The organism is Kitasatospora sp. NPDC001095 (genome assembly GCF_053598615.1).
The window spans coordinates 55774-101349 of sequence record NZ_JBSFKQ010000027.1 but is presented as its reverse complement, the minus strand read 5'-3'; the positions used below and the strand labels follow the sequence as shown (position 1 = coordinate 101349).

Below are 45576 nucleotides of genomic sequence, written 5' to 3'. Positions count from 1 at the left end.
GAGTCCTTGCCGCCGGAGAAGAGGATCACCGGGCGCTCGAACTCCCCCGCGACCTCGCGGAAGACGTGCACCGACTCGGCCTCCAGCGCGTCCAGATGCGACAGGGCCGGGAGCCCGGACGACGTGCACGGCGCGACGGCGGGTCGCAGGAGCGGGTCCACGGCGGTCACCCGACGAACCGCTTCGCCACCAGCAGGCCCAGGAGTGCCTCGGCGGACTCCTCGGCGCTCTGGCGGTGGGCCGGGATGACGAGGTCGGGTCGTTCGGGGGTCTCGTACGGGTCGTCCACCCCGGTGAGGCCGGAGATCTCCCCGGCGGCCTGCTTCGCGTACAGGCCCTTGACGTCGCGTTCGGCGCAGACCTCGACCGGGGTGGCGACGTGGACTTCGAGGAACCCGGTGCCGCTGTCGGCGTGCCGGGTGCGTACGGCCCGGCGGCTGTCGGCGTAGGGGGCGACGACCGGGACGAGGACGATGACGCCGTTGCGGGCGAGGACGTCGGCCATCAGGCCGATCCGCTGGAGGTTCTCGTGCCGGTCGGCGCGGTCGAATCCGAGGCCTGCCGACAGGGTACGCCGCATGGCGTCGCCGTCCAGGACCTCGACCCGGTGCCCGTCGCCGCGCAGCCGCTCGGCCAGCAGGGTCGCGATGGTCGTCTTGCCCGCGCTGGGCAGGCCGGTCAGCAGGACGGTCACACCGCAGTCGCACGATCCGGGGCGAACCATGGTCGGTTGAACCTCTTTCTGGGGGTCGGCGCCGCAGAGCCGGCGGGACTCCTGGGGCGAGGGACACAACGGGTCCGTTCCGAGGGGCCTTGCCGGGTCGGCGGGCAGCTGGGATTCTCGGGATCCATGACGACAGACACGACAGAAGCAACAGAGACGACAGCAGTGGCAGGCATCCGGGAGCTGTGGCTCGGACCCTACGTGGAGCATCTGGGCCTGCGGTTCGAGGAGATCGGCCGGGACCGGGTGGTGGCGGTGTGGTCCGCGCGTGCGGACCTGCTGCAGCCGCACGGCATCCTGCACGGCGGGGTGCACTGCGCGGTGGTGGAGTCCGTGGCCAGCGTGGCCGCCGACCGCTGGCTGGGGGAGCGGGGCACGGTGGTCGGGGTCAGCAACTCCACGGACTTCTTCGCGCCGGTGACGGGGGCCAACGGGCGGCTGACCTCGACGGCGCTTCCGGTCCACCGGGGCGCCTCCCAGCAGGTGTGGGCGGTGGAGACGGTGGACGCCGTGGGCAGCCTGGTGGCCCGCGGGCAGGTCCGGCTGCAGAACCTGCGCTGAGGCGGCCGCCCGCGCCCCTGACCGGGCCCGCCGGGAGGGTTTCCTTCCGGCGGGCCCGGTCACGCGGCTGGTCCGCACGGCCTGTCCGTGGGTCAGGCCGGAGCCGGTACGGCCTGCGGGGGCCGAGCCGCCCGGCTCCAACGCCGCATGACGGGCCGTTCCACCAGGACGTACAGCAGCCAGGCGAGGACCAGGCTGGCGAGCAGGGTCAGCGCGGACAGGCCGACGACCGCCGGCCAGGTCGAGGCGGTGCCGCGCTTGGCGCCGAACAGCGGTGAGGTGCGGCCGATCCAGCCGTACGTCACCACCAGCCAGTGCACCAGGTAGAAGGCGAAGGAGATCTCGCCGAGGAACACCATGACCCGCCCGCCGAGCAGGGTGCGGCGCCCGCCGATGTCGGCGGTGGCGGCGGAAGCCACCAGCAGGGCGAGCGGGACGGCGGTGAGCACGACGAAGCCGAGCCGGTCCGACACCTCGCCCTTGGCGACGAACGGGATGACGGGCAGGAGCAGGGCGGCGGGCAGGGGCAGGCGGATCCACCGGCCGTTGACGACGATCAGCGCGGTGACGATCCCGAGGACGAACTCCAGCATCCGTGCCGGCGGGAAGAACGTCATGAACCACATGGAGTACCAGGGCTGGTGGGTGCCCAGGTGCGTGCCGCCGCTCCTGGGCAGGGCGGAGGCGATCAGCGGGACGGCCCAGATCGCCGCGTAGGTGAGCAGGAACGCGAGCCACAGTCTGGCGGGCGGGATCCGGCGCAGCAGCGCCACCAGCCAGGGGAAGCAGAGGTAGAACAGCACCTCGCAGGCCAGCGACCAGGCCGGGGTGTTCGACCAGAGGTTGAACTGGAGCTTCTGGTCAGGGATCCACGACTGCACCAGGAACAGGGTGGTGATGCTGTCGCGCCCGGACAGGGCGTGGCCGGCGCTCGCCGCGAGCAGGAGCGCGGCCGCGAACGTCACCAGGTGGTTCGGGTAGATCTTGAAGAACCGGCGGCGCCAGAACTTCCCGACGGTGTCGCCCTCCTGGGCCACCCAGGTCAGGACGAAGCCGCTGAGGATGAAGAAGAACGACACCCCGACGGCGCCTGCCTCGTAGAACAGCCGCAGCACGAAGGTCTGCTGCGGGGCGACGCGGGGCAGCAGGTTGATGCCGAGGTGGGACAACAGCACCAGGAAGGCGGCGACGAAGCGCAGGCCGGTCAGGGAGTGGAGGTTCTTCCGGCGCTGCGCCGGCACGTCCGCCGGAGCGGCCGTGCGCTGGGCGGATCGCTGCATCAGGCACCTCTGGGGGGCTCGGCGGGGGAGGAGCAGGGACCACCGGCCGGTTCGGCGGGGGCGGCGGGGTCGGAACCGGGGGAGAGCTCACCGGCCAGTTCGCGTACGACGGTGGACCGGTAGAAGTTGCGCACCGGTAGGCGCCGGCCCTGTTCGGCCTCGATCAGGTCGATCACTTCCATGGCGGTCAGCGAGGTGCCGCCGAGCTCGAAGAACTCGTCGTCCGCGGAAACCGTGTGCGGTAGCCGGAGCACCCGCTCGAACACGCTCTGCACGTAGCGGATGCGGTCCTCGTCGTGGACCAGGGCCCGGTAGGCCATCGTCATCACCTCATCGTCGGGTTTCTCGGGTTCGCGGGGTGCTCAGCCCGCCGGTGGCGGCCAGCAGCTTGCGGGCGGCGTCCACCACCGCGGCGGTGCTCACGCCGTGCTGCTCCAGGGCGGCCCGCTGGCCGGCGACGCGTTCGCCGGGGCGTCCGCGCACGGCCAGGCGGTGTACGGGCAGGGCGAGTTCGGCGGCGACCACCTCGGTGACGGCGTCGCCGAGGCCGCCCTGCGGGCGGTGCTCCTCGACGGTCACCACCCCGGCGCGGCCGCGGCAGGCGGCCAGCAGGCCGTCGTGGTCCAGCGGGTGCAGCGTGTGTAGGTCCAGCACCTGCGTGCCGGTGCCGTCACCGGCCAGGACGTCGGCCGCCTCCAGGGCGAACAGCAGCGGCAGCGGGCCGGCCGCGACCACCGTGACGTCCGCGCCCTCGCGCAGCACCCGGGCCCGGCCCAGGCGCAGCTCGGGCACCGGCCCGGGCGGTTCGGGCGTGGCCGAGCGGCCCAGCCGCAGGTAGCCGGGGCCGGGCAGTTCGTGCAACTGCCGGACGGCGGTGCCGATCAGACGGGCGTCACCGGGCACGACGACGGCCAGGTCGGGCAGGGCGCGGGTGACCGCCAGGTCCTCCAGGGCGAAGTGGCTGGTGCCGAAGTGGGCGGCGGCCAGGCCGCCGTGGGTGGCGATCACCCGCACCGGCAGCCGGTTGCCGGCCACGTCCAGCTTGAGGAACTCGCCGGCGCGCAGCGTGGCGAAGGCGGCCATGGTGTGCACGTACGGCACGAAGCCGCGGCGGGCGAGACCGGCGGCGACCGTCATCAGGTTCGCCTCGGCGATCCCGACGTTGACGTACCGTTCGGGGAACCGCTCGCCGAAGGTGTTCTCCAGGCCTCCGGTGTCGGAGTCCAGGCAGATCACCCGGGGGTCGGTGGCGGCCAGCTCCAGCAGGGCCTCGCGGTAGGCGGCCCGCGGGTCGGGCCCCGGGGCCCGACCCGGCTGGGAGTGCTGGACCGGCTGCGGCTCCGCGGCCGGGGCGGCGGCCTCCGCGGTCCGGGCCGCGGTGGCGTCGTTCACTGCGCACCTGCGGCCGGGCGGGCGAGTGCGGTCAGGGCCCGGCGCACCAGGGCCGGGGAGAGCTTGGCGTAGTGGCCGGCCACCCGCTGTTCCAGGAACGGCACCCCGCGCCCCTTCACCGTCCGGGCGATCACCGCGACCGGGCCGTCCGGGGAGGGACGCAGGGCCTCGGCCAGCGCGGCCGGGTCGTGTCCGTCCACGGTACGCACCTGCCAGCCGAACGCGACGAACTTGGCGTCCAGCGGTTCGAGGGAGACGCAGTCCTCGGTGCCGCCGGTGATCTGCAGTCCGTTGCGGTCCACCGCCGCGACCAGTCCGGGCAGCCGGCGGTGCCCGGCGAGCAGGGCCGCCTCCCAGACGCTGCCCTCCTGCAGCTCTCCGTCGCCCAGCACGGTGTACACGTGCCGGCCGCTGCCGAGCAGCTGCTCGGCCAGGGCCAGCCCGACCGACAGGCCCAGGCCGTGGCCCAGCGAGCCGGTGGCGAACTCGACGCCTGGCAGGGTGTGCGAGGGGTGGCCGAACAGCCGGCTGCCGGGGCGGGCGTAGCCGTCCAGTTCGCCGGCCGGGAGCCGGCCGAGCTGGACCAGCGCGCTGTAGAGCGCGGGGGCGGCGTGGCCCTTGCTGAGGACGAAGGCGTCGCCGGGGCGCAGCAGCCGGGTGTGCAGGACGGCGATCAGCTCGGCGCAGGACAGGCTGCCGCCGGCGTGCGCGCCCTCGGGGCCGCCGGCCATCCGGATCACGTCCTCCCGGATCCGCCGGGCCATCAGGGCCGGGTCCGTCACCAGGGTGTCGTCAGGGGTCGGGGTGCCGTCCTCCCCTGGCGGCCGGGCGACGTCCGGGGCAGGCGCACCGCCCTGCGGGGTGTCGGCGGGCGGGTGGGGCGGGCCGGTCGCGATCGGCGCGGCCATGTCGGGCTCCCTTCGGACGGGGTCGGTCCGGGCGGCGGGCGGTCGGGGCGGGTGGTGCGGGTCAGCCGCGGCGCAGGACGTCCTGCCAGGTCGGGGCGGGGCGGGAGCGGGCCATCCGGCGGATCAGGTCGAGGTGCTCCCAGGCCTTCTCGAAGCCGTCGGCGTAGTGGCGCAGCAGCGGGGCCGAGTCCGGGTCGAGGTGGCGGCGCTGCAGGCACAGCGACCCGTCGACGACGGCGCAGGTCACCGGGAAGCGCTCGGCCACCTCGTCCGGCGCGGAGCCGGCGTCCGGCCCGGTCGGGCGGAAGGCGGGGTGCGCGGGCAGCGGGGCGACCTGGTACTGGGAGACCGGCACGCCCTCGGCGCGCAGCACCCGGTGCAGGGCGGCGCGCAGACCGGTGCGGTGTTCGGGGCCCAGACCGAGCTCCTGCGGGTCGGGCAGCAGGCGCAGGATGTGCCAGGCGTGGGTGCGCCCGGGCGGGATCCGCGGCACCCGCAGCCCGGGCAACCGGCCCAGCCGGTCGAGGAATTCACGGATCCCGGGCTCGCGCCGGCGGGCGTTGTCGTCGAAGCGTTCCAGCTGGGAGCGGGTGAACGCGGCCGCCATCGGCGCGATCCGGGCGTTGAGCGCTGCCCGGTGGGCGATGTAGCTGCGCGCGCCTGTGGGCTGCAGCTCGCCGAAGTTGCGCAACCGTACGAGCTGTTCGCGCAGGCCGTCGTCGTCGGTGGTGACGAGTCCGCCCTCGCCGCAGGTGGGCAGGTTCTTGTGGGGATGCAGGCTGAAGCAGCCGGCGGTGCCCAGCGCGCCGGCCCGCCGGCCGTCCAGCTGCGCGCCGTGGGCCTGGGCGGCGTCCTCCACGACGGGGACGTCGAGGCGGGCGGCCAGGCGGTTCAGCGCGGGCATGTCGGCGGGCAGTCCGTGCAGGTGGACCGGCAGCAGGGCCGCGGTGCGGGGGCCGGCGGCTTCGGCCGTGCGCGACGGGTCCATGGTGTAGGTGTCGGGTTCGATGTCGGCGAAGACGGGGGTCGCGCCGGTCGCGGCCACCGCGTGGGCGGTGGCGTTCATGGTCAGGGCGGGGACGATCACCTCGTCGCCGGTGCCGGTCCCGCAGCCGCGCAGGGCCAGGTGCAGGGCGGCGGTGCCGGAGGCGACGGCGACGCAGTGCCGGGTCCCGGTGGCCCGGGCCCAGGCCTCCTCCAGGGCGGCGACCTCGGGTTCCCCGGGGGAGGCGGCGTTCAGCCTGCCGCCGTGCAGCACGCGCAGGACGGCCTGCTCGTCGGCGCCGGTGACGATCGGCCAGGTGCCGCCGGGGGCGTCCCTGGGCACGGCCCGGGTGCCGCCGAGCAGGGCGAGGGCGGTCCTGGTGCGGGCGGTCTCAGGCATGGGCGGGCTCCTCCGGGCGGACGGCGCCGCACGGGCGGGGCCGTCGCCTCGGACATCCGACACCCTGTAATGCAGAGTGTGTGTACTCGTCATCCTCCACCGGACCCGACCTCCCGCCTGTTCTGCGCTGAAAGAGTGTGTGGGGCGACGGTCCCCGAACCGATCTCGGGGGTGTGCTGTTGTGCAGCATGTGTTAGTTTCTGCAGTGTTCTCGATAGAGAGTAGTCAACACAATCTGCAGGAGGCAACAGATGACCACTGCACTGAGCGCGCAGTGCCCGGAGTGCCAGGGCTCCGTGGACGTGCCCGGAGATGTGCTGGCCGCCGAGATCGTGATCTGCGGACACTGCTCCAGTGAGCTCGAAGTGGTGGCGACCGGGCCGCTGGTGCTGGCCCTGGCCCCCGAGGTCGAGGAGGACTGGGGCGAGTAGCACCGCCCCCGCCCCACCCGGCCGCCCGCGGGCAGCCGGATCCGGGCGGAAAGTCGGCCGATGGCGCAAGTCGACCACGATTCGGGGGAGTTGGCCCGGTGAAGGTGAGTGTTCTCGGAGCGGCCGGCTACACCGGCGGGGAACTGCTGCGGCTGGTGCACGCCCATCCGGAGCTGGACCTGGTGCAGGCGCTCTCGCGCCGGTACGCGGGACGGCCGGTGGGGGAGGTGCACCCCAATCTGCACCACCTGGGGCTGACCTTCCGCGCCCCGCAGGAGCTGGAACAGGTGGACACCGCCTTCCTGGCGCTGCCCGCCGGGGCGTCGGCCGAAGTGGAGGCCGGGATCGCGGAGCGGGCCGGGACGATCGTGGACCTGAGCCCGGACTTCCGGGCCGGTGCCCGGTCGGCCTCCGGGGACGCCTACCGCACCGGCCTGCCGGAGCTGTTCGGTGGGGAGCTGCCCGGGGCCCGGCGGATCAGCGTGCCCGGCTGCATGGCCACCGCCGCCGTACTGGCGCTGGCCCCGCTGCAGCGGGCGGGCCTGGTGGCGGGCGACGTGGTGGTGGACGCCCGGGCCGGCTCCTCCGGCTCCGGGGCTGAGCCGGGCCCCTCCTCCCACCACGCCGAGCGGGCTCGGGCCTTCCGGGTCTACCGGCCCGCCGGGCACCGGCACGAGGCCGAGATCGCGGCGCTGGCCGGGGTGCGGGCCCGGATGACGGTGACCGCCGTCCCGGCCGTGCGCGGCGCGCAGGTGCTCTGCCACGTCACACCGCCACAGCCGGTCACCCGGCGGGATGTCCTGCGGGTGCTCCAACGCGCTTACGCGGCAAGCCCGTTCGTACGGGTGGTGGCCCGCGGCCGCGGGGTGCACCGGCTGCCCGACCCGCAGTTCCTCGCCGGCAGCAACTTCGTGGACGTGGGCTGCGCGGTGGACGAGGACGGCGGGCGGATCGTGCTGGTGGCCGCGCTGGACAACCTGGTGAAGGGCGCGGCCGGCGGCGGGGTGCAGAGTCTGAACGTGGCCCTGGGCCTGCCCGAGGACGCGGGACTGGGATTCCCGGGCCTCCACCCCGCCTGACACCCGCCCGGCACCCCGCCCTCCCAGGGCGGAGTGGTACGGCACGACACGGCGCGACGATCCCGACGGAACGGCGCGACGGCACAGCGGCACGCACACGACGGCGACGGGAGGTGGGCGGGAGATGGCACAGGATCAGGGCCCGGCGGCCGAAGGGGTGGTCGTCGTCAAGATCGGCGGGGGATCCGACCCGGTGCCGGTGCTGGACGAACTGGCCGAGCTGGCCGCCGGGGGCCGGCCCGCGGTGCTGGTGCACGGCGGCGGCGCGGCCGCCGACCGGCTGGCCGACCGGCTCGGCGTCGAGCGGCAGGTGATCCGGTCCCCGGACGGCACGCACAGCCGGCGCACCGACCCGCAGATGCTCGAAGTGATCACCCTGGCCCTGCTCGGCCAGGTGAAGCCCCAGCTGGTCGGCGGACTGCGGGCACGCGGCGCCCGGGCCGTGGGCCTCAGCGGCGCGGACGGCGCGCTGCTGACCGCCTCCCGCAAACCGGCCCTGCGGTCCGTGCACGCCGGACGCACCGTCATGATCCGCGACGACCAGGCCGGCCGGATCGAGCACGTCGACCCCGCCCTGGTGCGCGCGGCCCTGGAACGCGGCGAGGTCCCCGTGGTCTCCCCGCCCGCCAGCGACCCCGAGGGCAACCTGCTCAACGTGGACGCCGACGAGGCGGCCGCCCGACTGGCCGAGGCGCTGGGAGCGTCGGCGCTGGTCCTGCTCACCGACGTCGGCGGGGTCCTGGCCGACCCCGCCGACCCGGACAGCCGCATCCCCGAGGTCGGCCCCGCCCACCTGGACGGGGACACCGTCCGCGGACGCATGCGGCACAAGGTGCGGGCCGGGCTACGGGCCAGCCGGACCGTGCCGCACGTGGCCATCGCCACCGCCCACCAGGCCCGGCCGATCCACCGGGCGCTGACCGGCTCCGGCACCCGGCTGCGCGAGGACGCCCCCCTGCGCGAGGAGGCTTCGGATGAGTGAGCGCCGCCCCGCCCTGGCCCGCCAGGTCCGCCCCGACCCCGCCGGCGGGGACTACCCCGCGTGGCTGCTTCGGGCCGCACTCAGCATCCCCTCCGTCTCCGGACGGGAACGCGCGGTCGCCGCCTTCCTGGCCGAGCAGATGGCCGCCCTCGGCTTCCGGGCGCACGTCGACGAGGTCGGCAACGCGCACGGCCTGATCGGCCCACCCGACGGCCCCACCGTCATGCTGCTCGGCCACATCGACACCGTCCCCGGCCAGGTGCCGGTGTGCCAGATCGGCGACCTGCTCTACGGCCGCGGCGCGGTCGACGCCAAGGGCGCCATGGTCACCATGATCTGCGCCGCCGCCCGCACCCACGGGGTGCGGGTGCACGTGATCGGCGCGGTCGGCGAGGAGGTGGCCGGATCGGTCGGCGCCCGCCACGTGCTGGCCACCGTCGAACGCCCGGCCGCGGTGCTGATCGGCGAACCCAGCGGCTGGGACGGCGTCTGCCTGGGCTACAAGGGCCGCACCGGCCTCGAGTACGAGATCGAACAGCCGCCGCTGCACACCAGCAGCCCCGAACCGACCGCCGTGGAACGCGCCGTGGGCTTCGCCCGGGACGTCCAGGACTACCTGCGCGCCCTGACCCCCCACGAACAGGACCCGATCGCCTTCGCCGTCGCCGCCGCCACCCTCACCCGCCTCAGCGGCGACCTCGCCCGCGCCGAGGCCTTCCTCACCTGCCGGGTCCCGCCCGGCTTCGACTTCGACGCACTGGAGCGCTTCGCCCGCAGCCTCCCGCACACCCGCATCCGGGTCGACGAACGGGTGCCCGGGGTGACCCGCCCGCGCGCCGACCCGGTGGTCAGCCAGCTGCGCGCCGCCATCACCGCCCACGGTGCCCGCCCCACCCTCAAGCTCAAGGCCGGCACCTCGGACATGAACACCCTCGACCCGTGGGACGTCCCGATGGCCGCCTACGGCCCCGGCGACGCCCACCTGGACCACACCACCGACGAACACCTCCCGCTCAGCGACCTCCACCGCGCGATCGACGTGCTGGCGCTCGCTCTGCCCCGGCTCGCCCGGCAGCTGGCCGCCCGCCCGTTCGCCGCCCCTCCCGATCCCCTGGAGGCCTGATGCTGCTCGACGGCCACGTCGCCATGATCACCGGTGCCGCCCGCGCCCTGGGCCGCTCGCACGCCCTGGCCTTCGCCCGCGAAGGCGCCGACCTGCTCCTGACCGACCACTGCGCCCCGGACGCCGGCCCCTACCCGATGTCCAGCCGGCGCGACCTGGAGGAGACCGCCGACGCCTGCCGCCGGCTCGGCAGCCGGGTGTTCACCGCCGTCGCCGACGTGCGCGACCAGAGCGCCGTCGACAAGGCGGTCGACACCGGCCTGGACGAGTTCGGCCGCATCGACGTCCTGCTGAACAACGCCGGCGTGCTCGGACCCGGCGGCCGGCGCACCCACGAACTGACCGAGGACCAGTGGCAGCTCGCACTGGACGTCAACCTGAGCGGCACCTGGCGCTGTTGCCGGGCCGTCCTGCCGCACATGGTCGCCCAGGGCGGCGGACGGATCGTCAACACCGCCTCCACCGGCGCTCGGGTCGCCTTCGAGCTCTACGCCAACTACGTCGCCTCCAAGCACGGGGTGATCGGCCTGACCAAGGCCATCGCGCTGGAGTACGGCCGCCACGGCGTACGGGCCAACGCCGTCAGCCCGAGCACCGTCGCCGACGACGACGCGCTCGGCACCCGCAGCACCCGCGCCGTCGCCGCCGCCATGGGCGCCGAACTCCCCGACTACGAACACACCTCCGCCGCCCTGCACCCGATCGGCCGCCTGGTCACCGCAGCCGAGGTATCCGCCGCCTGCCTGTGGCTGGCCGGCCCGCACTCCGGCGGCGTCACCGGCACCGAACTGGTCGTGGACGGCGGCTTCACCGTCCACTGAACCGCCTCCGGCCACCCGCCACCCCGCCGCACCCCGCACCGCGCCGCACCCGGGCCCCACCGACCGACGAAGGAGCTCCCGCCATGGACCAGCCGACCGAGCCGCAGACTCGGCCGGACGCACCGGTGGACGGCACGGCCCCGCCCGACCTGGCCGCGCTGCGCACCCGCCTGGCCGCCCTGAACCCCCGGCAGCGCCGGCTGGTGGAACGGATGCTGGCCCGTGAGGGCACCGCCGCCGGCATCACCCGCCGCGCCGACGACACCGCCGAGGCCCCCTGCTCCTTCGAGCAGGAACGCCTGTGGTTCATGTACGAGCTGCTGACCCGGCGCGAGATCTTCCACGTCCCCGTCGCCCTGCGCCTGGACGGCGACCTCGACCCCGACGCCCTCCAGCGCGCCCTGTCCCGGCTCGTCGAACGCCACGAAGCCCTGCGCACCGTCTTCCGCCAGCGCGACGGCAGGCCCCGTCAACTGGTCCTGGAGCACCTGCCGCTGCCGCTGGAACGGGTCGACTGCACCACCGCCGAGGACCCGGAGGCCACCGCCCGCGACCTCGCCTCCCAGCTGGTCACCGACGACTTCGACCTCGCCCGCGGCCCGCTGCTGCGCTGCACGCTCTACCGCACCGCCGAGCGCAGCCACCTGCTCGCCCTGGTGCAGCACCACATCGTGTCCGACACCTGGTCCCTGGGCATCCTCCTCGACGACCTCGGCACCCTCTACGCCCACGAGCGGGGCGAGGGCCCCGCCCCCGCCCCGCTCGACCTGCACTACCCCGACTTCGCGGCCTGGCAGCGCGCCGCCCTGGACGGCCCCGCCCTGCGCCGCACCCTCGACTTCTGGCGCGAGCACCTCGACGGCGCCCCCGACGCCCTCGACCTGCCCACCGACCGCCCCCGCCCCGCCCTGCGCGCCAGCCAGGGACGCTTCCACCACGTCCGCTTCGGCGCCGACCTCGTCACCGGACTGCGCGAACTGGCCCGCGCCCACGACACCACCCTGCTCGCCGCGTTCCTCGCCGGCCACGCCGCGCTGCTCTCCCGACTCGTGCGCACCGACTCCGTGGTCATCGGCGTCCCGGTGGCCGGCCGCCCGCGCCCCGAGACCCAGACGATGATCGGCTACTTCCTCAACTGGCTGCCCCTGCACATCCATCTCGGCGACCGCCCCGACCTGCCCACCCTGGTCGCACGCACCGGCGCCGCCCTGGCCGGGGCGATGGCCCACCAGGAGCTGCCGTTCGACATGTTGGTGCGCGAACTCCAGCGCCCCCGCCACCCCGGCCGCACCCCCGTCTTCCAGACCTCCTTCTCGTTGCGCGACGGCGCCCCGCCCACCCCCCGGATGCCCGGCCTGGACACCGCGCTCGCCGAACTCGACGGCGGCGCCACCCACTACGACCTGATGGCCGAACTGTGGTGCGAGGGCGACGAGGTGGTCGGCTACCTGCCCTACGACGACGAACTCCTCGACGCGTCCACCGTCGCCCGCTGGGCCGGCTGGCTGGAGACGCTCCTGCGCGCCGGCCTCGCCGCCCCCGGCGTCCCGGTCGCCGACCTGGAGATCCACCGGCCCGGCGAGCACGTCCTGTTCCCCGCCCGCGGGCTCACCCCGCCCCCGCCCGCCGCCCCGCCCGCCCCCACCACCCTGCACGGCGCCTTCGCGGCCCACGTCGCCCGCCGTCCCGGCGCCACCGCCGTCCAGGACGAACGCGAACACCTCGACTACGCCCGGCTGTCCGAACGCGCCGACCGCGTCGCCGCCGCCCTCCAGGCCCGCGGCGAAGGCCCCGGCAGCATCGTCGGCCTCGTCCTGGAACGCACCGTCGACCTGCCCGCCGCCGTCCTCGGCGTCCTGCGCGCCGGCGCCGCCTACCTGCCCGTCGACCCGGACAACCCCGCCGAGCGCACCGCCGAGCAGTTCGCCGAATGCCGCGTGCGCACCGTCCTGACCACCCCCGACCTCGCCAAGGCCCCCGCCCTCGTCCTCGACACCGGCCCGCAGGTCCTCACGGTCGACTGGCAAGACCCCGCTTGGCACAGCGGTACCCCCGCCCCCGTCGACGTCCCCGCCGACGCCCCCGCCTACGTCATCTACACCTCCGGCTCCACCGGCCGGCCCAAGGGCGTCCTCGTCACCCACCACCACGTGCTGCGCCTGCTCGCCGCCTGCGACGAACACCTGGACCTGGGCCCCGACGACGTCTGGACCCTCTTCCACTCCTACGCCTTCGACTTCTCCGTCTGGGAGCTCTTCGGCGCCCTCCTGCACGGCGCCCGCCTGGTCATCGTGCCGCGCTGGGCCACCCGCGCCCCCGACGTGTTCGCCGACCTCCTGCGCACCGAACACGTCACCGTCCTCAGCCAGACCCCCTCCGCCTTCCGCCAGGTCTCCGCCGCCCTCCTCGAGCACCCCGGCGACACCGACCTGCGGTACGTCGTCTTCGGCGGCGAGGCCCTCCACCACGCCGCCCTGCGCCCCTGGACCGACGCCCACGGCGACCGGCACCCGCAGCTGGTCAACCTGTACGGGATCACCGAGACCACCGTCCACGTCACCCTGCGCCCGGTCCGCACCGCCGACCTCGACGACCCCGCCTCCCTCATCGGCCCGCCGCTGCCCGACCTCTCCCTCCACCTGCTCGACGACTCCCTCCACCCCGTCGGCACCGGCGTGCCCGGCGAGATCTTCGTCGGCGGGGAGGGCGTCGCCCTGGGCTACGTTGCCAACCCCGCACTCACCGCCCAGCGGATGCTCCCCGACCCCTTCAGCCCCCGCCCCGGCGCCCGCATGTACCGCAGCGGCGACCTCGCCCTGCGCCGCCCCGACGGCGAACTCGTCTACCTCGGCCGCGCCGACGACCAGGTGAAGATCCGCGGACACCGCATCGAACCCGGCGAGGTCCAGGCCGCCCTCGACGCCCTCGACACCGTCGCCCGCGCCGCCGTCGTCCTCGAACGCGACCGCCTCGGCTCCGCCGCCCTGGCCGGCTACGTCGTCCCCGCCGACGGCACCGTCACCACCGGCGCCGCCGTACGCCGCGCCCTGCTGCGCACCCTGCCGGAGTGGATGGTGCCCGCCACCGTCACCGTCCTGGACGAACTGCCGCTCACCCGCAACGGCAAGCTCGACCGCCGGGCCCTGGCCGAGCGCCGCGACCACACCGCACCCACTGGGCCGCGCGGCGAGCCCCCGTGCGGCGACACCGCCCGCGAACTGGCCGCGATCTGGTGCGAGCTGCTCGGCGTGCCCGCGGTCGGCGGCGAGGACGACTTCTTCGAACTCGGCGGCCACTCCCTGATGGTGATGCACCTGGTCGCCCGCATCCGCACCGCCCTGGGCACCGACGTCCCCGTCGACACCCTCTTCCGCCGCTCCCGGCTCCAGCCCCTGGCCGACGCCGTGGACGACCTGCGCACCGCCGCCGCCATACCCGTCACCGACCCGGCCGTCGACGCGCCCGACGCCGAACTGGCCGCCGTACGCGCCGACCTCGCCACCCGCACCGCCCGCATCCCCCGCCCCGCCTCCCGCCCCGCCGCCCCGCGCACCACCGTCCTGCTCACCGGTGCCACCGGCTTCGTCGGCCGCTTCGTTCTGGCCCGGCTCCTCGCCGACGGCGCCCACGTGACCTGCCTGCTGCGCGGCGCCGCCGGCCGCCGCGACCGGCTCACCGCCACCCTGGCCGGCCTCGGCCTGAACCCCGGGGACCACGCCGACCGCCTCGAACTCCTCGACGGCGACATCGCCGCCCCCGGCCTCGGCCTCACCGGCCACGACCGCGACCGGCTCGCCGAGCGCACCGGCCGGATCGTCCACACCGCCGCCCACGTCAACCACGTCTACCCCTACGACGAACTCGCCGCCGCCAACACCCACAGCGTCGCCGCCCTGCTCGACCTCGCCGCCCGCGGCCGCCGCAAGAGCCTCACCCTGGTGTCCACCAGCTCCGTCCACGACTCCGCCGCCAACCCGCCCGGCGCCACCGTCACCCCTGGCCCGCTACGTGTCCTGCCCGGCGCCGCCAACGGCTACGTCCGCTCCAAGGCCGTCGCCGAGCTCTACCTCGACCACGCCGCCGAGCACGACGTGCCCGCCACGGTCGTCCGCATCCCCAGCGTGTTCGGCGACGAGCAGCGCCACCAGATCAACCCCGCCGACGCCGTGTGGAGCTGGACCCGCGCGATGACCGACACCGGCGCCTTCCCCGCGAGCTTCGACCTGGAGGACAACGAACTCTTCCAGGCCCTGCCCGGGGACGCCGCCGCCCACGCGATCCTGCACGCCGACCACGGCCACACCACCCCCGGCACCCGCCACGTCGACGCGGTCCCCGCGGCCGTCGGCACCACCCGGGACCTGGTCGCCGCCGTCCGCGCCGCCGGACACCCGCTGCGGCCCTGCCCCGACCAGCAGTGGTACACCCGCGTCGCCGCCCTCGACCCCGTCCGGGTCTGGGTCGCCGGCCTCGCCGGCCCCATCGCCGCCCACCTCGCCGCGGACCCCTCGGCCGCGGCCCCCCGCACCCTGCGCCGCTGCACCGCCCCCGACCACCTGGGCGAACTGCTGCGCACGCGGGCCCTGCACACCCCGGCCCAGCTGACCGGGTACATCCGGACGCTCGACGCGTCCTGACCCGCGGCCGCGACCGGCGCCCACGCCGGAACACCGCCGCACCCGCCCCGCACGGCCACGGATGAGACCACGTCATGAGACCCACCGAACAGGGCTGCGAAAGGAATGGTCCCTGATGAGTACGGATGATCGCACCTACCTCGTGGTGCGTAACCACGAGGACCAGTACTCGATCTGGCCCACCGGACAGGACGTCCCGGACGGCTGGGTCGCAGAGGGCTTCGACGGCCCCAAGGACGAATGCCTGGCGCACATCGCCCAGGTATGGACAGACCTGCGGCCGCTGAGCCTGCGCCGCACCGGTGTCGAGACGGGAGAGGTGCACGTTGCCTGAGACGCAGCAGACCCAGCCGGCGAACCCCGCCCCCGCCGAGGAACCGCTCGCGGTGATCGGCATGAGCTGTCGCTTCGCTCCCGACCTCGACACTCCCGGCAGGCTGTGGGAGTTCCTGCGCGAGGGACGCAGCTCGGTCGGCGAGATGCCCGCCCGGCGGTGGGACCCCTACGAGACCACCCCCCAGACCCGCGCCATCCTGCGCACGACCACCCGCAAGGGCTCGTTCCTGCGCGACATCGAGGGCTTCGACGCCGAGTTCTTCCAGATCACCCCCCGCGAGGCCGAGTACCTCGACCCGCAGCAGCGCATCATGCTCGAACTCGCCTGGGAAGCCCTGTGCGACGCCGGGCTGCCGCCGACCTCCCTGGCCGGCACCGACACCGGCGTCTACGTCGCCGCGAACTCCAACGACTACGGCCGCCGCCTGCTGGAGGACCTGGAGCGCACCGGCGCCTGGGCCGTCAACGGCACCACCTTCTACGGCATCGCCAACCGCATCTCCTACTTCCTCGACACCCGCGGCCCCTCCATGGCCGTCGACACCGCCTGCGCGGGATCGCTCACCGCCCTGCACGTCGCCTGCCAGGGCCTGCGCAACCGGGAGACCGGCGTGGCCATCGTCGGCGGCATCAACGTCATGGCCTCCCCGGCCCTGGTGGTCGCCCTGGACGCCGCCTCCGCGACCTCCTCCGACGGGCGCAGCAAGGCCTTCGACAAGGCCGCCGACGGCTACGGCCGCGGCGAGGGCGGCGGCGTCGTCGTCCTCAAGCGCCTGTCCGACGCGCAGCGCGACGGCGACCCGATCCACGGCCTGGTGATCGGCAGCGGCCTGCACCAGGACGGCCGCTCCGACGGCATGATGGCGCCCAACAGCGACGCCCAGGGGCGCATGCTGCGCGAGGTCTACGAGCGCGCCGGCATCGACCCGCGCAGTGTGCAGTACGTCGAGGCGCACGGGACCGGCACCCGCCTGGGCGACACCGCCGAGGCCCGCGCGATCGGCGGGGTCCTGGGCGCCGGACGCGACGCCGACGACCCGCTGCTGATCGGCACCCTCAAGCCGAACGTCGGCCACGTGGAGGCCGCCTCCGGCATCGCCGGCGTCATCAAGGTCCTCCTAAGCATGCGCCACGGCGAACTGCCGCCCAGCCCGCACCAGGAGGTCAACCCCGAACTCGGCCTGGAGGCCTCCGGACTGCGCCTGGTCGGCGAGCCGACCCCGTGGCCCGAGGGCGAGCACGGCCGGCGCGCCGGCGTCTCCAGCTACGGCGTCGGCGGCTCCCTCGCCCACGCCGTCCTCCAGCAGGCACCCCGCCCCGAGGAGGCCGCCGCGGCCGGTGCGCCCGCCGCGGGGGAGCAGGCCACCGAGGACCGGCCCGGCCCCGCCCGGCCGCGGCTGTTCCCGCTGTCCGCCGCCTCCGAGCAGGGGCTGCGCGCCCTGGCCGCCGAGGCCGCCGACTGGCTGCGCGCCCGTCCCGGCACCGACCTCGACGACCTCGCCCACACCCTCACCACCCGCCGCTCCCACCTGGCCCGCCGCGCCGCCGTGGTGGCCGAGGACACCAAGGAGCTGCTGGCCGGCCTCGACGCCCTCGCCGACGCCGAGGCCTCGCCCGCCGCGGCCACCGGCGCCGCCTCCGCCTTCGGCGACAGCGGCGCCGCCGGAGCGGTCTGGGTGTTCTCCGGACACGGCTCCCAGTGGACCGGCATGGGCCGCGAACTCCTCACGACGCAGCCCCGGTTCGCCCGCGTCATCGACGAGCTCGCCGCGGTGTTCGCCGAGGAGCTCGGCTGGACCCCGCGCGAGGCGATCGAGGCCGGCGGCCCCTGGACCGTCACCCGCACCCAGGCCATGACCTTCGCCATGCAGGTCGCCCTCGCCGAGGTCTGGTCCGGCCTCGGCCTGCGCCCCGGCGCGGTGATCGGCCACTCCGTCGGCGAGATCGCCGCCGCCGTCGTGGCCGGCAGCCTGGAGCGCACCGCCGCGGCCCGCTTCGCCTGCCGCCGCGCCCGCGCCCTGGAGGCCGCCGCCGGCCGCGGTGCCATGGCGATGGTCCCGCTGGCCTTCGCCGACGTCGAGCAGCGCACCGCGGACCGCGAGGGCGTGGTCGCCGCGATCGCCGCCAGCCCGCTGTCCACCGTCGTCTCCGGGGACACCGACGCCGTCGAGGCACTGGTCGCCGACCTCGCCGCCGAGGGCATCCAGGCACGCCGGGTCAACACCGACGTCGCCTTCCACAGCCCCCACGTCCACGGGATCCTCGACGAGGTCCGCCGCGCCGCCGGCGAACTCCACGCCACCGCCCCGACCGTGACGCTCTACAGCACCGCCCTGGCCGACCCGCGCTCCACCGCGCCCCGCGAGGGCGAGTACTGGGCCACCAACCTGGCCGACCCGGTCCGCTTCCACCAGGCCGTACGCGCCGCCCTGGACGACGGCGCCCGCGTCTTCCTCGAAGTCTCCTCCCACCCGGTGGTCGCCCACTCCATCACCGAGACCGCCCTGGACGCCGACCTGCCCGACACCCAGGTCGCCCTCACCCTGCGCCGGGACCAGCCCGAACAGCGCACCCTGCTGGCCAACCTGGCCCGCCTGCACTGCCTGGGCACCCCCGTCACCTGGTCCTGCCCCGGCGAACTGGTCGACGTCCCGGCCGTGCGCTGGCAGCACCGGCCCTACTGGATCTTCCCCGACACCCCGGCCGAGCACGGCGCCGGCCGCGGCCACGACCCCGACAAGCACACCCTCATCGGCGGCCGCACCACCGTCGCCAGCGCCCCCGTCCAGCGCGTGTGGCAGACCGAACTCAGCATGGACAACCGCCCCTACGCCCAGTCCCACAAGGTCGTCGGCGTCGAGACCGTCCCCGCCTCCGTCGTCCTCAACTCCTTCATCGCCGCCGCCGCCGGCGACGGCGAGGAACCCTGGGGCCTGCGCGACATCGTCTTCCGCATCCCCCTGGCCGCCCACCCCACCCGCGTCGTGCAGGTGGTGATGGAACAGGACAAGGCTCGCCTGGCCAGCCGCATCAAGCGCGACCAGGACGGCACCGCCGCCCACGACGACGAGTGGCTCACCCACACCACCGCCACCGTCGTGCGCGAGCCCGAGCTCACCGCCACCGAGCTGGAGGACCCGGACGCCATCCGCGCCCGTTGCCCCGTCTCCTGGACCTGGGCCAAGGTCGACGGCATCTTCCGCGCCATGGGCGTGGACGGCTACACCTTCCCCTGGGTCGTGGAGGAACTCGTCCGCGGCGACGGCGAACAGCTCGCCACCGTCACCGTCGACCACACCCCCAAACTCCACCCCTCCAGCTGGACCGCCGTCGTCGACGCAGCCCTCACCGCCAGCGGCGTCCTCGTGATGAGCGAGGACTCCACCGTCCTGCGCACCTGCTCGCACCTGGAGTCCCTCGCCTTCCGCGGCGCCCCGCCGGCGCGCATCCTCGTCCACACCACCCGGGACCCGCGCACCCCCGACACCATCGACATGACCGTCGCCGACGACACCGGACGGGTGGTCTGCCAGGCCCGCGGCCTGCGCTACATCAAGGTCCAGGACATCGGCTCCGGTGCCGCCGGCCCCCGCGACCTGGTCCACGAACTCGCCTGGGAGGCCGTCGAGGTCCCCGCCCGCACCCCGGCCCCCCGCCGGGCCCTGCTCGTCGGCCGGCCCGACGAGGGCCCCGCCCTGGCCGAGGCCCTCGCTGCCCGCGGCGTGGAGGCCCGAGCCGTTCCCGACGCCACCGCCATCGGCGAGGGCCTGCTCAGGGCCGGCGACGCCGTCCTCGTGGCCCCGCCCGCCCTGCTGCCCGGCGAGGCCCCCGAGCACGCCGCCCGCCGCTGCGCCGGGGCCCTGCTGGACGCCGTCCAGCAGATCGCCGCCATCCCCGAGGAGAAGCACCGCCCCACCGTGTGGGTGCTCACCCGAGGTGTGCGCGAGGCCCGCACCGAAGCCGCCCTCGCCCACGCCCCGCTGTGGGGCGCCGGCCGTATCGTCGCCGGCGAACGCCCCGACCTGTGGGGCGGCACCATCGACCTCGCCGAGGACGCCGACCCGGCCGGGGCCGCCGCCCTCATCGGCGCCCTGCCGCCCACCGAGGACGTCCTCTCCCTCACCACCGAGGGCGTCTTCGCCGCCCGGCTGCGCCGCATCGAGCGGCCCGCCGCCCACGAGGCCGCCGACTGCCGCCCCGACGGCACCTACCTGATCACCGGCGGCCTCGGCTCGCTCGGCCTGGACGCCGCCCGCCACCTCGCCGAACGCGGCGCCCGCCGACTGGTCCTGATCGGCCGCCGGGGCCTGCCGCCCCGCTCCGAGTGGGACCGCGTCACCGACCCCGCCGTCGCCGCCCAGGTCGCCGAGGTCGCTGCCCTGGAGGCCGCCGGAGCCACCGTCAAGGTCCTGCGCCTGGACGTCTCCGACCTCGAGGCCGCCGCCCGCGCCCTGGACCCCGCCGCCCTGGACCTGCCGCCGGTGCGCGGCATCGTCCACTGCGCCGGCGTCGTCTCCGACGCCCTCGTGGACAACAGCGGCCCGGCGAACCTCGACACCACCATGGGCCCCAAGGCCGACGGCGCCATGGTCCTGCACCGGCTCTTCCCGGCCGGCACGCTGGACTTCTTCACCATGTTCTCCTCCTGCGGCCAGCTCGCCCGCCTCACCGGCCAGGTCAGCTACGCCTCCGCCAACTCCTTCCTGGACGCCCTGGCCGCGCTGCGCCGCCACCAGGGCGAGAGCGGGGCGACCAGCTTCGCCTGGGCCCAGTGGATCGGGCGGGGCATGGGCGAGACCACCGGCAAGGCGACCATCCTGGAAGCCGAGTCCCGCGGCATGGGCGGCATCACCGTCTCCGAGGCGCTGCGCAGCTGGAGCTACGCCGAGCGCTACGCCCTGCCCTACGCGGCGGTGCTGCGGGTGCTGCCCGGCCACACTCTGCCGGTGTTCTCGCACCTGTCGGTCACCGACGCCGGCGCGCAGGCAACCGGCTCGGCGGCGGTGGACTGGCCGGCCGTGCCGGCCGGCGAACTGGCCGAGCTGGTGCTGGCGGAGACGCACGGACAGGTCGCCGCCGAACTCAACCTCGCCCCCGAGGACATCGCGATCGACCGCCCGCTGCTCGAACTCGGCGTCGACTCGGTGCTCACCGTGGCCCTGCGGGTGCGGCTGCACCGCTGCTTCGCGGTGGACCTGCCGCCCACGATCCTGTGGAGCAACCCGACGGTCCGAGCGTTGGCGCAGTTCCTCGCCGCCGAGATCGGCGCGGCCGCCGACGACGTCGAGGGGGACACGGCGGTGCGGCAGGACCCGGTCGCCGAACCGGTCGGCTGACCCGCCCGGCCGGTCCGGGACGGGCACGCACGGTGCCCCTCCCGGGCCGGTCACCCGGCAACAGTCTGCAGGACAGCAATGTAGTGTTTGTAGTATGATCCCTGCGATGCTGTGGTTTCTGTTGCGCCCGTTGACGTCGAACCGTTGAACCGTAGAACCGAAACCGCTGAGGGGAATCCACCCATGGACGTCCAGGCCAGGACCCGGCGATGACCGGAAAGCCGACACCCGGAAGTCTCCGCGCTGACGATTTCGCCCACCGGGGCTGGGCCCACGGCCGCCTGAGCGAACCGACCACAGGCGCCGACTGGCAGCAGTTCGCGTCCGCGTGGGACGCCCTGGTGCCCGACGCGTACCTCGGCCCGGCCCGCTGCCGCCGCAACCGCCGCTACGGCCGGGTGCTCGCCCATCGCGACGGCACCCTGGAACCGCTGCGCGGCACCGAGTTCTTCCAGAGCAAGGAGGTCAACCCGGTCTTCGGCGACCAGCTGCGCGTGTTCGAGCCGCTGACCGACTCCGCGCTGGCCAGCCCCCCGTTCGCCCGGATCCTGCGCGAGGGCGTCACCCTCGTCAACGAGGCCGTGGGCGTACGGGACTGGGAGCTGGGCATCCACTTCATCCGCGTCCTCACCGACACCAGCGGCGGCTCGGAACCCGCCCCCGAGGGCCGGCACTGCGACGGCCACGCCTACGTCGCCATCCACCTGATCGGCCGCCACCACGTCGTCGGCGGCGAGAACACCGTCTACCGGCGCGGCGAGGACAAGGCCCAGCACACGGTCACCATGACCGAGCCGCTGGAGACCCTGCTGCTGTCCGACACCGAGATGGACCACGCCGTCAGCGAGATCCGGCCCGAACGGAACAGCCCGTCCGGCTGGCGCGACACCATGATCGTCGACTTCAGCACCGTGCCCGCCCCCGACCGGCTGCCGGGGCGCACGCACGAAAAACTCCAGTGACCGGGGGCCCGATGAGCCAGACGACACACCCCACCGCACGCCCCGACACACCACCCGACCGGCTCCTGCGGCGCCTGCCCGCCACCGCGCCGGCCCCCGAGTTCCGCCTCATCGGCCTCGACGACCTGCTCAACAACCGGGCCGCCACCACCCCCGACGACCTCGACCACGGGCGCCTCAACGCCTGGGGCAACTCCTTCCCGGCCGGCGAACTGCCCGCCCCCGGAAGCCTCGTCGAGATCGCCGGCATCCCCTTCGCCTGGCCCAACCCCCGCCCCGACGGCGACAACGTCCGCTGCGAGGGACAGCTCATCGCCCTCCCACCCGGCCAGTACGACTGGATCCACCTCCTGGCCGCCTCCGAACGCCGCAGCGAGGACACCATCTGGGCCCACTACGCCGACGGGCACGCCGACCCGCTGCCCGTACGCGTCTCCGACTTCCTCGACGGCACACCGGAGTTCGGCGAACTGCCCGCCTTCCGCACCACCCGCATGCACTACCCCCACCACGTCCAGCAGAGCCTGCCCACCACCATGTGGCTCACCCGCATCGGCATGCCGCGCCGCGCAACCGCGACCGCCCTGCGCCTGCCCCGCCTGGTGGCCCTGCACGTCTTCGCCCTCACCGTCCTCACCGGCACCGCAGCGGGAGCGCGCACCGCGGACGGGACGACCGCATGAGCGCCCCCACCGCACCGCCCGTGCGACTGTGGACCCGCGACCTGGGCAGCTGCCTGCACGCCACTCTGGCCACCGTGCTGCTCCACGACGGCCACGACCCGGTCACCGTCCTCGGCGAGCCCTGGGAGTTCCGCCGCCGCGCCGGCGCCTGGAGCCCGGAGGAGTACTTCTTCCTCGCCGAACCCGATTCCCTCGCCCGCCGCCTGGCGCTCTTCCACCCTTTCGAGTCGACCTGGCACCGCAGCGACGGCCAGGGCGACGGGCTGGAGGACCTGCGCGCGGCCCTGGCCGCCGGCGTGCTGCCCATCGCCGCCGTCGACAACTACCACCTGCCCTTCCGCCCCGCCTTCCACGACGTCCACGCCGCCCACCTCCTCGTCGTCTACCGGATCACCGACACCGAGGTGTACGTCTCCGACGCCCAGCCGCCCGCCTTCCAGGGCCCCATCCCCGTCGCCGACTTCCTCGCCGCCTGGGGCTCCCCCAACCCGCCCGACGACGCCGACGTGTTCTTCAGCGCCAGCCCCAGCGGCCGCCGCTGGCTCCAGGCCCGTATGCGCGGACCCGTCCCCGAGCCCGGCCCCGGCCGGCTCGACCACGTCCTGCGCGACAACCTCGCCCGCTGGCGCCACGGATCCGACACCGGCACCCTCAGCGGCGCCGCCGGCCTGCGCCGCTACCTCGACGACCTGTGCGCGCTCACCCCCGGCACCGAGGCCGCCGCCGACGCCCTCGCCGAGCTGTACGTGATCAGCTGGAACATCCAGGCCCAGGCCGGCCTGCACGCCGAGCACCTGCGCACCCGGGGACGCGAACTGCGCGTGCCCGAACTCGCCGAGGCCGCCGCCGCCGTCGCCGCCGTCGCCCACGGCTGGACCGCCGTCCGCATGACCGGCGCCCACGCACGCGTCTGGCAGCGCCACCGGCCCGACGAACTGCGCACCCACAGCACCGAGCTCGTCCGCCGCCTCGACGTCGCACTCGACCACGTCGAACGCGCCGCGGACGCGCTGACCTGACCACCCCCGGCAGCAGAGCGGAAGAGACAACACGTGGACACAACCGGCCTGCCGATAGCCGTCGTCGCCTCCCGGATCCGCCGGGAGGAACGACTCATCCTCCAAGCGCTCGACCGGCGCGGCGTACCCCACGAACACGTCGACCCGCGCAGGCTCACCGTGCTCCTCGCCGACGGCCGCCCGTCCTACCGCGCCGCCCTCATGCGCGAGGTCAGCCACAGCCGCGCCGCCTCCGTCGCCGCCACCCTGGAAGCCCTGGGCGTGCCCACCCTCAACCGCAGCGCGGTCCTGGACGTCTGCGGCGACAAGCACCGCACCGCCCTCGCCTTCCACACCGCGGGCCTGCCCATCCCGCGCACCGCCGTCACCTGGGCCGAACCCGCCGCCCTCAAGGCCATGGCCAGGCTCGGCTACCCCGTCGTCGCCAAACCCGTCACCGGCTCCTGGGGCCACCTGACCGCGCGCATCCACGACGAGGAACAGGGCCGGGCCATCCTCGAACACCGCGCCGCCCTGCCCAACCCCCAGCAGCACCTGTACTACCTCCAGGAACACATCGACAAGCCCGGACGCGACATCAAGTCCTACGTCGCCGGCGACCGCGTCGTGTGCGCCATCTACAAGAACGCCGTCGACGACTGGCGTACCAACACCGCCATCGGCGGCGCCGCCACGCCCTGCCCGATCACCGACGAACTCACCGAACTCGCCGTCGCCGCCGCCCGCGCCGTCGGCGGCGGCTTCCTCGGCGTCGACCTCCTGATCGACCGCCAGGGCCGCCTGTACGCCAACGAGGTCAACCACACCCCCGAGTTCCACGGTGCCATCGACGCCACCGGAGCCGACGTCGCCGGACACATCGCCGACTGGGCCCTCGCCGAACTGCGCACCCTCGAAGCCGGCGAGAGCCACGGCACCGCGGAGAACGGCAGCACCGGGGAGGCCAGCGGATGACCACCGGCCACCACCCCCTGCTCGCCCTCTGGAGCGCCCCCCGCTCCCGCTCCACCGTCTTCTTCCGCACCATGGTCGACCGCGGCGACCTGCTGCCCCTGCACGAGCCGTTCTGCAACATCGCCAACGACGGCCGCACCGAGGTCGACGGACGCACCGTCCACTCCACCACCGCGCTGGTCGACACCCTCCTCGAACTCTCCGAACACCACACCGTGTTCTTCAAGGACACCACCGACTGCCGCTACGACACCGTCCTGCAACGCCCCGACTTCCTCAAACGCGCCCGCCACGCCTTCCTGCTGCGCGACCCGCGCGAGATCATCCCGTCCTACGCGGCCATCAAGCCCGACATGGCCCTGCACGAAGTCGGCATCGAATACCTCCACCGCATCCACCAGGCCGTCCTCGACGCCGGCGGCGAGGCCCTGGTCCTCGACTCCGACGACTTCGTCGACCACCCCGAGGCCGCCGTACGCGCCTACTGCGACACCACCGGCCTGCCCTTCCGGGACGACACCCTGCACTGGCAGCCCGGCGACCGCCCCGAATGGCACCAGTCCGCCCGCTGGCACACCGACGTCAGCGCCAGCACCACCGTCCGGCGCCGGACCAGGGCCTACGACCGCACCATCGACACCGACCCGCTGCTGCGCCGCTACCACGACCACCACCTGCCGTTCTACGAGCAGCTCCGCGAGCGGCGCATCCGCATCGCCTGACCCCGACCGGCGCCGCGATCCCGCCCGCGCCCAGGCCACCGAGTCCGAGAGGCACGGCTGATGATCATCTCCAAACCCCCCTTCTGCCCCGTGCAGTTCGAGGGCCCCGAACTGCTCGATTCCGGCTTCCACGCCTCCACGGACATGCACGCGCTCTGGGCCGAGCTGCGCGACCACCAGCCGCTGCGCCGCGTCGACCCCGGCGGCGACCGCGAACCCTTCTGGGTCGTCACCCGCCACGAGGACGTCAGCCGAGTCCTGCGCAGCCACGCCGAGTTCACCTCCCGGCGGGGCACCATCCTGTGCGTCCTCGACCTCGACACACCCGACATCGCCACCGACGACATGCTCGCCGACACCGACCCCCCGCGCCACCGCGAGTTCCGCGAGCCCCTCAACAAGGCCTTCAGCCCCCGCGTCGTCGCCACCCAGGAGAAGCTCATGCGCGACCTCGCGCGCGAGACCCTCCACGGTGCCCTGGCCGCCGACGTCTTCGACATCGCCAAACCCGCGATGATGTTCCCGATGGCCGTCACCGCCACCCTCATGGGCCTGCCCCCCGAGAACTGGGAACGCATGGTCGAGCTCGTCATGATGACCATCGCCTACGACGACCCCGACTACTCCACCGGCAGCGCCCAGGCCACCGTCCGCCAGGCCCGCCACGAACTCTTCGAGTACTTCCGCGAGGAGTTCTCCCGCCGCTCCCGCGAGGACGTCGACCCCGACGTCATCGGCACCCTGCGCGCCATGGACCTCACCGAGGGCCCGCTGTCCGAACGCCAGGCCATGATGAACGGCTTCGTCCTGCTCATCGGAGCCAACGTCACCACCCCGCACGCCCTGTGCACCATGTTCTCCCTCCTCGCCGAACAACCCGACCTCTTCCGCCGGGTCCGCGAGAACCCCGAGCTGCGCCCCTCCTTCCTGGAGGAACTGCTGCGCTGGTCCTCGCCCGTCACCGCGCTGATGCGCTACGCCGTGCGGGACGTCGAACTGCACGGGCAGACCATCCGGGCCGGCGAGCCGGTCAGCGCCTGGCTCGGCTCCGCCAACCGCGACGAGCGGGTCTTCGACGACCCCTACACCTTCGACCCCGCCCGCCGGCCCAACCGGCACGTCGCGTTCGGCGTCGGACCGCACTACTGCATCGGCGCCGGCCTGGCCAAGGTGGGCCTGCGGATCTTCATCGACGAACTCATGGACCTGGTGGAGAGCGTCGAGATCGCCGGCGAGGTCCGCCACGTCGCCTCGCACTTCGTCCCCGGCTACAAGAGCATGCCGGTGCGCCTGACCCCCCGCGCCGCGGCGGCGCGGTGAGCGTCCACCCGTTCCACCGCCGCGGCGCCCGCCCGTGGTTCGACCCCCGGTTCCGCTCCGCCACCGCCGCCCGCAGCCTCTACTGCTTCCCGTTCGCGGGCGGTTCGGCGAGCTACTACGCCTCCTGGGAGAAGGACTTCAGCACCGGGCCCGTCGAACTCGTGCCTGTGCAACTGCCCGGCCGCGGTGTCCGCATGGCCGAACCGCCCGCCACCGACCTGCACCGCCTCGCCGACGAACTCGCCGACGCGATCGCCGGCGAGCCCACCGAGGCCGTGCTGTTCGGCCACAGCATGGGCGCCATCCTCGGCTTCGAGGTCGCCCGCCGGCTCGACGAACTCGGCCGCCCCGCCCGGCACCTGTTCGTCACCGGCCGCCCCGCCCCGCCCATCGCCCGCCCGCTCACCCCGGTCAGCGACCTGCCCCGCCCCGCGTTCGTGCGGATGCTGCGCGAGTACGGTGCCTCCGACGAGGCGGTCTTCGCCCACGACGAACTGCTCGACCTGCTCATGCCCATGATGAGGGCCGACTTCGCCATGATCGAGACCTACCGGTGCCGGCCCGGCCAGCCGCTGTCCTGCCCCGTCACCGCCTGGTGCGGCGACAACGACCCCGAAGTGCCGCCCGAGGCGATGCGCGGCTGGGGGGACTGCACGGCCGCCGCCTTCACCCTCTCCGTGCTGCCCGGCGGCCACTTCTTCCTCACCGACAACCGGTCCGAGATCCTGCGGGCGCTCCACGCCGCGATCCCGGACGCCTGACAACCCCCAACGGGCAAGGAGCCAGAGCGTGGATTTCGAAGTCCCACCGAACAGCGCCGACTTCGCCGCCGAAGCCGACGCAGTCCTCAGCGCCCCGCGCACCCGGCAGCTGCTGCAGGACGTCCTGGACCGCAAGGACGGCATGGACGGCGACGTGCGCCCGCTCTACCGCCACCTCGGCGAGGCGGGCCTGCTCGCCCCCGCCTGGCCCGTCGAGTACGGCGGCCGCGGCGCCGACTTCACCGCCACCGTCGCCCTCCTGGAACGCCTCGTCGCCCACCGGATACCGCAGAACCTCTACTGCATCTCGGTGCTCAACGTCGGCTCGCTGATCCTCGCCTCCGGCAGCGAACAGCAGCGCAAGACCCTGCTGCCCGCCATGGCGATCACCGACCTCGCCGCCTGCATCCTGTTCACCGAACCCGGCAACGGCTCCGACCTGGCCGGCATCACCACCACCGCCGTCCCCGACGGCGACGGCTGGGTCATCAACGGCCGCAAGACCTACAACCTCAAGAGCGGCTACGCCGACCTGGCCTTGTGCGCCGTGCGCACCGACCCGCAGGGCAGCCAGTACCAGGGCCTCACCCTGTTCCTCGTCCCGCTGGACACCCCCGGCGTCACCATCCGTCCCATCCCCAGCCTCGCCAACGAACAGTTCAACGACATCCGGTTCACCGACGTGCGCGTCGACCAGGACGCCCTGTTCGGCCGCCCCGGCGAGGGCTGGTCCCTGATCACCCAGATGTTCGCCGCCGAACGCACCGGCCTGGACTACTACGCCCGCGGCAAGCACTGGCTGGACACCGCCGCCCGGCTCGCCGCCGCGGACGGCCGCCGGGCCTCCGACGCGCTGCGCGTCGACCTCGCCCGCCACCGGGCCCGCATCGAGGCCAGCGGACTGCTCAGCTGCCAGGTCCTGCAGAACCTCCAGGACGGCAGGCCCGACATCGCCGAGTCGTCCTTCGCGAAGTGGCACTGCAGCGAGAGCGCCCAGCGCATCGCCTGGTGGGCCCTGGACGCCGTCGGCCCCGACCTCCTCGACCCCGGCACCGACCCCGGCGCCCAGACCCTCGAAGCGGCCCTGCGCGAAGCGCCCGGCATGACCATCTCAGGCGGCGCGTCGGAGGTCATGCTGGACATCGCCGCCAACGCCCGCGTCATCGGCAACGCGCCCACGGAAGGCTGACCGCGATGGACCTGCGACTCGACCCGCTCCAGCAGCGCCTGCGCGAGGCCGTGGACACCGTGCTCACCGGCACCGGCGACCCCTCCGCCCAACTGGCCGCCATCGGCGTGCCCGCCCTCAACGCGCCCGAGGACCTCGGCGGCCTCGCCCTCGGCCTCGCCGCCGACGCCGTCGTCAACGAACGCCTCGGGTACGCGCTGGAACCGCTCGGCGCCTACCGGGCGACCGCCCACGCCCTCGACCTGCTCGACCACTGCCCCGGCGACACCCTCGCCGAACTGTACGCGGGGGAGCGGCACGCGGTGGTGATCGGCGCCCACGGCCCGGCCACCGTACGCGTCGACGCCGACGGCCGGCTGCGGGGCACCTCCGAGCCGCTGCCCCGCGCCGCCGTCGCCCTGTGCGTGGTCCGCGCCGCCGGCGACGACGGCACCACCGGCTGGTACCTCGCCCACCCGCACACCGGCCCCGTCACGGTGGAACCCACCGAGCACTTCGGCCTGCCCGCCACCCGGGTGCGCTTCGACGGCGCCGCCGCACAGCCGCTGACCGCCGACGACGACCGCACCCGGCGCGCCCTCGGCGCCGCCCGCCTGCGCCAAGCCGCCCTGCTGCTGGGCATGGCCGACCGGGCCGTGGACGTCGCCCGCGCCCACGTCAACACCCGCATCCAGTCCGGCAAACCCCTCGTCGAACGGCAGACCGTCGCCCACCGCCTGGCCCTGCTCATGGGCGAGGCCGACGGCTGGCGGCTGCTGCTCCACCGCGCGGCCTGGGACCACGACCGCGGCGGCCACCCCGCCGCCGCCGCCGTCCTGGCCGTCGCCGCCGAACACGCCCAGAGCGCCTGCCGCACCGCACTCCAACTGCACGGCGTGCGCGGCATGCTCGCCCACTCGACGGCCGCCACCGCCTACCGCCTGATCACCGCCGAGTCCGTCCGCCTCGGCCGCCCCGACACCCTGTGGCTGGAGGCTGCGGACGCCACCTGAGCCCACGCCTCGACAGTCCGCACCGGACCCCGCTCCCAGCGGCCCAAACGACCCCGGGCAGACCCTGAAACCCCGTGCCCACCAGGCCACTTGTCCCCGTGAGGCGACCCAACCTGACACGGTGTAGGGTGAGGAATCCGTTGGCTGAGAAGGGGACGGCGTGAAGGTCAGCTGGGAGCAGGTGTCCGCATGGCGGATGCGGCGGCAATACCTCGATCCGCGTACCGGCGGCAGTGCGAGCGAGATCGTCAGCAGACTGGCCGGCGTACAGGCCCAGGTCTGGAGCGCGGCCGAACTCGCCGTCGCCCTGCGGCAGTCCACACCCGACGCCACCAGCGTCGACCAGGACGTCGCCGACCGCGCACTCCTGAAGACCTGGGCCGTGCGCGGCACCCTCCACCTGCTGCGCCCCAGCGAGGCCGGCGCCTACCTGTCGCTCATGGCGGACGCGGGCAGCTGGCTCAAGCCCTCCTGGCAGAAGGCCTCCGGCGTCAGTCCGGAGCAGATCGACGCGCTGACCGAGGAGGTCTCCGGCATCCTCGACGGGGGAGCGGCCCTCACCCGTGACGAACTGGTCACCCGCCTCGTCGCCGACCAGCGCTTCAAGAGCATGGAGGAGCGGCTGCGCTCCGGCTGGGGCTCCGTCCTCAAGCCGCTCGCGTGGCGCGGCGTGCTCTGCCACGGCCCCAGTCAGGGCAACAAGGTCACCTTCGTCAAGCCGGCCAGCCAGTTCGCCGACTGGAAGGACGTCCCCGCGGCCGACGAGGCCGCGCCCGTGGTGATCGCCTCCTACCTCGGCGCCTACGGCCCCGCCACGCCCGAGGTGTTCGACCGCTGGCTGTGCCTCAACGGCACCAGCAAGCCGAAGCTGCGCCGCTGGTTCAAGGACATGGGAGACCGGCTGACCGAGGTCGAGTTCGAGGGCCGCAAGGCGCTCATCCTCACCGAGCACGCGGAGGAACTCGCCGCCAGCGCCCCGTCCGGGGGAGTGCGCCTGCTCGGCGGCTTCGACCAGTACGTCCTGGGCCCCGGCACCAAGGAGGAACTGCTCCTCGCGCCGCAGCACCGCACTCTGGTGAGCCGCCAGTCCGGGTGGATCTCCCCGATCGTCGTGGTCGACGGCCGGATCGTCGGCGTGTGGGAGATCGTCGGCCAGGAACTGGTCGTCACCCCGTTTTCCGGCGGCGGCGCCCTGCCGCTGAAGGCGGTCGAGGAGGAAGCGGCCCATGTCGCCCGCGCGAGCGGGACGGGCCCGCTGAAGGTCCGCACCGCCTGACCGCGCCCGCACGGGCCGGGCCTCCAGGCCCGGCCCACACCGCCACCCGGACCGTCAGGAGAAACGGGCGCGGTAGAGGTCGCGCAGCAGCGCGATCTCCGCCCCGTGGTGCATGACCTCGCGGTTGACGTGCAGGAGCAGCGTCGCCATCGGCCGCTTGCCCCACTGGCCCTCGGCCTCGCCCATCGGACGGCCCAGCGCCGCGTCGTCCAGGGAGGACACCGCCTCGCGCCAGACACCGTAGTACTCCTTCAGCGCCGCCAGCCCGTCCTCGGCGGTGGCCGGTACGGTCGCGGTCTCCATCGTCAGCGACCCGTCGCCGAAGTGCGCGCTCGCCCGGATCCCGAGCACCGGCAGGGCGATGTGGGTCAGCCGCCAGGCGATCGTGGTCACCGGCGGCGGCTGCGGGGCCGGTTCCTGCCAGTCCGCCACTGTCCGCCCGTCCGGCGCCGTCCGCACCGACCAGCAGTGCGGCACCGGTTCCCACAGGTACTCGTCATCGGTCAGACCGGCCAGCCGGGGCATCAGTTGGCGGTCCCAGTAGAGGTCGAGCTGGTCGACCACTTCGGCGCGCCAGATCATCCCAGCACTCCCGTCGGGGTGGTACGTCGGTTCACGCCCGATCATACCCGCCGCGGCGACCCTCGGTGACCACTCGAACACGAAGAATCACCGTCCTGCGCCTTCACATCCCGGCCGGACGGCCCGCCCCCGGTGCAACCGCCGCGCCGCCGGCGGTGTTCTCAGAGACGATGGACGAGATGCCTCCTCCGCTCACCGAGCTGCTCGCGGCAGACCTCGACCGTGGGTTCGCCGAACTCGTGCGCACCCACGGCGGCGCCGTGTACTCGGTGCTGCTGCGCCTGAACGGGGCGTCGCGCGACGTGGAAGACCTGGTGCAGGACACCTTCCTGCGGGCGTACACGGCGCTGCGCGACTACCCGCCGGCGCGGCGGCAGGCCCTGCAGCCGAAGGCCTGGCTGCTGGCGATCGGCACGAACGTGTGGCGCAACCACGTCCGCACCCTGACCCGGCGGCCCGCCGCCGCGGAAGGGGTGGACGTCCGGGAACTGCCCCTGGTGGACGGCAAACCCGGACCCGAACAGCGGGCGGAGCACGCGGACGAACGGGGGAGATTGGTGGCCGCGCTCGCCGAACTGCCCGAACACCACCGGCTGCCGGTGGTCCTGCGGCACGTCGGAGAGCTGAGCTACGCGGAGATCGCGGAGCTGGTGGAATGCCCGGTAGGCACCGTCAAGGCCCAGGTGTCACGGGGGCTGGCCGCACTGCGCAGCCAACCCCGGCTGGCGGTAGAGGAGGTGAGAGGATGAGCGGACACCCGCACGCGGCCCCGAACGGCCGGGACCCGCACGACGCGGCACCCGACGCGGTACGGCGCACGGTCAACGGCACGGCCACGCCCAAGGCGTCCACCGCACGGACCACGGACATCCCACCGCCCGGCGGCCGCACCGTGCCCGACAACGACAGCGACAGCCACACCGTGCCCGGCCTCGACGCCCTGCACGTACCGATGCCCGCCGACCTGGCGATCCGGATCCTGCAACGGGCCGGCGTCGCCGACCGCGAGTACGACCGGTACACCGTGGTCGACGGCCCGGTCACCGCCCTGTTCGTCGCCCACGGACGCGGCGCCGTCGTCGCGGCCGCACCCGTCGACTGGTACCCCGGCGCGGAGGCCTTCGAGGAAGCCCACCTGCGCCGCACCGGCCGCACCGCGCTGCCCGCCGGCAAACCGCTGCCCGGCGTCGTCGGCGCGCTGCGCACCGGCCGGGACCGCATGCTGCGCTACGACTACGGCCCCCTGCCGCAGGCGCAGCGCAGCGTCCTGGAGGCGGTGCGCGCCATCCCGCGCGGCCAACTGCGGCCCCCGCGCTGGCTGGGCCGCGAGGCGGGGCTGCCGGAGGCGGACGAGGCGGACCTGCTGGCGGCGGTGCGCGCCAACCCCGTTCCGGTGCTGATCCCGGTGCACCGGCTCGGCGACGAGGACGGCCGGCCCCTCGACTGCGGCCTGCCCGCCGACCTGGTCGAGCGGCTGCGCGCGCACGAGGGCATCGACGGGGAGCGCCTGCACCGGTTCGCCGCGGACGGCACCCACTTCCTGGGCAGCGACACCACCCGGATCTTCTGCTACCCGACCTGCGCCGACGCCCGCCGCATCACCGACCGGCACCGGGTGCCGTTCGGCTCGGCCGCCGACGCCCGGGCGGCCGGCTACCGGGCCTGCCGCAGCTGCCGACCCCTGCCGGCCTGACCTCCCCTCACCTTCCCGAAGGCCCCCGGGGAGCCGGTAACGCCCGTTCACAGGGCCTGCGGGAAGTCCAGCAGCCGGTCCGGGTCGTAGCGCGCCCGCAGCCGTTCCAGCCGGGGCAGGTTGGCGCCGTAGTACGCCCGCCGCCAGTCGGCCAGCTGCGGGTCGCGGTAGTTCTGGTAGGCGTGGCCGGAGGCGTACGGGCGCAGCGCCTCGCGGGCCTCGCCGACCCAGCGGACGGCGGTGTCGGCGGTGGCCTTGGCGGCCTCGGCGGCGTCGGAAGGGCCGTCGGCGGGCCACCAGGCGTAGCACTGGGCCAGGAAGCGCGCGTCGCGGTGCACGAAGGCGGTGGCGTCGGCGGGCACCCGGTTGACGGCGCCGCCCAGGACGTTGAAGGAGATCGAGGCGCACACGCCGTCGGGCACGCGCCGCAGCACCGCGAGGGTCTCCCGGACGGTCTGCGGGCCGAGCCCGCGGTCGAAGAAGTGCGAGGCCGCGGCGAAGGCGACGCGCTGCTCGTCCGGGCGCCCGATGACGGCCTCGCCGCCGGCGTTCGCCCGTACGGCGGCCAGGTACGACCGGCGGACGGCCTGCCGTTCGCGGGCGGGTCCGGCGGCGGCGACCAGCCCGTCCAGCCACCGCTCGGCCTCCTCCTCCCCGCCGCCGCCGAGCAGGAACCCGGCGACCTCGGCGACCGGGCCGCCCGGGCGGGTCTCCAGCAGGAAGTGCGACCAGAGGCGGTCGGGGGCGGTGAACGCCCGGTCCTGCCAGTGCTCCAGGACGGTGCCCGCCTCCCGGTACGGCCAGGAGGCCCTGAACGCGGTCAGGTCGGCGGCCGGGTGGGTGCGCATCCGCAGCGAGGTGACCACGCCGAAGTTGCCGTTGCCCGCGCCGCGCAGGGCCCACAGCAGGTCGGGTTCGGTCCGCTCGTCGCAGCGCACCGTCCGGCCGTCGGGGAGCACCACCTCGGCGCCGACCAGGCTGTCGCAGGTCAGCCCGTACGCGCGGCTGACCACCCCGTGGCCGCCGCCGAGGGCCAGCCCGGCCAGGGCGACGGTCGGGCAGCTGCCGGCGGGCACCGTCACGCCGTGCCGGGCCAGTTCCTCGTAGACGGTGATCAGCGGGGTGCCCGCGCCGATCTCGGCGTGGCCGCCGTCCTCCACCCGGACGCCGGACAGCCGGGACACGTCGACCACCAGCGGCATCCGGCTGGACCAGGCCCCGTAGCAGTGGCCGCCGCCGCGCACCGTGAGCCGCAGGCCGTACCGGCGGGCGAACCGCACACACCGGGCGACGTCCTCGGGCCCGGCGCAGTACGCGACCGCCCCGGGGCGGGCCCGGTCGGCGTACCGCAGGTTGCGCGGCAGCCGCGCCGCCTCGTACCCGGCGTCCCCGGGCAGCACCAACTCGCCGTCCAGGCTTGCCCCGAGGGACCGCCACCGCGGCCCGGAGCCCGGTCCCGGCCGCCGATCCGCGCCGCCGCCCTGGCTGTCCATCTCCACCTGCCCCTCGGAAGCCCGCCCGTCCTCAGCCCGCCTGTCCTCGGCCTGCCCGTCCTCGCCGCGGTCCTTCGCCGCCGTCCGTCGTGACCGTCCGTCATGACCGGAAGCCGCGCGGACGCCCGGAAAACACCCGTCCGGACACCCACCCGACATCCTCCCGGCCGGTCATCGAAGGAGCAGCCCGGCGGCGAGGCCCAGCAGGACCAGCCCCACCACCGCGCCGCCGACCCGCTCCGCGAGCGGCGGGAACGCGGCCCGGCCGTTCGCCCCGCGCGCCGTCACGATCCGCACGCCCGCCTCGGTGAGCAGCAGCAGCCACAGTGCCCCGATCGACAGGTACACCGCCGCCAGCAGCGGCAGCGCCCCGGCCGACGGGCTGCCGGCCGGCAGGAACTGCGGGAGGAACACCGTCAGGAACAGGCCGACCTTCGGGTTGCCCGCCGTGGAGAGGAAGCCGAGCAGCAGGTGCCGCGGCAGCCGGTCGACGCCCGCCCCCTCAGCCTCCTCCGTCCGCGCCCCGGCCGGGCGGGCGCGCAGGGCCTCCCACAGGGCGCGGCCGCCCGTCACGGCCAGCACGAGCGCGCCCGCCGCCTGCCAGGCGTGGAGCAGTCCGGGCCGCAGCGCCACGACCGCCATGGCGCCGGTGACCGCCAGCACCGCGTACCCGGCGCCGGCGAGCAGCATGCCCGCGGCGGCGGCCAGCACCGGCGGGCGGCGGCGGGTGCGGCTGACCAGGCGCAGCACCAGCATGCTGTCCGGCCCCGGGCTGCACACCACCGCCGCGCAGCTGGCCAGGAAGGCCGGGCTGGCGGCGACGGCGAGGGCGCCCGGGGTCATCGGGCGGCGTGGCCCGGTGCCGCCGCCGCAGGCGCGGATCCGCCGGATCCGCCGGATCCGCCGGATCCGCCGGAGCCCGAGGAGCCGGGCGAGCCCGAGGAGCCGGGCGGGTCGGCGGAGTCCGGCGTGACGACGAGGGCGGCCTCCATGGCCCGGACGGCGGCCACGTCCCGTTCGACCTGCGCGGGATCCGGGTGCGCGAGCACCGCGAAGCCGAGGGTGAGGGTGCCCAGCAGGTCGCGGGTGACCTCCAGGCGGTCGCCGTCCCGGAGCCTGACCGCCGAGTGGTGGTACGACGCCAGCTCCGCGATCCCGTCCAGGACGGCGGTGTTGGACACCGTGCCGGAGCGGCGGGCGATCAGGAAGACCACGGTCATGTGCCGCAGCAGCCGGTAGCCCTTGGGGGCGCTCTCCTCACGGGCGAACCAGCGCACCGCGCGGTGCACCTGGCTGTCGCCGGTGGCGGTCAGGTTGAACGCGGGGTGGCCGCCGCCGTGCGGGCGGGAGTTGATCTCGATGAGGCGCGGGCCCTCGTCGGTCAGCATGATCTCGATGTGCGCGGCGCCGTGCCGCAGGCCCACCGCGTCGAGCACGGCCTCGGCGTAGCGGGTCAGCGCGGGCACCGCGGGGTCGTCGGGGGAGACCCAGGTGAGGCTGTCGTAGACGGCCATCTGCTCGCCGTTGTCGATCTTGCTGTAGCGGCAGATGTCGGCCACGGTGTGCCGGCCCCGATGGCTGAAGGTGTCGACCACGAACTCGGTGCCCCGGGCGTACTCCTGCACCACCATCCGGTCGTTGAGGTTGTGCCACTGGTTGACCCGGCCCAGCTGGGCGTCGAACGGCACCCGCCAGTCCGCGCCGGCCGGCACCCGGGTGACCCCGTCGGTGCTGCCGCTCTTGGGCGGCTTGACCACCAGGTCGAGGCCGGCCAGGCCCTCCCGGTCGATCCAGGCCCGGACGGCCGCCGGGTCGTCGGTGCAGATCTGGCGGATCGTCGGGACCCCGGCGGCGCGCAGCGCCTGCGCCATGGCGCCCTTGTCGCGGCGCGCCGCCGACAGCTGCGGGGTGTTGGCCTGTTCCGGGAGCAGCCGCTCGGTGAGCCGGTCGGTGAGCTCGACGCCGCTCTCGGCGCCCGCCAGCACGCAGCGCGGTGACAGCGGACGCAGCCGCGCCACCAGCCGTTCGAGGTCGCCGTCGAAGGCGAGCAGCTGCCGGTAGCGGGTGGCGTCCCAGGAGTCCGCGTAGGCCGCGGGCACCTCGGGCAGCGAGCTGACCGCGACCGAGGGGATGCCGAACTCGGCGAACCGGGGCGCGTACTGGGCGCCGGAGGAGAACGGGTCGACGATGACGGCGACCTGGGGGGAGGACGGGGCGTTCACGGGAGCGTCCTGTCTCCGGGGTCGGCCCCCGGGGGCGGTTCAGGCTCCGGCGGCGAGGGCCGGGGACAGCGGAAGGTGACAGAGTTCGGCGGCGGCGTCCGCCGGTCCGGGTAGCACCGCGGTGACGGTGTCGCCGGAGCGGACGGCCGGCACCTGGCGGCGCAGCCGACTGAGCGAGGAGCCCCGCTCGTGCCACGGGCACACCAGCCGCCGTCCGGTGGGGTCGGGGGTGCCCAGGTTCAGCGGGCCGCCCCGGTGCGGGCAGGAGGCGGGCAGCACCGATCCGCCCGCCTCGGTGCGGATGTACACGTAGGGCAGGCCGGCGACGCGGGCGCAGTTGTCCGCGCCGCCGGCCTTGAACGTCACGACAGGCATGCGCGGTAGTCCCCGACGGAGAAGATCTGGTAGACGCACTCCTCGGACTCGATGATCGCGCCGTGCAGGCGGTTGCGCTGGATCACGGTGCCCTCGCCGGCCTCCAGGATCCGGTAGGAGTTGAAGCCGCTGACGAAGCGCATCGTGCCGCTGACGATGTGGCAGAGCTCGTCGCCCTCGTGGCTGTGGGTGTTGGACAGCTCGCCGAAGGGCTCGACGATGTCCGCGACCGGCGGGTTGATCCGGCCTTCGGTGATGGCCGCGTAGACGGGCTCGTGCAGGTCCTTGTAGCGGTCCGCGTCGTCCATCCAGGCGATCTGGGTGGCGAAGTCGTCGTCGGCGATGGCGCTCAGCAGGCGGAACTCCTCGATGCCGCGCACGATTTCGGGGATGATCTGCTCGCCGTGGCGCTCGACGAGGGGCTTGACCAGCTTCTCCAGCGCCATCCGGCCGTGGTGCTGGTCGATGTGGACGTGCTCGGAGAAGTAGCGGGCGTCCGCGGTGCCCTCGAACACGTCGGCGAGCAGGTTCTCCGCGCGGCGGCAGAAGTCCACCAGGGTGCTCTCGGTGTAGAACAGCGCGCCGACGTAGCGGAAGAAGTGCTCGTGGTTCTTTCCGAGGTAGTGGAAGTAGTTGTTCAGGGCGAGGCTGGAGACCAGGTAGTACTGCCAGTATCGGTGTACGTCGGAGCCGAGTCCGACGGATTCCAGGGTGGCCTCGAAAAGGGTGCTGTGCTTGGTGTCGTGAACGCCGTAGCCGTATTCGTCGATGAGGATCTTGAACCATTCCGACTGCTCGGCGCCGTAATATCCGAGGACGTTCCGGGCCATCGGCGAGGCCTCGGACAGGAAGTCCGGGGCGAACTGGATCAGCCACATCCTGGCCGCGCGCTTCGGGTCGGAGGAATCGCGGACGGCCTTCTCAGCGGGGGAGGCCTCGCCCTGGGCGTGGACGTCGAGGTCCTCCAGGTAGGCGAGCAGGCTCTCGGTGGTCCAGTCGCCGCTGACCTCCACCTCCTGGTCGAGGAAGCCGAAGGCGAAGCGTTCCAGCGCGGGGCGGATCAGCTCGCCGCGGGCCCGGTTGCCGGGGCTGTAGTAGTGGCGCAGGTCCTCCGCCTGGTCGCCGAGGCCGGCCTTGGGGAAGAACACCAGGTCGGCCTCGTAGATGCTGGTCAGCAGGCGCTGGGCGGCGAGGCTGCTGTACTCCAGGATCCGGTCGCGGCTCGCCACCCGGTCGAAGTCCAGGTAGGGCAGCACCTGCGGGCGCAGCTGGCGGCGGTAGGGGCGGTCGGAGTTCTCCCACTCCTCGTTGTCCTTGTAGAGCGGATTGGCGGCGTAGGCCAGGACCGCCTCGCGCAGCGCGTCGCCGTGCAGCTCGAACGGTTCGTAGGGGACGGGTGTGTGCGACATGTCTGGTCTGCCTTCCGCGGGTGGTGTGGGGGCGGGCCGGGCGGGGGCGTGCACGGGTGCGGGGGAGCGTGGGTGCGGTGGAGCGCCAGGCGGGGGAGCGCGGTGGGTGGGTGGGTCAGGCGAGGAAGAGGCGGGTGTCGCTCCAGGCGAGGTCGAGCTCCAGCGTGGAGCTGGCCTGCGCCTCGACGGGGTGGGCCAGCGGCAGCAGCGCCTGCATCCAGTGCGAGCCGACGTTGTCGGGCGAGTTGCGCAGGGTCACGCCGCCGCCGAGTTCCAGCTCGAACCAGGCGACCAGGGCGTGCACGGTGCCCGACTCGCGCACCGGGAGGGCGAGTTTGCCGCCGCCGGGGCCGAGCGGGTCCGCGGCGAAGTCGAAGGAGGCCAGTTCGACCGTCTCCGACAGGACGCGGTGGGGCCAGGTGTGCAGCCGGATCGGGAAGTGCCCCGGGGTGGCGAAGGCGTTCAGCCGGGACACGTCGAAGCCGCCGGCCCGGTTCACCCGGTTCAGGTTCACCGCGTTCTCGCTCTGCACCAGCGCCCCCAGCAGGCGGGCCCGCTCGGGGAGCATCACCCCGTCCGGGGCGAGCAGTTCGCGGCGCGCGTGCCGGATCGAGGGCAGGATGCCCTCGCCGATCAGGCCGCAGTCCACGATCTCGGAGATCACCGCGTCGACCCGGCGCGGCAGTTCCCGGCCGACCGCCAGCTCGTCGGAGCGGCAGGCGAGCACGGTCACCCGGTCGGCGAAGCCCTCGTCGGCCAGGACCTGCCGGGCCACCTCAGCCATCAGCGGGTTCGCCTCGCAGCTGTAGACGTGGGCGGCGCCGGCCCGGACGGCCATCATGGCCAGCAGGCCGGTGCCCGCGCCGATGTCCAGCACGGTGCCGTCCTGCGGGACGATCCGCTCCAGGGCGGTGGCCAGCGCGTCGTTGCGCTCGTGGTCGTTGAGCATGGCGAAGTGCCAGCGCGGCACCGCCTCCCGGGCGAACTCCCGGAACTCGGGGAACTCCGGGGACAGGGCGTCGGGGGAGGCCAGCAGCCGGGCCGTGGCCTCCGCGATCCGGTTCAGCTCCTGGGCCCGGGCACGCAGGCCCGCCAGGGCCAGCCGGACCTCTCCCTCAGCCGTCTGGCTGGTGACACTCGTCAAATGGGGCATGTCGTTCCGCAGGCTCCCCGGTAGGAATGGCTTATCGAAACACGGTGCATGCACGGATGAACGGCAACACGGATGAACGGACGGTGCGGGCCGACGGGAAACGCCCGTTTCCTCGGCGAATTCACGGGGGAGTTCGCCGGGGCTCCGTGGCGTCCGAGCGGAATTGCGCTCCCGGCATCGGATGTGTTCTGCTGACGGAAAACGAGGGCGGGCCCGCGATTTCTTGCGTGCGCACATCGCCCTCGGCCGAAACGATTAGAACACCACCTGAGTCGGAGCGGCAAGCAGGTGCTAAAAGGAGCGGTACTTGCGCTTCCGGTCGGCCCTTTCGGGCTGGTGGGCCGTCACCGCCTCCAGGTGCAGGACCGCCGCCGTCATCGCCAGCGTGGTGTGCCGGTACCAGGCCACCCAGGTGCGCACCTGGTGGCTGCTCAACCCGGCCCGGGTGTCGGCCTCGTGGACCGCCCGGGCGGCCGCCGCGCCCGCCGCCGCCATCGCCCGTGCGGCGGGGACGTCCGGCGCCGTGGTCGGCGCGTGCAGCAGGAAGCGCGAGGTGTGCCCGGACGGCAGTCGGCGGGCCAGCAGGGTCAGCCGGAAACCCGGTGCCGGATGGCCGTACACCGGGCCCAGGGTGCGGCCCAGCAGTTGCCAGGCCTCCTCCCTGCCCGGCTCCGAGCGCACCGCCGAGGCGTCCGACTCGCTCTGCGGATAACGGAGTTGGGGAAGCTCGACGCAGAACGGCAGCCGCCGCCGGCACAGCCACTGGCGCAGCTGCGGATCGGCGAAGTCCGGGCCGCCGAACACCCAGCCGATCGGCATCGCCGCCGCCAGGGCGCGTTCCAGCATCTCCTGGCCGAGGTCGGCCATGCTGCGCGGGTTCACCCGTTCCGGCGGCACGCCGGCCCGGGCGCAGCGCGCGGGGTCGGCGGTCCACTGCGAGGGCAGGTACAGCTCGCGGTCGATCACCGCGGCCCGGTTGCGCGACACGTAGCACAGCAGCGCCGCGGCCTGGATGTTGCGGTCCCGGTTGGCGGCCCGCGCCCCGGCCGGGGCGACCGCGACCGCGCCGGTGCCCGCCCGGGCCGTCTCGTGCCGGCTCAGCACCGCGCACGGGCCCGACGCCCCGAGCAGCGGCACCACGTGCGCGCGGATGCTGTCGCGCAGCCGGTCGGCGTCCCACACCGTGCGGGTGAGCAGCCGCTGGGTGCTCCAGGCGCTGTCGGCGCCGGACCGGGCGGCGATCTGCGCGGCGCTGCCCCGGCCGGGGGAGGCCAGCAGCGCGTGGACGTACGCCAGCGCCCGGTCCCGTGCCTCGGCCCGGGTGAAGTGCTCGCCCAGCAGCCGCAGCAGGTCCGGGTACGGGTACGGGGTGGCGGGGCCACCGGGACGGGCGAGGGGGGAACGGGACACGACGGCCATACCGGATCTCCGATAGGTCTAGACCTGTCTATTCCGTGGCGAGACTAGCCGAGCATCGGGCGCGGGGTAAGTGGTTGATCGTGTACCCGACACCGGGGTACACGCGCGCGACGGCCCGCCGGCCCCACCGAACCCACCCGCCCCGCACCCCGCACCGCCGCCCCCGCACCCCGCACCGCCGACTCGCACCGCCGCCCCCGCACCCCGCACCGCCGACTCGCACCGCCGCCCCCGCACCCCGCCGCGGACGCCGTGCAACCCGGACGCCCGGCCCGGTGTTCCCCCTCACGCCCGGCTCCTGGAGCCCAACCGACGAACCCCGTGCGAGGCGTGAGATGACCGAAAGCACCGAACTGAGCGCCACCCGACTCGCCGAGGCGATCCGCCGACGGGAGATCTCCCCGGTCGAGGCGGTCCAGGCGGCACTGGAACGGATCGAGAAGACCAACCCCGCCGTCAACGCCTTCGTGACCGTCTGCGGCGAACGCGCCCTCGAACAAGCCGCCGCCGCCGAACGCGCCGTCACCTCCGGCGCCGAACTCGGCCCCCTGCACGGCGTCCCCATCGGCGTGAAGGACCTCGACCCCGTCGCCGGCGTCCGCATGGCCCGCGGCTCCCTGGTCTTCGCCGAGGACGTCCCGCAGGAGACCATCCTCTGCGTCGAACGCCTCGAACAGGCCGGCGCGATCGTCGTCGGCAAGACCAACACCCCCGAGTTCGGCTTCAAGGCCACCACCGACAGCGCCCTGTTCGGCCCCGCCTCCACACCCTTCAACCGCGCCATGAACGCCGGCGGCTCCTCCGGCGGCAGCGCCGCCGCCGTCGCCTCCGGCATGGTCCCGCTCGCCCAGGGCTCCGACGCCGGCGGCTCGCTGCGCGTACCCGCCGCCTTCTGCGGCGTCTTCACCCTGATGCCCACCTTCGGCCGGGTCGCCGTCCCCGCCAAGCCCAACGCCTTCCGCCGCTACAACCCGATGGTCTGCTACGCCACCCTCGCCCGCACCGTCGCCGACGCCGCCCTCGGCGTCGACCTGATGTCCGGCGAGCACCCGTACGACCCGTACTCCTACCCCGCCCCCGACAAGCTCGTCGACGCCCTCCACGGCGACCTCACCGGCCTCACCGTCGCCTACAGCCCCGACCTCGGCGGCTACCCCGTCGAACCCGAGGTCGAAGCCCTCGTCCGCGCCGCCCTGCCCGCCCTGCGCGACGCCGGCGCCACCGTCGAGGAGATCGACTTCACCCTGCCGCTGCCGCACGCCGACCTCACCGCCATGTGGCGACGCTACCTGTCCGTCGCCCACGCCGAATCCGCTGCCATCTCCCGCGACAACGGCCTCGACCTGCTCGGCACCTACGCCGGCTCCATCGACCAGGCCTACCTGGACTCCGTACGCGTCGGCGAATCCCTCAGCGCCGTCGACTTCCGCCTCGAAGACCTCGACCGCACCCGCGTCCTCTACGCCTTCGAGAACCTCTTCGACCGCTACGACCTGATCGTCAGCCCCGTCAACGCCGTCACCGGCATCCCCAACTCCGCCGGCCGCGACACCGTCGGCCCCGACACCGTCCAAGGGCAGCGCGTCGACCCGTTCGTCGGCTGGTCCCTCACCAGCCCGTTCAACCTGATCGCCAGCCCCGCCGCCTCCGTCCCCGTCGGCCGCGCCCGCAACGGCGTCCCCGTCGGCCTGCAACTCGCCGCCCGCCGCCGCAACGACGCCCTCGTCATCCGCGCCGCCGCCGCCCTGGAAGACCGCCTCCCCTGGGCCGCCACCTACCAGGACCTCGACCTGGACGCCACCACCGCCTGACCCGAGGCCACCACCCCCGCCACCACCGGCCGGACCGGACGCAACCCGACCGGCCCGGCCGGTGTTCCACCACCAGGACCACCCCCCGGCCGACGAACCGGCCCACCCGCCGGGGGAGCGACGAAGGGGAGACACCGTGCAAGCCACCACCCGGCAACCCGCCGGCCGGCGGACCGGACCCAGCGGCACCGCGCTGCTGGTCCTGCTGATCGGACAGTCGATGGCCAACATCGACCTGGCCATCGTCAACCTGGCCGTACCCGCCGTCAGCGCCGACCTCCACGTCAGCGGCTCCGCACTCACCCTGATGGTCACCGCCTACGCGCTGTGCTCCGCCGTCCTCCTCGCCCCCGCCGCCCGACTCGGCGAACGCCTCGGCGTACGCCGCGTCTACCTCTCCGGCCTCGCCCTGTTCACCCTCGCCTCCCTCGCCTGCGGACTCGCCACCAGCGCCCCCGTCCTCATCGCCGGCCGCTGCCTGCAAGGCGCCGCCTGCTCCCTGATGATCTCCCAGGTCCTCATGGGCATCCACCGCTGGTACACCGGCCCCGCCCGCGCCCGCGCCCTCGGCTGGAACGCCGTCACCCTCTCCGGCGGCGCCGCCCTCGGCCAGATCCTCGGCGGCACCATCGTCTCCGCCGACATCCTCGGCACCGGCTGGCGCGCCGTCTTCCTGCTCAACGTGCCCATCGGCGCCCTCATCCTGCTGCTCGGCGTCGTCCTGCTCCCACACGACCGACCCGCCACCACCCCCCGCCGCGGCGACAACGACATCCCCGGCACCCTGCTGCTCGCCGCCGCCTCCCTCACCGTCCTCATCCCGCTCAGCCTCACCCGACCCGCCTGGATCTGGCTCCTGCTGCCCGCCGCCCTCCCGCTCGCCGTCCGACTGGTCCGCACCGAACAGCGCGTCATCGCCCGCGGCGCCACCCCCGCGCTCGACCTGCGCCCCCTGTCCACCCCCACCGTCCGCTGGGCCCTCACCACCTCCTCCGGCTGCACCCTCACCTACATCTCCATGCTCTACCTGCTCTCCCTCCACCTCCAGGACCACCTGCACCTGCCCGCCTGGCAGGCCGGACTCGTCCCGCTCGGCTGGGTCCTCGCCTTCGGCCTCGCCGGTCCCGTCATCGGCCGCGCCCCACACCGCCTCACCCGGCGGCTGCCCTTCATCGGCTGCACCCTGCTCACCACCGCCTACGCCCTCGCCCCCGTCGTCCCCGCCGGCGAGGGCACCGCCATCTGGCCGCTCACCGCCGTCCTGTGCATCGGCGGCTTCGGCCTCGGCCTCACCAACACCTCCGTGCTCAACCTGCTCACCACCGCCGTCCCGCCCCGCCACGCCGCGACACTCAGCGGCACCGTCAACACCCTCTCCACCGTCGTCGGCGTCACCGGCGTCGCCCTCTTCGGCGCCCTCTACCCCTGGCTCAGCCGCAGCACCTGGGCCGGACCCGCCACCGCCTACACCCTCGCCAGCGCCGGACTCGCCCTCATCACCGCGTTCTGCGGCTACGCCGCCCTGCGCGCCGTCGCCGCCGCACCCGACCCGGCCGACACACCCGACACACCGGACCCGCACGACGCAACCGACCCGGCCGCCCCGGTGTTCACCACCGGGGAACGCCCCGGCGCGCCCACCACCGGCTGAACCCCGCACACCACCGCACCACGAACACCCGACCCAGAGGACGACCCGCCATGACCGAACTCCACCACCTCCACGCCAAGGCCGCCCTGTTCGACCTCGACGGCACCCTGGTGGCCACCGAACACCGCAGCCGCGCCGCCTGGACCCGCCTGTTCACCACCCACCACGTGCCGTGCGACGACACCGTCCTCGCCACCTTCGTCGGCCGGCGCGGCAAGGAAGCCCTCGCCGACCACGTCCACCACTTCCCCGGCCACACCGTCGACCAACTCTTCGACGAGGCCTGCGGCTACCTCATGGGCCCCGACAGCCCGCCGCCCTTCGCCGTCCCCGGCGCCGCCGAACTCCTCGCCGACCTCCACACCCGCGGCGTCCCCCTCGCCGTCGTCACCTCCGGGCTGCGCGCCCACGCCACCGAGATGCTCGACCACGTCGGCGGCGCCGACCTCTTCCAGGTCATCGTCACCGCCGAGGACGTCAGCGCCGGCAAGCCCGACCCCCAGGGCTACCTCGCCGCCTGCCGCGCCCTCGGCGTCCACCCCGCCGACGGCCTCGCCTTCGAGGACGCTCCGGCCGGCGTCAGCGCCGCCAAGAGCGCCGGGCTGCGCTGCGTCGCCCTCACCACCACCCACGGCGCGGGCGACTTCACCCACGCCGACCTGGTCGTCCCCGACCTCACCCCGCTGCGCTGGACCCCCACCGCCGACGCCCACTGACCCCACACCGCCCGCCGCCCCGACCACGTCCACCACCACACCAGCCCGACACCGCCGGGGAGACACGACACCGCCATGCCCGCCGCCCGCCCCTTCGCCCCCGACGCCCTCGCAGCCGCGGCCACCAGCAGCCTGATCCTCGTCCACGACCCGCTCTCCCGCGCCGTCGCCCCCGACTAC

Annotated in this window: 39 protein-coding genes and 1 pseudogene (1 of these 40 only partly in view); 25 read left to right on the top strand and 15 right to left on the bottom strand. The window is 74.4% G+C overall.

The genetic code is table 11. The features are described from left to right. Both ACWDBB_RS22290 and cysC read right to left on the bottom strand, forming a co-directional pair. Positions 1-149: pseudogene (locus ACWDBB_RS22290) on the bottom strand (sulfate adenylyltransferase subunit CysD); the annotation flags it as partial. Between the two features lie 17 nt (positions 150-166). Next, a complete protein-coding gene (cysC, locus tag ACWDBB_RS22285) occupies positions 167-724 on the bottom strand; it encodes an adenylyl-sulfate kinase (protein ID WP_449791275.1) in 558 nt (185 codons plus the stop codon). Between the two features lie 201 nt (positions 725-925). On the opposite strand from cysC, the gene ACWDBB_RS22280 reads away from it, so the two are divergent. Then, on the top strand, positions 926-1285 hold the full coding sequence (locus ACWDBB_RS22280; protein WP_449791274.1) for a PaaI family thioesterase: 360 nt from the start codon (positions 926-928) through the stop codon (positions 1283-1285). A gap of 92 nt (positions 1286-1377) precedes the next feature. Here ACWDBB_RS22280 and ACWDBB_RS22275 read toward each other — a convergent pair whose 3' ends face one another. The 5 genes from ACWDBB_RS22275 to ACWDBB_RS22255 form a co-directional block, all read right to left on the bottom strand. Then, positions 1378-2565: an acyltransferase family protein gene (locus ACWDBB_RS22275; RefSeq protein WP_449791273.1), complete on the bottom strand. Its 1188-nt coding sequence runs from the start codon at positions 2563-2565 to the stop codon at positions 1378-1380. Further along, entirely contained in the window at positions 2565-2891 is a 327-nt protein-coding gene (locus ACWDBB_RS22270) for an acyl carrier protein (RefSeq protein WP_449791272.1), read from the bottom strand. The genes ACWDBB_RS22275 and ACWDBB_RS22270 overlap by 1 nt, the downstream gene beginning before the upstream one ends. A gap of 4 nt (positions 2892-2895) precedes the next feature. Continuing rightward, positions 2896-3957 carry a transketolase family protein gene (locus tag ACWDBB_RS22265; protein ID WP_449791271.1) on the bottom strand — a complete coding sequence of 354 codons (1062 nt, stop codon included), beginning with the start codon at positions 3955-3957 and terminating at the stop codon, positions 2896-2898. Next, positions 3954-4865, bottom strand: coding sequence for a transketolase (locus ACWDBB_RS22260; protein WP_449791270.1), 912 nt, complete (start codon positions 4863-4865; stop codon positions 3954-3956). Before ACWDBB_RS22260 ends, ACWDBB_RS22265 begins: the two co-directional genes overlap by 4 nt. A gap of 61 nt (positions 4866-4926) precedes the next feature. Next, positions 4927-6249, bottom strand: coding sequence for a DegT/DnrJ/EryC1/StrS family aminotransferase (locus ACWDBB_RS22255; protein WP_449791269.1), 1323 nt, complete (start codon positions 6247-6249; stop codon positions 4927-4929). Between the two features lie 251 nt (positions 6250-6500). Between ACWDBB_RS22255 and ACWDBB_RS22250 the strand changes: the two genes are divergently transcribed. The 18 genes from ACWDBB_RS22250 to ACWDBB_RS22165 all read left to right on the top strand — a co-directional run bounded on the left by ACWDBB_RS22250 (position 6501) and on the right by ACWDBB_RS22165 (position 30872). Further along, entirely contained in the window at positions 6501-6680 is a 180-nt protein-coding gene (locus tag ACWDBB_RS22250) for an alpha-aminoadipate/glutamate carrier protein LysW (protein WP_449791268.1), read from the top strand. Between the two features lie 98 nt (positions 6681-6778). Next, the gene (gene argC, locus ACWDBB_RS22245; RefSeq protein WP_449791267.1) at positions 6779-7759 is read left to right on the top strand and encodes an N-acetyl-gamma-glutamyl-phosphate reductase; all 981 of its coding nucleotides are present in this window, start codon (positions 6779-6781) and stop codon (positions 7757-7759) included. A gap of 124 nt (positions 7760-7883) precedes the next feature. Next, positions 7884-8741: an acetylglutamate kinase gene (gene argB / locus ACWDBB_RS22240; RefSeq protein WP_449791266.1), complete on the top strand. Its 858-nt coding sequence runs from the start codon at positions 7884-7886 to the stop codon at positions 8739-8741. Continuing rightward, the gene (locus ACWDBB_RS22235) at positions 8734-9864 is read left to right on the top strand and encodes a M20/M25/M40 family metallo-hydrolase (RefSeq protein ID WP_449791265.1); all 1131 of its coding nucleotides are present in this window, start codon (positions 8734-8736) and stop codon (positions 9862-9864) included. The genes argB and ACWDBB_RS22235 overlap by 8 nt, the downstream gene beginning before the upstream one ends. Continuing rightward, positions 9864-10685: an SDR family oxidoreductase gene (locus tag ACWDBB_RS22230; RefSeq protein ID WP_449791264.1), complete on the top strand. Its 822-nt coding sequence runs from the start codon at positions 9864-9866 to the stop codon at positions 10683-10685. Before ACWDBB_RS22235 ends, ACWDBB_RS22230 begins: the two co-directional genes overlap by 1 nt. 83 nt (positions 10686-10768) lie before the next feature. Continuing rightward, complete coding sequence (locus ACWDBB_RS22225; protein WP_449791263.1) at positions 10769-15322, top strand: non-ribosomal peptide synthetase; 4554 nt, start codon at positions 10769-10771, stop codon at positions 15320-15322. A gap of 115 nt (positions 15323-15437) precedes the next feature. Beyond that, on the top strand, positions 15438-15656 hold the full coding sequence (locus tag ACWDBB_RS22220) for an MbtH family protein (protein ID WP_449791262.1): 219 nt from the start codon (positions 15438-15440) through the stop codon (positions 15654-15656). Then, positions 15649-20994 (top strand): type I polyketide synthase, encoded by a 5346-nt coding sequence (locus ACWDBB_RS22215; protein WP_449791261.1) that lies wholly within the window; start codon positions 15649-15651, stop codon positions 20992-20994. Before ACWDBB_RS22220 ends, ACWDBB_RS22215 begins: the two co-directional genes overlap by 8 nt. A gap of 209 nt (positions 20995-21203) precedes the next feature. Beyond that, the gene (locus tag ACWDBB_RS22210; protein ID WP_449791260.1) at positions 21204-21956 is read left to right on the top strand and encodes a 2OG-Fe dioxygenase family protein; all 753 of its coding nucleotides are present in this window, start codon (positions 21204-21206) and stop codon (positions 21954-21956) included. A gap of 11 nt (positions 21957-21967) precedes the next feature. Continuing rightward, the gene (locus ACWDBB_RS22205) at positions 21968-22639 is read left to right on the top strand and encodes a hypothetical protein (protein WP_449791259.1); all 672 of its coding nucleotides are present in this window, start codon (positions 21968-21970) and stop codon (positions 22637-22639) included. Further along, entirely contained in the window at positions 22636-23658 is a 1023-nt protein-coding gene (locus tag ACWDBB_RS22200) for a BtrH N-terminal domain-containing protein (RefSeq protein ID WP_449791258.1), read from the top strand. The genes ACWDBB_RS22205 and ACWDBB_RS22200 overlap by 4 nt, the downstream gene beginning before the upstream one ends. A gap of 33 nt (positions 23659-23691) precedes the next feature. Beyond that, positions 23692-24612 carry a lysine biosynthesis protein LysX gene (gene lysX / locus ACWDBB_RS22195; protein WP_449791257.1) on the top strand — a complete coding sequence of 307 codons (921 nt, stop codon included), beginning with the start codon at positions 23692-23694 and terminating at the stop codon, positions 24610-24612. Further along, positions 24609-25334, top strand: a complete 726-nt coding sequence (locus ACWDBB_RS22190; RefSeq protein ID WP_449791256.1) for a sulfotransferase-like domain-containing protein — start codon at positions 24609-24611, stop codon at positions 25332-25334. Before lysX ends, ACWDBB_RS22190 begins: the two co-directional genes overlap by 4 nt. A gap of 60 nt (positions 25335-25394) precedes the next feature. Further along, positions 25395-26654, top strand: a complete 1260-nt coding sequence (locus ACWDBB_RS22185) for a cytochrome P450 (protein WP_449791255.1) — start codon at positions 25395-25397, stop codon at positions 26652-26654. Continuing rightward, positions 26651-27415, top strand: coding sequence for a thioesterase II family protein (locus ACWDBB_RS22180; protein WP_449791254.1), 765 nt, complete (start codon positions 26651-26653; stop codon positions 27413-27415). The genes ACWDBB_RS22185 and ACWDBB_RS22180 overlap by 4 nt, the downstream gene beginning before the upstream one ends. A gap of 28 nt (positions 27416-27443) precedes the next feature. Next, positions 27444-28604, top strand: a complete 1161-nt coding sequence (locus tag ACWDBB_RS22175; protein WP_449791253.1) for an acyl-CoA dehydrogenase family protein — start codon at positions 27444-27446, stop codon at positions 28602-28604. 5 nt (positions 28605-28609) lie between these two features. Beyond that, entirely contained in the window at positions 28610-29596 is a 987-nt protein-coding gene (locus ACWDBB_RS22170; protein WP_449791252.1) for an acyl-CoA dehydrogenase family protein, read from the top strand. A gap of 160 nt (positions 29597-29756) precedes the next feature. Continuing rightward, complete coding sequence (locus ACWDBB_RS22165) at positions 29757-30872, top strand: winged helix DNA-binding domain-containing protein (RefSeq protein WP_449791251.1); 1116 nt, start codon at positions 29757-29759, stop codon at positions 30870-30872. A 54-nt stretch (positions 30873-30926) separates the two neighbouring features. On the opposite strand, the gene ACWDBB_RS22160 is transcribed toward ACWDBB_RS22165, so the two are convergent. Beyond that, positions 30927-31454 carry a DinB family protein gene (locus tag ACWDBB_RS22160; RefSeq protein ID WP_449791250.1) on the bottom strand — a complete coding sequence of 176 codons (528 nt, stop codon included), beginning with the start codon at positions 31452-31454 and terminating at the stop codon, positions 30927-30929. 179 nt (positions 31455-31633) lie between these two features. Here ACWDBB_RS22160 and ACWDBB_RS22155 point away from each other — a divergent pair, with 179 nt between their 5' ends. After that, entirely contained in the window at positions 31634-32203 is a 570-nt protein-coding gene (locus ACWDBB_RS22155; RefSeq protein WP_392883261.1) for an RNA polymerase sigma factor, read from the top strand. Further along, a complete protein-coding gene (locus tag ACWDBB_RS22150; RefSeq protein WP_449791249.1) occupies positions 32200-33147 on the top strand; it encodes an Ada metal-binding domain-containing protein in 948 nt (315 codons plus the stop codon). The genes ACWDBB_RS22155 and ACWDBB_RS22150 overlap by 4 nt, the downstream gene beginning before the upstream one ends. Positions 33148-33194: 47 nt before the next feature. Here the strand turns inward: ACWDBB_RS22150 and ACWDBB_RS22145 are convergent, their stop codons facing one another. The 7 genes from ACWDBB_RS22145 to ACWDBB_RS22115 all read right to left on the bottom strand — a co-directional run bounded on the left by ACWDBB_RS22145 (position 33195) and on the right by ACWDBB_RS22115 (position 41218). Continuing rightward, positions 33195-34640 carry an FAD-binding oxidoreductase gene (locus ACWDBB_RS22145; protein ID WP_449791248.1) on the bottom strand — a complete coding sequence of 482 codons (1446 nt, stop codon included), beginning with the start codon at positions 34638-34640 and terminating at the stop codon, positions 33195-33197. A gap of 171 nt (positions 34641-34811) precedes the next feature. Continuing rightward, positions 34812-35483, bottom strand: coding sequence for a LysE family translocator (locus ACWDBB_RS22140; protein WP_449791247.1), 672 nt, complete (start codon positions 35481-35483; stop codon positions 34812-34814). Next, on the bottom strand, positions 35480-36862 hold the full coding sequence (locus tag ACWDBB_RS22135) for an ATP-grasp domain-containing protein (RefSeq protein ID WP_449791246.1): 1383 nt from the start codon (positions 36860-36862) through the stop codon (positions 35480-35482). The genes ACWDBB_RS22140 and ACWDBB_RS22135 overlap by 4 nt, the downstream gene beginning before the upstream one ends. 39 nt (positions 36863-36901) lie before the next feature. Next, positions 36902-37237 carry a Rieske 2Fe-2S domain-containing protein gene (locus ACWDBB_RS22130; protein WP_392883254.1) on the bottom strand — a complete coding sequence of 112 codons (336 nt, stop codon included), beginning with the start codon at positions 37235-37237 and terminating at the stop codon, positions 36902-36904. Beyond that, positions 37225-38646, bottom strand: a complete 1422-nt coding sequence (locus ACWDBB_RS22125) for an iron-containing redox enzyme family protein (RefSeq protein ID WP_449791245.1) — start codon at positions 38644-38646, stop codon at positions 37225-37227. The genes ACWDBB_RS22130 and ACWDBB_RS22125 overlap by 13 nt, the downstream gene beginning before the upstream one ends. 115 nt (positions 38647-38761) lie before the next feature. Beyond that, positions 38762-39799, bottom strand: a complete 1038-nt coding sequence (locus ACWDBB_RS22120) for a methyltransferase domain-containing protein (protein ID WP_449791244.1) — start codon at positions 39797-39799, stop codon at positions 38762-38764. A gap of 291 nt (positions 39800-40090) precedes the next feature. Beyond that, entirely contained in the window at positions 40091-41218 is a 1128-nt protein-coding gene (locus tag ACWDBB_RS22115; RefSeq protein ID WP_449791243.1) for an IS701 family transposase, read from the bottom strand. Positions 41219-41553: 335 nt separating this feature from the next. Here ACWDBB_RS22115 and ACWDBB_RS22110 point away from each other — a divergent pair, with 335 nt between their 5' ends. The 4 genes from ACWDBB_RS22110 to ACWDBB_RS22095 all read left to right on the top strand — a co-directional run. Beyond that, complete coding sequence (locus ACWDBB_RS22110; RefSeq protein WP_449791242.1) at positions 41554-43029, top strand: amidase; 1476 nt, start codon at positions 41554-41556, stop codon at positions 43027-43029. 136 nt (positions 43030-43165) lie between these two features. Beyond that, complete coding sequence (locus ACWDBB_RS22105) at positions 43166-44680, top strand: MFS transporter (RefSeq protein WP_449791241.1); 1515 nt, start codon at positions 43166-43168, stop codon at positions 44678-44680. A gap of 50 nt (positions 44681-44730) precedes the next feature. Further along, entirely contained in the window at positions 44731-45396 is a 666-nt protein-coding gene (locus ACWDBB_RS22100; protein ID WP_449791240.1) for an HAD family hydrolase, read from the top strand. Positions 45397-45471: 75 nt separating this feature from the next. After that, a protein-coding gene (locus tag ACWDBB_RS22095) for a glycosyltransferase (protein WP_449791239.1) crosses the window boundary here: on the top strand, positions 45472-45576 show its 5' portion. 1098 nt of this gene lie beyond the right edge of the window; 105 of the gene's 1203 nt are visible here — the first part of the coding sequence; it begins with the start codon at positions 45472-45474; its stop codon lies off the right edge, out of view.

Coding starts and splice junctions, on each gene's coding strand:
- cysC (WP_449791275.1), bottom strand. CDS start 724: ATGGTTCGCCCCGGATCGTGCGACTGCGGTGTGACCGTCCTGCTGACC.
- ACWDBB_RS22275 (WP_449791273.1), bottom strand. CDS start 2,565: ATGCAGCGATCCGCCCAGCGCACGGCCGCTCCGGCGGACGTGCCGGCG.
- ACWDBB_RS22270 (WP_449791272.1), bottom strand. CDS start 2,891: ATGACGATGGCCTACCGGGCCCTGGTCCACGACGAGGACCGCATCCGC.
- ACWDBB_RS22260 (WP_449791270.1), bottom strand. CDS start 4,865: ATGGCCGCGCCGATCGCGACCGGCCCGCCCCACCCGCCCGCCGACACC.
- ACWDBB_RS22255 (WP_449791269.1), bottom strand. CDS start 6,249: ATGCCTGAGACCGCCCGCACCAGGACCGCCCTCGCCCTGCTCGGCGGC.
- ACWDBB_RS22250 (WP_449791268.1), top strand. CDS start 6,501: ATGACCACTGCACTGAGCGCGCAGTGCCCGGAGTGCCAGGGCTCCGTG.
- argB (WP_449791266.1), top strand. CDS start 7,884: ATGGCACAGGATCAGGGCCCGGCGGCCGAAGGGGTGGTCGTCGTCAAG.
- ACWDBB_RS22235 (WP_449791265.1), top strand. CDS start 8,734: ATGAGTGAGCGCCGCCCCGCCCTGGCCCGCCAGGTCCGCCCCGACCCC.
- ACWDBB_RS22230 (WP_449791264.1), top strand. CDS start 9,864: ATGCTGCTCGACGGCCACGTCGCCATGATCACCGGTGCCGCCCGCGCC.
- ACWDBB_RS22225 (WP_449791263.1), top strand. CDS start 10,769: ATGGACCAGCCGACCGAGCCGCAGACTCGGCCGGACGCACCGGTGGAC.
- ACWDBB_RS22220 (WP_449791262.1), top strand. CDS start 15,438: ATGAGTACGGATGATCGCACCTACCTCGTGGTGCGTAACCACGAGGAC.
- ACWDBB_RS22210 (WP_449791260.1), top strand. CDS start 21,204: ATGACCGGAAAGCCGACACCCGGAAGTCTCCGCGCTGACGATTTCGCC.
- ACWDBB_RS22205 (WP_449791259.1), top strand. CDS start 21,968: ATGAGCCAGACGACACACCCCACCGCACGCCCCGACACACCACCCGAC.
- ACWDBB_RS22200 (WP_449791258.1), top strand. CDS start 22,636: ATGAGCGCCCCCACCGCACCGCCCGTGCGACTGTGGACCCGCGACCTG.
- ACWDBB_RS22190 (WP_449791256.1), top strand. CDS start 24,609: ATGACCACCGGCCACCACCCCCTGCTCGCCCTCTGGAGCGCCCCCCGC.
- ACWDBB_RS22185 (WP_449791255.1), top strand. CDS start 25,395: ATGATCATCTCCAAACCCCCCTTCTGCCCCGTGCAGTTCGAGGGCCCC.
- ACWDBB_RS22170 (WP_449791252.1), top strand. CDS start 28,610: ATGGACCTGCGACTCGACCCGCTCCAGCAGCGCCTGCGCGAGGCCGTG.
- ACWDBB_RS22160 (WP_449791250.1), bottom strand. CDS start 31,454: ATGATCTGGCGCGCCGAAGTGGTCGACCAGCTCGACCTCTACTGGGAC.
- ACWDBB_RS22155 (WP_392883261.1), top strand. CDS start 31,634: ATGCCTCCTCCGCTCACCGAGCTGCTCGCGGCAGACCTCGACCGTGGG.
- ACWDBB_RS22150 (WP_449791249.1), top strand. CDS start 32,200: ATGAGCGGACACCCGCACGCGGCCCCGAACGGCCGGGACCCGCACGAC.
- ACWDBB_RS22145 (WP_449791248.1), bottom strand. CDS start 34,640: ATGGACAGCCAGGGCGGCGGCGCGGATCGGCGGCCGGGACCGGGCTCC.
- ACWDBB_RS22140 (WP_449791247.1), bottom strand. CDS start 35,483: ATGACCCCGGGCGCCCTCGCCGTCGCCGCCAGCCCGGCCTTCCTGGCC.
- ACWDBB_RS22130 (WP_392883254.1), bottom strand. CDS start 37,237: ATGCCTGTCGTGACGTTCAAGGCCGGCGGCGCGGACAACTGCGCCCGC.
- ACWDBB_RS22125 (WP_449791245.1), bottom strand. CDS start 38,646: ATGTCGCACACACCCGTCCCCTACGAACCGTTCGAGCTGCACGGCGAC.
- ACWDBB_RS22120 (WP_449791244.1), bottom strand. CDS start 39,799: ATGCCCCATTTGACGAGTGTCACCAGCCAGACGGCTGAGGGAGAGGTC.
- ACWDBB_RS22115 (WP_449791243.1), bottom strand. CDS start 41,218: ATGGCCGTCGTGTCCCGTTCCCCCCTCGCCCGTCCCGGTGGCCCCGCC.
- ACWDBB_RS22110 (WP_449791242.1), top strand. CDS start 41,554: ATGACCGAAAGCACCGAACTGAGCGCCACCCGACTCGCCGAGGCGATC.
- ACWDBB_RS22100 (WP_449791240.1), top strand. CDS start 44,731: ATGACCGAACTCCACCACCTCCACGCCAAGGCCGCCCTGTTCGACCTC.